General features: G+C 46.0%; 54 protein-coding genes (1 of these 54 running past the window's edge). 25 read left to right on the forward strand and 29 right to left on the reverse strand.

Going from position 1 to position 57,671, the window contains the following annotated elements:
• Window positions 1-338: 338 nt before the first annotated feature.
• The 5 genes from BIW15_RS01185 (at window position 339) to BIW15_RS01205 (ending at window position 5,453) form a co-directional block, all read left to right on the forward strand.
• Window positions 339-2,786 (forward strand): DmsA/YnfE/YnfF family dimethyl sulfoxide reductase, encoded by a 2,448-nt coding sequence (locus BIW15_RS01185; protein ID WP_077280428.1) that lies wholly within the window; start codon window positions 339-341, stop codon window positions 2,784-2,786.
• A complete protein-coding gene (locus BIW15_RS01190; RefSeq protein WP_005454919.1) occupies window positions 2,786-3,415 on the forward strand; it encodes a DMSO/selenate family reductase complex B subunit in 630 nt (209 codons plus the stop codon). Before BIW15_RS01185 ends, BIW15_RS01190 begins: the two co-directional genes overlap by 1 nt.
• Entirely contained in the window at window positions 3,415-4,266 is an 852-nt protein-coding gene (locus BIW15_RS01195; protein WP_077280429.1) for a DmsC/YnfH family molybdoenzyme membrane anchor subunit, read from the forward strand. Before BIW15_RS01190 ends, BIW15_RS01195 begins: the two co-directional genes overlap by 1 nt.
• Window positions 4,267-4,357: 91 nt before the next feature.
• Window positions 4,358-4,969 (forward strand): molecular chaperone, encoded by a 612-nt coding sequence (locus tag BIW15_RS01200; RefSeq protein WP_077280430.1) that lies wholly within the window; start codon window positions 4,358-4,360, stop codon window positions 4,967-4,969.
• Window positions 4,956-5,453, forward strand: a complete 498-nt coding sequence (locus BIW15_RS01205) for a 4Fe-4S binding protein (protein ID WP_025515809.1) — start codon at window positions 4,956-4,958, stop codon at window positions 5,451-5,453. Before BIW15_RS01200 ends, BIW15_RS01205 begins: the two co-directional genes overlap by 14 nt.
• Before the next feature lie 56 nt (window positions 5,454-5,509).
• Here BIW15_RS01205 and BIW15_RS01210 read toward each other — a convergent pair whose 3' ends face one another.
• A complete protein-coding gene (locus BIW15_RS01210) occupies window positions 5,510-6,094 on the reverse strand; it encodes an FMN-dependent NADH-azoreductase (protein WP_077280431.1) in 585 nt (194 codons plus the stop codon).
• Window positions 6,095-6,279: 185 nt separating this feature from the next.
• Here BIW15_RS01210 and hrpA point away from each other — a divergent pair, with 185 nt between their 5' ends.
• The 5 genes from hrpA (at window position 6,280) to BIW15_RS01235 (ending at window position 14,165) form a co-directional block, all read left to right on the forward strand.
• The gene (hrpA, locus tag BIW15_RS01215) at window positions 6,280-10,266 is read left to right on the forward strand and encodes an ATP-dependent RNA helicase HrpA (RefSeq protein WP_025502850.1); all 3,987 of its coding nucleotides are present in this window, start codon (window positions 6,280-6,282) and stop codon (window positions 10,264-10,266) included.
• Window positions 10,267-10,450: 184 nt separating this feature from the next.
• Complete coding sequence (locus BIW15_RS01220; RefSeq protein WP_005483427.1) at window positions 10,451-10,930, forward strand: outer membrane beta-barrel protein; 480 nt, start codon at window positions 10,451-10,453, stop codon at window positions 10,928-10,930.
• Between the two features lie 244 nt (window positions 10,931-11,174).
• On the forward strand, window positions 11,175-11,690 hold the full coding sequence (locus BIW15_RS01225; RefSeq protein WP_005454858.1) for an outer membrane beta-barrel protein: 516 nt from the start codon (window positions 11,175-11,177) through the stop codon (window positions 11,688-11,690).
• Window positions 11,691-12,074: 384 nt separating this feature from the next.
• Window positions 12,075-13,655: a BCCT family transporter gene (locus BIW15_RS01230; protein WP_179115207.1), complete on the forward strand. Its 1,581-nt coding sequence runs from the start codon at window positions 12,075-12,077 to the stop codon at window positions 13,653-13,655.
• Window positions 13,656-13,775: 120 nt separating this feature from the next.
• Window positions 13,776-14,165 carry an ATP-binding protein gene (locus tag BIW15_RS01235; RefSeq protein WP_021486656.1) on the forward strand — a complete coding sequence of 130 codons (390 nt, stop codon included), beginning with the start codon at window positions 13,776-13,778 and terminating at the stop codon, window positions 14,163-14,165.
• 18 nt (window positions 14,166-14,183) lie between these two features.
• Here the strand turns inward: BIW15_RS01235 and BIW15_RS01240 are convergent, their stop codons facing one another.
• The 16 genes from BIW15_RS01240 to BIW15_RS01315 all read right to left on the reverse strand — a co-directional run bounded on the left by BIW15_RS01240 (window position 14,184) and on the right by BIW15_RS01315 (window position 32,633).
• On the reverse strand, window positions 14,184-14,822 hold the full coding sequence (locus BIW15_RS01240; RefSeq protein WP_029809570.1) for a sugar transferase: 639 nt from the start codon (window positions 14,820-14,822) through the stop codon (window positions 14,184-14,186).
• Between the two features lie 10 nt (window positions 14,823-14,832).
• Window positions 14,833-16,026 (reverse strand): glycosyltransferase family 2 protein, encoded by a 1,194-nt coding sequence (locus BIW15_RS01245; protein WP_029809569.1) that lies wholly within the window; start codon window positions 16,024-16,026, stop codon window positions 14,833-14,835.
• Window positions 16,019-17,137 carry a glycosyltransferase gene (locus BIW15_RS01250; protein WP_179115208.1) on the reverse strand — a complete coding sequence of 373 codons (1,119 nt, stop codon included), beginning with the start codon at window positions 17,135-17,137 and terminating at the stop codon, window positions 16,019-16,021. Before BIW15_RS01250 ends, BIW15_RS01245 begins: the two co-directional genes overlap by 8 nt.
• A gap of 235 nt (window positions 17,138-17,372) precedes the next feature.
• Window positions 17,373-18,806 (reverse strand): chain-length determining protein, encoded by a 1,434-nt coding sequence (locus BIW15_RS01255; RefSeq protein ID WP_005455029.1) that lies wholly within the window; start codon window positions 18,804-18,806, stop codon window positions 17,373-17,375.
• Window positions 18,803-19,927, reverse strand: a complete 1,125-nt coding sequence (locus BIW15_RS01260) for a glycosyltransferase (protein WP_077280435.1) — start codon at window positions 19,925-19,927, stop codon at window positions 18,803-18,805. Before BIW15_RS01260 ends, BIW15_RS01255 begins: the two co-directional genes overlap by 4 nt.
• Window positions 19,928-20,042: 115 nt before the next feature.
• Window positions 20,043-21,407, reverse strand: a complete 1,365-nt coding sequence (locus tag BIW15_RS01265; protein ID WP_005454946.1) for an O-antigen ligase family protein — start codon at window positions 21,405-21,407, stop codon at window positions 20,043-20,045.
• Window positions 21,404-22,834 carry a lipopolysaccharide biosynthesis protein gene (locus BIW15_RS01270; RefSeq protein ID WP_179115209.1) on the reverse strand — a complete coding sequence of 477 codons (1,431 nt, stop codon included), beginning with the start codon at window positions 22,832-22,834 and terminating at the stop codon, window positions 21,404-21,406. The genes BIW15_RS01265 and BIW15_RS01270 overlap by 4 nt, the downstream gene beginning before the upstream one ends.
• Window positions 22,827-23,999, reverse strand: a complete 1,173-nt coding sequence (locus tag BIW15_RS01275; protein WP_077280437.1) for a glycosyltransferase family 4 protein — start codon at window positions 23,997-23,999, stop codon at window positions 22,827-22,829. The genes BIW15_RS01270 and BIW15_RS01275 overlap by 8 nt, the downstream gene beginning before the upstream one ends.
• Before the next feature lie 10 nt (window positions 24,000-24,009).
• Window positions 24,010-25,194 carry a glycosyltransferase gene (locus BIW15_RS01280; RefSeq protein WP_077280438.1) on the reverse strand — a complete coding sequence of 395 codons (1,185 nt, stop codon included), beginning with the start codon at window positions 25,192-25,194 and terminating at the stop codon, window positions 24,010-24,012.
• 150 nt (window positions 25,195-25,344) lie between these two features.
• Window positions 25,345-26,415: a glycosyltransferase family 4 protein gene (locus BIW15_RS01285; RefSeq protein WP_031848532.1), complete on the reverse strand. Its 1,071-nt coding sequence runs from the start codon at window positions 26,413-26,415 to the stop codon at window positions 25,345-25,347.
• Window positions 26,390-27,934 (reverse strand): sigma-54 dependent transcriptional regulator, encoded by a 1,545-nt coding sequence (locus tag BIW15_RS01290; protein WP_025553704.1) that lies wholly within the window; start codon window positions 27,932-27,934, stop codon window positions 26,390-26,392. The genes BIW15_RS01285 and BIW15_RS01290 overlap by 26 nt, the downstream gene beginning before the upstream one ends.
• A gap of 271 nt (window positions 27,935-28,205) precedes the next feature.
• The gene (locus BIW15_RS01295) at window positions 28,206-28,586 is read right to left on the reverse strand and encodes an Hpt domain-containing protein (RefSeq protein ID WP_005454845.1); all 381 of its coding nucleotides are present in this window, start codon (window positions 28,584-28,586) and stop codon (window positions 28,206-28,208) included.
• 12 nt (window positions 28,587-28,598) lie between these two features.
• A complete protein-coding gene (locus tag BIW15_RS01300; protein WP_029842791.1) occupies window positions 28,599-29,285 on the reverse strand; it encodes a CpsD/CapB family tyrosine-protein kinase in 687 nt (228 codons plus the stop codon).
• The gene (locus tag BIW15_RS01305) at window positions 29,285-31,351 is read right to left on the reverse strand and encodes an SLBB domain-containing protein (RefSeq protein ID WP_256856964.1); all 2,067 of its coding nucleotides are present in this window, start codon (window positions 31,349-31,351) and stop codon (window positions 29,285-29,287) included. The genes BIW15_RS01300 and BIW15_RS01305 overlap by 1 nt, the downstream gene beginning before the upstream one ends.
• A gap of 32 nt (window positions 31,352-31,383) precedes the next feature.
• Window positions 31,384-32,286 carry an OmpA family protein gene (locus BIW15_RS01310; protein WP_005491469.1) on the reverse strand — a complete coding sequence of 301 codons (903 nt, stop codon included), beginning with the start codon at window positions 32,284-32,286 and terminating at the stop codon, window positions 31,384-31,386.
• 26 nt (window positions 32,287-32,312) lie between these two features.
• Window positions 32,313-32,633 carry an STAS domain-containing protein gene (locus tag BIW15_RS01315; protein WP_005454817.1) on the reverse strand — a complete coding sequence of 107 codons (321 nt, stop codon included), beginning with the start codon at window positions 32,631-32,633 and terminating at the stop codon, window positions 32,313-32,315.
• 376 nt (window positions 32,634-33,009) lie between these two features.
• Between BIW15_RS01315 and BIW15_RS01320 the strand changes: the two genes are divergently transcribed.
• Entirely contained in the window at window positions 33,010-33,852 is an 843-nt protein-coding gene (locus tag BIW15_RS01320; protein ID WP_005454987.1) for a DNA ligase, read from the forward strand.
• On the opposite strand, the gene BIW15_RS01325 is transcribed toward BIW15_RS01320, so the two are convergent.
• Both BIW15_RS01325 and BIW15_RS01330 read right to left on the reverse strand, forming a co-directional pair.
• Complete coding sequence (locus tag BIW15_RS01325; RefSeq protein WP_031380936.1) at window positions 33,842-34,852, reverse strand: DUF3080 domain-containing protein; 1,011 nt, start codon at window positions 34,850-34,852, stop codon at window positions 33,842-33,844. The two genes, BIW15_RS01320 and BIW15_RS01325, sit on opposite strands and share 11 nt — an antisense overlap.
• A gap of 142 nt (window positions 34,853-34,994) precedes the next feature.
• Window positions 34,995-36,365 (reverse strand): MATE family efflux transporter, encoded by a 1,371-nt coding sequence (locus tag BIW15_RS01330; RefSeq protein ID WP_015296717.1) that lies wholly within the window; start codon window positions 36,363-36,365, stop codon window positions 34,995-34,997.
• A 287-nt stretch (window positions 36,366-36,652) separates the two neighbouring features.
• Between BIW15_RS01330 and BIW15_RS01335 the strand changes: the two genes are divergently transcribed.
• Window positions 36,653-37,264 carry a riboflavin synthase gene (locus BIW15_RS01335; protein WP_025534422.1) on the forward strand — a complete coding sequence of 204 codons (612 nt, stop codon included), beginning with the start codon at window positions 36,653-36,655 and terminating at the stop codon, window positions 37,262-37,264.
• A 95-nt stretch (window positions 37,265-37,359) separates the two neighbouring features.
• On the opposite strand, the gene BIW15_RS01340 is transcribed toward BIW15_RS01335, so the two are convergent.
• The gene (locus BIW15_RS01340; RefSeq protein WP_005396219.1) at window positions 37,360-37,554 is read right to left on the reverse strand and encodes a CPXCG motif-containing cysteine-rich protein; all 195 of its coding nucleotides are present in this window, start codon (window positions 37,552-37,554) and stop codon (window positions 37,360-37,362) included.
• A gap of 283 nt (window positions 37,555-37,837) precedes the next feature.
• Entirely contained in the window at window positions 37,838-38,704 is an 867-nt protein-coding gene (locus BIW15_RS01345) for a fructosamine kinase family protein (RefSeq protein WP_077280441.1), read from the reverse strand.
• A 224-nt stretch (window positions 38,705-38,928) separates the two neighbouring features.
• Here BIW15_RS01345 and BIW15_RS01350 point away from each other — a divergent pair, with 224 nt between their 5' ends.
• The 3 genes from BIW15_RS01350 (at window position 38,929) to BIW15_RS01360 (ending at window position 41,347) form a co-directional block, all read left to right on the forward strand.
• A complete protein-coding gene (locus tag BIW15_RS01350; RefSeq protein WP_077280465.1) occupies window positions 38,929-39,900 on the forward strand; it encodes a response regulator in 972 nt (323 codons plus the stop codon).
• A complete protein-coding gene (locus BIW15_RS01355; RefSeq protein ID WP_017448532.1) occupies window positions 39,900-40,862 on the forward strand; it encodes a sensor domain-containing diguanylate cyclase in 963 nt (320 codons plus the stop codon). Before BIW15_RS01350 ends, BIW15_RS01355 begins: the two co-directional genes overlap by 1 nt.
• Before the next feature lie 140 nt (window positions 40,863-41,002).
• Entirely contained in the window at window positions 41,003-41,347 is a 345-nt protein-coding gene (locus tag BIW15_RS01360; protein ID WP_005453925.1) for a DUF3802 family protein, read from the forward strand.
• A gap of 62 nt (window positions 41,348-41,409) precedes the next feature.
• Here the strand turns inward: BIW15_RS01360 and BIW15_RS01365 are convergent, their stop codons facing one another.
• Window positions 41,410-41,904 (reverse strand): NlpC/P60 family protein, encoded by a 495-nt coding sequence (locus BIW15_RS01365; protein WP_015296721.1) that lies wholly within the window; start codon window positions 41,902-41,904, stop codon window positions 41,410-41,412.
• Between the two features lie 134 nt (window positions 41,905-42,038).
• On the opposite strand from BIW15_RS01365, the gene BIW15_RS01370 reads away from it, so the two are divergent.
• The 6 genes from BIW15_RS01370 (at window position 42,039) to BIW15_RS01395 (ending at window position 46,462) form a co-directional block, all read left to right on the forward strand.
• The gene (locus BIW15_RS01370; RefSeq protein WP_042766844.1) at window positions 42,039-44,057 is read left to right on the forward strand and encodes a methyl-accepting chemotaxis protein; all 2,019 of its coding nucleotides are present in this window, start codon (window positions 42,039-42,041) and stop codon (window positions 44,055-44,057) included.
• A gap of 207 nt (window positions 44,058-44,264) precedes the next feature.
• Complete coding sequence (locus tag BIW15_RS01375; protein ID WP_023625020.1) at window positions 44,265-44,684, forward strand: NUDIX domain-containing protein; 420 nt, start codon at window positions 44,265-44,267, stop codon at window positions 44,682-44,684.
• On the forward strand, window positions 44,674-45,087 hold the full coding sequence (locus tag BIW15_RS01380; RefSeq protein ID WP_025500062.1) for an NUDIX domain-containing protein: 414 nt from the start codon (window positions 44,674-44,676) through the stop codon (window positions 45,085-45,087). The genes BIW15_RS01375 and BIW15_RS01380 overlap by 11 nt, the downstream gene beginning before the upstream one ends.
• On the forward strand, window positions 45,088-45,555 hold the full coding sequence (locus tag BIW15_RS25040; RefSeq protein ID WP_179115210.1) for a hypothetical protein: 468 nt from the start codon (window positions 45,088-45,090) through the stop codon (window positions 45,553-45,555).
• A gap of 263 nt (window positions 45,556-45,818) precedes the next feature.
• Complete coding sequence (locus BIW15_RS01390) at window positions 45,819-46,199, forward strand: hypothetical protein (protein WP_005495070.1); 381 nt, start codon at window positions 45,819-45,821, stop codon at window positions 46,197-46,199.
• A gap of 44 nt (window positions 46,200-46,243) precedes the next feature.
• Window positions 46,244-46,462 (forward strand): membrane protein, encoded by a 219-nt coding sequence (locus tag BIW15_RS01395; RefSeq protein ID WP_021823153.1) that lies wholly within the window; start codon window positions 46,244-46,246, stop codon window positions 46,460-46,462.
• 92 nt (window positions 46,463-46,554) lie between these two features.
• On the opposite strand, the gene BIW15_RS01400 is transcribed toward BIW15_RS01395, so the two are convergent.
• Entirely contained in the window at window positions 46,555-47,388 is an 834-nt protein-coding gene (locus tag BIW15_RS01400) for a sterol desaturase family protein (RefSeq protein ID WP_077280443.1), read from the reverse strand.
• Between the two features lie 154 nt (window positions 47,389-47,542).
• Here BIW15_RS01400 and BIW15_RS01405 point away from each other — a divergent pair, with 154 nt between their 5' ends.
• Window positions 47,543-48,292 (forward strand): tRNA-uridine aminocarboxypropyltransferase, encoded by a 750-nt coding sequence (locus BIW15_RS01405; protein ID WP_021486627.1) that lies wholly within the window; start codon window positions 47,543-47,545, stop codon window positions 48,290-48,292.
• Between the two features lie 173 nt (window positions 48,293-48,465).
• Entirely contained in the window at window positions 48,466-49,374 is a 909-nt protein-coding gene (gene nagK / locus BIW15_RS01410; RefSeq protein ID WP_005495063.1) for an N-acetylglucosamine kinase, read from the forward strand.
• Between the two features lie 204 nt (window positions 49,375-49,578).
• Here nagK and BIW15_RS01415 read toward each other — a convergent pair whose 3' ends face one another.
• From BIW15_RS01415 to BIW15_RS01440, 6 genes are all read right to left on the reverse strand, one after another.
• Window positions 49,579-49,845: a DUF2960 domain-containing protein gene (locus tag BIW15_RS01415; protein WP_005377584.1), complete on the reverse strand. Its 267-nt coding sequence runs from the start codon at window positions 49,843-49,845 to the stop codon at window positions 49,579-49,581.
• 74 nt (window positions 49,846-49,919) lie between these two features.
• Window positions 49,920-51,698 (reverse strand): bifunctional molybdopterin-guanine dinucleotide biosynthesis adaptor protein MobB/molybdopterin molybdotransferase MoeA, encoded by a 1,779-nt coding sequence (locus BIW15_RS01420; RefSeq protein ID WP_077280444.1) that lies wholly within the window; start codon window positions 51,696-51,698, stop codon window positions 49,920-49,922.
• Entirely contained in the window at window positions 51,695-52,282 is a 588-nt protein-coding gene (gene mobA / locus BIW15_RS01425) for a molybdenum cofactor guanylyltransferase MobA (protein ID WP_179115211.1), read from the reverse strand. Before mobA ends, BIW15_RS01420 begins: the two co-directional genes overlap by 4 nt.
• The gene (locus tag BIW15_RS01430) at window positions 52,260-52,979 is read right to left on the reverse strand and encodes an energy-coupling factor ABC transporter ATP-binding protein (protein ID WP_005396189.1); all 720 of its coding nucleotides are present in this window, start codon (window positions 52,977-52,979) and stop codon (window positions 52,260-52,262) included. Before BIW15_RS01430 ends, mobA begins: the two co-directional genes overlap by 23 nt.
• A gap of 50 nt (window positions 52,980-53,029) precedes the next feature.
• Entirely contained in the window at window positions 53,030-53,728 is a 699-nt protein-coding gene (locus tag BIW15_RS01435) for an ABC transporter permease (protein WP_005396188.1), read from the reverse strand.
• A gap of 6 nt (window positions 53,729-53,734) precedes the next feature.
• Window positions 53,735-54,553, reverse strand: a complete 819-nt coding sequence (locus BIW15_RS01440; RefSeq protein ID WP_077280446.1) for a substrate-binding domain-containing protein — start codon at window positions 54,551-54,553, stop codon at window positions 53,735-53,737.
• 325 nt (window positions 54,554-54,878) lie between these two features.
• On the opposite strand from BIW15_RS01440, the gene BIW15_RS01445 reads away from it, so the two are divergent.
• Window positions 54,879-56,330 carry a sigma-54 dependent transcriptional regulator gene (locus BIW15_RS01445; protein ID WP_077280447.1) on the forward strand — a complete coding sequence of 484 codons (1,452 nt, stop codon included), beginning with the start codon at window positions 54,879-54,881 and terminating at the stop codon, window positions 56,328-56,330.
• A protein-coding gene (locus BIW15_RS01450) for a cache domain-containing protein (RefSeq protein ID WP_005484177.1) crosses the window boundary here: on the forward strand, window positions 56,320-57,671 show its 5' portion. Its footprint extends 688 nt past the window's final position; the window shows 1,352 of its 2,040 coding nt (coding positions 1-1,352); the start codon lies at window positions 56,320-56,322; its stop codon lies off the right edge, out of view. The genes BIW15_RS01445 and BIW15_RS01450 overlap by 11 nt, the downstream gene beginning before the upstream one ends.

The raw sequence follows: 57,671 nt of genomic DNA on the forward strand, positions 1-57,671 counted from the left end.
ATTCATATTTCATTAATAAAAAATCGTAAAATGAAATATAAGATTACGCATCGTGCCATTTATAAATTGATAGTGGTCAAACTTATTAACCATTAAATCTACAAGGATATCGATAATGGTTTCTTGTCTGGCTTTAGTTGCTCAAGGCCTGATAAGTAAAGCTTGATTAATAGATCTTAGAAATGTCACTTTGACCTCAAAGTGTTTTAGATGTTTTCAATTCATGCCTATTTTGAAAATACGATCTCTATATCTTATTTGTTTCTAATTAGTGTTCTTTCCCCACTTGTTATTAATTAAGCGCCACTCCCAATTTTAAATGCACTTAGGAAAAAACCATGAGTCAAAATGGTAAGTTTAATATTACTCGGCGTGATGCTTTAAAGGGCGGTTCTGCACTTGGCGCTTTAGCGTTAGCAGGAAACGCGCTTTCTCTCCCGTTCGCAACTAAAGCGGTTGCCAAAGAAACGCCAGCAAAACCAAATGAAAAAATTGTCTGGTCGGCATGTACCGTAAACTGTGGTTCTCGTTGTCCGCTTCGTATGCACGTGGTCGACGGTGAAATCAAATGGGTAGAAACCGATAACACGGGTGATGATGTGTATAACCACAATCATCAAGTTCGTGCTTGTTTGCGTGGTCGCTCTATGCGTCGCCGTGTTTACTCGCCAGACCGTTTGAAATACCCACTTCTTCGCGTTGGTAAACGTGGTGAAGGTAAGTTCAAACGCATTACTTGGGACGAAGCCTTTGATCTCATCGGTGACAACCTAAAACGCATCATTAAAGACTACGGTAATGACGCGGTTTACTTAAACTACGGTACGGGTACCTTGGGTGGTACGGTAACTAAGAGCTGGGATCCGAGCGCGACATTGGTTGCACGTATGATGAACCTGTGTGGTGGCTACCTGAACCACTATGGTGACTACTCAGCAGCGAACATTGAATGTATGTCTGAGTATTTCTACGGCACTTGGGTAGACAACAACTCGATTGACGACATACAAAACGCAGATCTTTGTCTGATGTTTGGTAACAACCCAGCCGAGACGCGTATGTCGGGCGGTGGTCAAATCCACAACTACGTGGACGCAAAAAATATTAGCCACACACGTACGATCTGTATCGACCCTCGTTACACCGATACTGCCGCTGGCCGTGAAGACCAATGGATTCCTATCAAACACGGTACCGATGCGGCCCTTGTCGCTGCTATCGCCCATGTACTGATCAGCGAAGATAAAGTCGACCAAGACTTCCTTGACCGCTACTGTGTGGGTTACGACCGTAAAACTCTGCCAGCATCAGCGCCAGAAAATGGCAGCTACAAAGATTACATCATGGGCACAGGTCCGGATGGTATCGAGAAAACGCCGGAGTGGGCACAACCAATCACAGGTATTCCTGCTGATGTGATCTTGAAACTTGCGCGTGAAATCGGCGATGCAAAACGTATTTACATCACGCAAGGTTGGGGTCTACAACGCTCTGCAAACGGTGAGCAAGCATGTAAAGCGATCATGATGCTGTCTCTGCTTCGTGGTCAGGTTGGTCTACAAGGCGGTGGTACTGGTGCGCGTGAGGGTAACCACTCTTACCCATTCCAACGCTTCCCGAAAGTGCCAAACCCAATCAGCGCTTCTATCCCAATGTTCCTTTGGACAGATGCGATTTTCCGTGGCACTGAGATGACCGATCTTACTGACGGCATCAAAGGTGTTCAGAAGCTGCAAAACAACATCAAGTTCATCTGGAACTACGCGGGTAACTGCCTGATTAACCAACACTCAGACATCAACCGCACACACGAAATTCTTCAAGATGAAAAAGCGTGTGAAATGATTGTGGTGATCGATAACCACATGACCTCTTCTGCGAAGTATGCCGATATCGTACTGCCAGACTGCACAACCTCAGAGCAATCGGATTTCTGTATGGATGGTGCGGCAGCGTCAATGCCTTACTTCATCTTTGCAAGCCAAGCGATTCAACCTCGTTTCGAATGTAAGCCAATCTACGACATCATGTCTGGCGTGGCGAAACGTATGGGCGTGTTTGATGAGTTTACTGAAGGTCGCACGCAAGAAGAGTGGCTGCAATGGATGTACGCTCAGACCGTCAAACAAAATAACGATCCAAACCTGCCGTCTTACGATGAGATGAGAAAGCAAGGTATCTACAAGAAGCAATTCGACCGTCCACACGTGGCGTTTGAGGACTTCCGCCGTGACCCAGAAGCGAATCCATTGCCTTCGCCATCAGGTAAGATTGAGATCTACTCAGAGACCCTCGCGCAGATCAACGAAGAATGGGAACTGGATGAAGATGAATCCATCACACCATTGCCTGAATACGTATCGACGTTCAACGGCTGGGATTCGCCAGATCGTAAAGAGTTCCCACTTCAGCTAACGGGCTTCCACTACAAATCGCGCGCGCACTCAACGTACGGCAACGTGGACATCCTAAAAGCAGCAGCGCCACAAGAGCTTTGGATCAACCCGATTGATGCAGCGTCACGCAACATCGACAACGGTGATTTGGTGAGCGTTCGAAGCAAGTTTGGTGAAATGAACGTTCGCGTAAAAGTGACTCCACGCATCATGCCGCATGTGGTTGGCTTAGGTGAGGGCGCATGGTACGCACCAAACGCAAAAGGTGTTGACCAAGCGGGCTCTATCAACGTGCTAACAACACAACGTCCAAGCCCTTTGGCAAAATCGAACCCGAGCCATACCAACCTCGTTGAAGTGACGCTAATTAAGAAAATGGGGGCTAAATAATGAGCACAGCGAAACAGTATGGCTTTTACATTGATTCAAGTAAATGTACTGGCTGCAAAACATGTCAGCTCTCTTGTAAAGACAATAAAGATCTGGGTGTCGACCGTAACTTCCGTCGTGTTTACGAATACGTAGGCGGTAACTGGACAGAAGAAAACGGCGCGTTCCGTCAAAACGTGTTTGCGTACTACTTATCGATCTCTTGTAACCACTGTACTAACCCAGCGTGTACCAAGGTTTGTCCATCAGGTGCAATGCACAAGCGTGAAGAAGACGGCTTTGTCGTTGTCGATGAAAGCGTGTGTATCGGCTGTAAATCTTGTCACATGGCATGCCCATACGGTGCACCTCAATACAGCGAAGAAAAAGGTCACATGACTAAGTGTGATGGTTGTTACGAACGTGTCGCAGAAGGCTTAATGCCAGTGTGTGTTGATAGCTGTCCACTACGTGCGATTGAGTTTGGTCCAATTGATGAACTACGCGCGAAATACGGTTCAAACGCGGATGTGGCACCATTGCCAGATTCTCGCATTACTAGCCCGAACCTGATCGTGAAGCTAAATCCAAATGGTCGACCAACCAATGACCGCACGGGTTTCCTACAGAATCCAAGAGAGGTGAAATAATGTTATACGAAGCACCATTAGTTGCCTTTACGGTTCTTGCTCAAACTGCGGTTGGCGCGCACTTAACGGTTAATGCGTTCGAGAAATTCGGTAAGCCACCACGCGTGACAGAACCTCGTATGAACATCGCTCGATTCGCAATTTTGGTTGTAATGGGTTTGGGTTTCTTGTTCTCAACCACTCACTTAGGTAGCCCACTTCGTGCCTTCAACGCATTAAACCGTGTTGGTAGTGCGGCGCTATCTAACGAGATCTTAACGGGTGCAAGCTTTCTGTCTCTGGCGGGTTTGTACTGGTTGCTAACGATTCTAAAAATCGGCAGCGAAGGCGTGCGCAAAATCGTGAACTGGTTGTCTATCGCGGTTGGCGTGATTTTCATGTTCGCGATGGCAAATGTTTACCAAATCGAAACGGTACCAACATGGTACTCACCAATGACAACGGTTGCGTTTTGGTTCACGGTCGTGACTTCGGGTCTGATGTTTGGCTACACGCTGATCAACGTATTGGACGTGACGGCTGAGAAAACTAACCGTCGCCTAATGTGGGCAGGTGTGAGTTTGATTGCGTTGAACCTAGCTTTCACAGTGATGCAAACCATTCACTTCGCAGGTATCTCAACCGCGATTCACAGTGGCTTAGATCAAATCACCATGCTATCTGGCTATGTTGCCGGTCATGTGCTGTTGCTTGTGGTTGCTGCTGCTCTTTGGGTATTCGTTGAGTTGTTTACCGCAGAAGGTCGTCAGAAGAACTTGCTGGTTATCGTGGCATTCGTTGCCTTGTTCGTTGCAGAGATTCTAGGTCGCAACGTGTTCTACGGCATGCACTTTACGTCTGGTTTGTACTGATAACCGTTAATAGAGGGGGGCGACTGTTCGTCCCACCTCTTTCCGTTTCATTTAATCGAAGAATAAAAACACCAGTCATCAAAGGTACTTCATGCAAATTTCTCAACTTGACCCACAAGATACCAGCATCGTTCTTAAGCTGTTTGGTGCACTGTTTTACTACCAGCCTAAAGATTACCCAGTGGCAAATCTCGATACGTTGCTGAGCAATACAGATACACCAATCGAAGCGCTTAATGACATGCTGCGCAGCTTTCAAAACGAGAGCGAAGAGGCACTGCAAATGGAGCACGATCGCATGTTTGCCGGTATTGGTGAGATGCCAGCGCCACCTTGGGGTTCGGCTTATCTAGATAAAGAAGCGGTGTTGTTTGGTGAATCAACCATTGAATATCGTTACTTTTTGCAGCGTTGTGGTTTTTCTTTGGAATCTGACCAATGTGAACCAGAAGATCAAATCGGCTTGATGCTGATGGTGTTAGGCATGTTGATTGAAACTGAACAGCAAAAACTGGCGGCTGAAATGCTACGCGAACACTTGATGACATGGTTTGGCTTTTTCAATAAGCGCTTCAAAAAAGCGGTGACTCTCACGCCTTACTCAAAACTGTCGAACCTTACTGAAGAATTACTTCAATCCCTGAGTGAACAATACCAAGTCGTTGTGCCTGCAAAGAGAGATTACTCGGATGCGCCAGTCTGAATCGGTTGATCTAAGCAAGCGGCGTTTGTTTTCGTTCCGTCGTGCGCCGGTTGAACAAGCTCAAGAGCCTCGTGTTAAAGCGAGACCTCCGTATGCGGTGGAAGAATCAATGTTCACGCGGCTTTGTGATGGGTGCGGTAAGTGCGCTTCGGCATGTCCAAGCCAAATCATTGAAATGGTCGATGGCGTGGCCGCGTTAGACATCAGCTACTCAGCATGTGATTTATGCGGTGAGTGTAAGTCGGCGTGTCATACATTGGCGCTTTCCAACCAAATAGAATCAACCGGCTTGATTGCAACTATCTCGAACAGCTGCGAAAACTTATACGGTTATTGCGGTAGCTGCGAGGACAGTTGTCCTTACGATGCATTGCAATGGCAAGACGATGCCAAACCCAAAATTGATGCAGCCAAATGCAAAGGTTGTGGGCAATGTGCGCAAAGCTGTTACACCAGCATGATCAGCTTTGACTTAAAACGATAAAAAAGGGATTGGCGTAAACCAATCCCTTTTCGTTTGTATTCTTTTTGTCGTTGAAGTTATGCCATTGTGGCCAGTTGGCTTTGCGCTTCTGAAATGCCTTTCGATGCCGCATCCTCACTCATGTTTAGCGCCTCTGCGTAAACAAATTCCACATCAGTGATTCCTACAAAACCCAGTACAGTGCGTAGGTATGGCGTTACGTTGTCGGTTGGTGAATCTTTATGGATACCACCGCGCGTCGTTACTACGATCGCTTTCTTACCTTCAATCAAACCTTGAACGCCGTTTTCTGTGTATTTGAATGTCACGCCTGCACGAGCAATCAAATCAATCCAGTTTTTAAGCTGAGTCGGAATGGTGAAGTTGTACATTGGTGCAGCGATAACCAAAGTGTCTGCGGCCTTTACTTCTTCAATCAAGGTATCAGACAAGTCGACAACCGCTTGTTGTTCTTGTGAAAGATCTTCCGTTGCGCGAAGTGCAGTGGCAACGGCGAAGTCCAAAACTGGCAGTGGGTTTGCAGCCAAATCACGAACGGTCAGTTTGTCTTGGTCTACATTTTTGATGAAGTCTTCGACCAATTTGTTTGATTGAGAGTAATCGCCAAGGATGCTTGATTTTAGAGCTAGTACACGAGACATAATGGTTATTCCTTAAATAAGTGCTTTCGACTATGGGAGCCATTATAAGTAAGGTAAGTGAGTTCAAAAGCCTAGCGATTCGCTTAACATGTTCGAAAAAATTGAATGAGCTTTCGGTTATCTTGTTGCAGACCTTGTGTGATACAATCCGCGCAGTTTTTGTAATGAAAAGAATAGGAAACGCTTTGACTTCGTCACAGCCCCCAAAAAAGACCCCCGCTGAAGAGCAAGCGACACCGTCAAATGGTGCGCAAAAGGCGACAGCGAAACAAGCTCAAACACCTCAGGCTCAAGTGAATAGCGCGGCATCTCTGCGTAAAGCACTGAATCAGTGCATGATGCGCGACCGTTTTCGTTTGAGTAAACGTATTTCTGGTGCAAGCAAAATTAAGAAGGACGCAGCGCGTAACGCTGTGTTTGATGAAATCGCATTAGACATTGCTAAATCGATGATGGTTGCAGAACAACGCAGCAACTACAAGCCAACGATTGAATACCCAGAAATCCTGCCAGTCAGCCAAAAACGCGACGACATTGCGAAAGCGATCGAAGAAAACCAAGTGGTTATCGTTGCGGGTGAAACCGGCTCAGGTAAAACCACTCAGCTACCAAAAATCTGTGCTGAGCTTGGTCGCGGTAAGTTTGGTCTGATTGGCCACACTCAGCCTCGTCGTCTTGCTGCGCGTTCGGTTGCGAACCGTATTGCCGAAGAGATGGAAACCAAACTGGGTGAGTTTGTTGGTTACAAGGTTCGATTCAACGATCAGATCTCTGAAAACACCCAAATCAAATTGATGACGGACGGTATCTTGCTGGCTGAAATTCAGCATGACCGTTTCTTAAATCAATACGACACCATCATTATCGATGAAGCGCACGAGCGCAGCCTTAACATCGATTTCATCTTGGGTTACTTGAAAGAGTTGCTGCCACGTCGTCCTGATTTGAAAGTGATCATCACGTCGGCAACCATCGACCCAGAGCGTTTTTCAAAACACTTCAACAACGCACCAATTATTGAAGTGTCTGGTCGTACTTACCCAGTAGAAACTCGTTACAGACCATTAAGCGGTGATGACGATAATGATCGTGACCAACTTGAAGGTATTTTCGAAGCGGTCGACGAACTGTGTGATGAAGGTCTAGGTGACATCCTGATCTTCATGAACGGCGAGCGTGAAATCCGTGATACCGCTGATGCACTGTCTAAACGTAACCTGAAGAGCACGGAAATCGTGCCGCTTTACGCGCGTTTGTCAGCGGGTGAGCAGAACAAGATTTTCCAACCTCATGCTGGTCGTCGAATTGTACTGGCAACCAACGTTGCCGAAACCTCGTTAACGGTTCCGGGCATCAAATACGTGATCGATCCGGGTACGGCGCGTATTAGCCGTTACAGTTACCGTACTAAAGTACAGCGCCTTCCAATTGAGCCAATTTCTCAGGCGAGCGCGAACCAACGTAAAGGTCGTTGTGGTCGTGTGGAAGAGGGTATCTGTATCCGTCTGTACTCAGAGGAAGATTTTGAGTCACGTCCGGAGTTTACCGATCCTGAGATCCTGCGTACTAACCTAGCATCGGTTATCTTGCAAATGACGGCACTGGGTTTGGGTGATATTCAAGCGTTCCCATTTGTGGAAGCGCCGGATAAACGCAACATCCAAGACGGTGTTCGCTTGTTGGAAGAGCTTGGTGCGATTAACGCCGAAGCGAAGGACGCGAAAAAACGCTTAACCAGCATTGGTCGCCAACTGGCTCGCTTGCCTATCGACCCGCGTCTCGCACGTATGGTTTTGGAAGCGCCAAAATATGGTGCTCTAAAAGAAGTGATGATCATCGCAGCGGCATTGTCGATTCAAGATCCGCGTGAGCGCCCTTCAGACAAACAACAATCGTCAGATGATAAACATCGTCGTTTCTTCCATGAAGAGTCGGATTTCCTGACATTTGTGAACTTGTGGGATTACATCCAGAAGCAGCAGAAAGCGTTGACGGGCAACCAATTCCGCAAACAATGTAAGCAAGATTACTTGAACTACTTGCGCGTACGTGAGTGGCAAGATGTGTACTTCCAGATTCACCAGTCGATGCGTGAAATGGAATTCAAACTTAACGATGAGCCTGCGTCTTACCATGGCGTACACAGTGCGATTCTGGTTGGTTTGTTGTCGCACATTGGTATGAAAGACCAAGAGAAGAATGAATACCAAGGCGCGCGTAACGCTCGTTTTCATATCTTCCCGGCATCGGGGCTGTTCAAGAAGCAACCTAAGTGGATCATGTCGGCTGAGCTGGTGGAAACCTCGAAACTTTGGGGTCGTATCATCGCCAAGATTCAACCGGAGTGGATCGAGCCATTAGCCAAGCACCTTATCAAGCGCAGTTACAGCGAACCGCATTGGTCGAAGAAACGCGCGGCGGTGATGGCGCATGAAAAAGTCATGCTTTACGGCGTACCAATCGTACCGAAACGTTTGGTGAACTACGGCAGTATCGATCCTACCGTTAGCCGCGAAATCTTCATTCGTAGTGCATTGGTTGAAGGTGAGTGGGAAACCAAACACGCGTTCTTCAAGCAAAACCGTAAGCTTTTGCAAGAAGTGGAAGAGCTTGAACACAAATCTCGTCGTCGTGACATCTTGGTGGATGATGATGAGCTGTTTGATTTTTATGACCAACGCGTTGGTACCGAAGTGGTGTCTGGTAAGCATTTCGATACATGGTGGAAAAAGGCATCGAAAGAAAACCCGGAACTGCTGAACTTTGAAAAAGAGATGCTGTTCAAGGGTGATGCTAGTCATGTCACCGATTTGGATTACCCGAACTTCTGGCATCAGAATGGTTTGAAGCTCAAGTTGAGTTACCAGTTTGAACCGGGTGATGATAGTGACGGTGTAACCGTACACTTGCCATTGCCGATTTTAAACCAAGTCGAACCAGCAGGTTTTGACTGGCAGATCCCGGGTTTACGCCATGAGCTTGTGGTGAGTTTGATTAAGTCTCTACCGAAGACAATTCGTAAGAACTTTGTGCCTGCACCGAACTATGCGGATGCGTTTTTAGCACGCGTAACACCAATGGAAGCGCCACTGCTGGACTCGCTAGAAAAAGAACTGCGTCGTATGACGGGCGTAGAAGTGCTGCGTGAAGATTGGAACTTAGAACAAGTGCCTGAGCACTTGAAAGTCACGTTCCGCGCGGTTGATCATCGAAATCGCAAGCTGAAGGAAAACAAAGACCTTCATGAACTAAAAGAAAGCTTGAAAGACAAAGTTCAAGAAACGCTTTCCAAAGTCGCGGATGACGATATCGAACAACAAGGCCTGCATACGTGGAGCTTTGGCGAACTGCCGAAAGTGTATCAACAAAAACGTGGCGGCTACGATGTAAAAGCGTATCCGGCGCTTGTTGATACCAAAGACAGCGTTGAGATCAAACTCTACGAAACTGAATTTGAGCAGATCACCGCAATGCGCGCTGGTCAGCGCCGCTTAATTTTGTTGAACGTACCGTCCCCAATTAAATATTTGCACGCAAACTTGCCGAACAAATCGAAGCTGGGTCTGTACTTTAACCCTTACGGCAAAGTGCTTGATCTGATTGATGACTGTATTGCCTGTGGTGTCGATAAGCTTATTGAAGAGCAGGGCGGTTTGGTTTGGGAGCCTGAGAAGTTTGAAGCGTTGAAAGAACACGTTCGCGCTGAACTGGGTGATACCGTGGTAGAAATTGCCAAACAAGTAGAAACCATTCTTACGACGGCTTTCAACATCAACAAAAAACTGAAAGGCAAGATTGATTTCACTATGGCATTTGCGTTGTCGGACATCAAAGCGCAAATCGAAAGTTTGATTTTTAAAGGCTTTGCGACGGAATGTGGCTGGAAACGTCTGCCTGATATTCTTCGCTACATGCGTGCAATTGAGCGCCGCATGGAGAAATTGCCGATCGATCCGAACAAAGACCGTTTGCACATGCTTAAAGTGGAATCTGTCACCAAGGATTACAAAGAGTTGCTGAATAAGATCCCGAAAGGGATGGTGATTCCAGAAAATGTGAAAGAAATCCGCTGGATGATTGAGGAGCTTCGAGTGAGCTACTTTGCTCAACAATTAGGCACTCCATATCCGGTTTCTGATAAACGAATCAAAAACGCGATTGATGCTTGTTAATCAACAAGTAAAATGGCGCTGTGGTTTGTTGTAAACGATGAACAAGTTACTGGTACAGTAATTGCTAGTAACTTGTCACGTGTTGTTTTTAGTTCTCGGGAGGCAATGGTTCGCCTCCCTTGTATTTGCAGTACCAACGTCTGATTTGCAAGACGTGGGGAATAATAAAGAGTAAAGGTAGATGATGAAAAAAACTCTATTAGCAGTGGCGCTACTTGGCGCATCTTCTGCGGCAATGGCAGATTCTTGGATTTACGGCGGTGCAACTGTTGGTCAATCGGACTACAAAGGCGAGACAGATACGTCTTACTCTGTGCACGTAGGTACAGGTATTCTACCTATCATCGGTATTGAAGCGGGTGTAACTCAACACGGTGAGTTCAACGTAAACGGCCAAGATACTAAGCTGACTTCTTACTACGCTGCACTTAAGCCAAGCATCGATTTTGGCCCACTGCACGTTTACGCGAAAGGTGGTATCCACCAGTGGGATAAGAAAGTAAAAGGCGGCAAAGACGATGATGATTTCGATCTAATGTACGGTGTAGGCGCTGAGTACTTCATTTTTGGTCCAATGTCTGTTGGTGCTAGCTACATGAACTACACAGCGGGCAAAGACGACATCGGTACGTTCTCTGTTAACGCGACATTGCACTTCCTATAATCATCCATTCAAGATGATGCAAATTCTGAACACCGGCATTGCGCCGGTGTTTTTTTTGTCTATTGATAATCCTAACTGCTCTTAATTCTACTATTCACCTGAATTGATATCACACAAACAAAAGTTGAACATAAATTATTCACTTTTTGATCTTAAATTCGCCATACCTTCCAATATATAGTGACGAGTAGGTGCGCATGTATGCGTAATGTTCCGTTCAGGAATCGAACAGGAAGGTATAACTATGAAAACAAAACTCTCGTTATTGGCTTTGGCGTTGTGTTCAACATCAGTGCTTGCTGACTCATGGATTTATGCAGGCGGCCAAATTGGTCAATCAGATATTGATGGCGAAAACGACACAACGTATGGCGTGCATGTCGGAACGGGGATTCTGCCATTAATCGGTATCGAAGTCGGTTATTTCAACCACGGTAAAGTCGACTTGTCTTTCGGTGGCAACAAAGGGGATGCGGATTTCACTTCGTTCTATTTAGCGGCGAAGCCAAGCATCGATTTTGGTCCGCTACATGTGTATGCCAAAGGCGGCATTAATGCATTCAATGTCGATTACAATGGCGGATTAAGCTCGGTCAGCAAAGATGATGGCGTGTCTTACATGTATGGCGTCGGCGCGGAATATTTCTTGTTAGACAATATCTCTGTTGGTGCAAGTTACCAATCATTTGGCGTGGATATCAATGGGGACAGCGATAACCTAAGCAGTTTTACGGGCAACGTGACTTTCCATTTCTTGTAAACCGCAAGCTGCCAGATCCTCTTTATCCAACTCACCCTTCACAGTTGGTCGAAAAACTCCACCTACCTCAAAATGGTCTCGCACTTATGTGCGAAGCCATTTCTTTTGTTCTGAATACCGTTTGACCTTGTTGATTGAAGGTTTTCCTCTGTGTATTCCAATTTTGAAAAATAGTTAGATGTCGTAGTTTATTTCTGTGAGTTGAAGATGCTTGTTTGGCGTTTATTTGCTGTAAATATGCAATAAAAGTGTCATTTTTGCATAAATCTGTGATTGGTGATAAACTTCGCATCGTTTTTAAAGTTTAGAGTTCAAATTAATGGAGGGCGGTATTGGAGTTCTTCTCTCCTGAGAAGCGTTTCAAATTACGTTAAATTTGTATTTATGGATAATGCATTTAAAAAATATAGTATCGACACAACAGACTATCAGGTTGGCCAAGACAACGTTCAAAAATGGGGATTCGATATACACAATCCCGTATTCGGCATCAGTGCTGGTCTCGTTGTTTTCTGTCTTATTTCACTTCTTCTTGTCGAGCCAGTCACCGCTCGCGACGTATTAAACGGGATCAAAAACGGAATTATTGAACAGTTTGATGCATTCTTTATGTGGTCTACCAATTTCTTCTTATTGTTCGCTGTTGCTCTGCTTTTCTCGCCATTAGGTAAGATTCGTTTAGGCGGTAAAGAGGCGACGCCGGATCATTCAACCGTTTCATGGTTATCAATGCTGTTTGCTGCAGGTATGGGTATTGGTCTTCTCTTTTGGAGTGTGGCTGAACCAACGGCCTATTTCACGGATTGGTGGGGCACGCCGCTAAACGCAGAAGCGTATTCAGCCGATGCCAAATCACTCGCGATGGGCGCGACCATGTTCCATTGGGGTGTTCACGGTTGGAGTATTTACGCCCTTGTTGCGTTGGCGCTTGCTTTTTTCGCCTTTAACAAAGGTTTACCGCTTTCATTGCGCGCGGCGTTTTACCCAATTTTTGGTGACCGTGCATGGGGCTGGTTAGGTCACGTTATTGATATCCTTGCTGTACTTTCGACGTTGTTCGGTCTTGCTACTTCTCTTGGTTTGGGTGCTCAGCAGGCAACCAGTGGTATTAACCATGTATTTGGTTTAAACGGCGGCATCGGTACACAAATGGTGGTGATTGCGTTTGTAACCTTTATTGCTGTGCTTTCTGTTGTTCGTGGTATTGACGGTGGTGTCAAACTCCTAAGTAACGTCAATATGATCGTTGCGTTTGCTCTGCTTATTTTTATTACGTTCATTACCTTTGATACTGCGATGGGTTCATTAGTCGACACGACAATGGCATACATCCAAAACATCATTCCGTTGAGTAACCCGCATGGTCGTGAAGACGAAACGTGGATGCACGGTTGGACAGTGTTCTACTGGGCGTGGTGGGTATCTTGGTCTCCGTTTGTGGGTATGTTTATCGCTCGCGTATCGAAAGGCCGTACCGTTCGAGAATTTTTGTTCGCAGTCATCGTGATTCCGACGTTGGTAACATTGGTTTGGATGTCAGTATTTGGTGGTATTGCGCTTGATCAGGTCGTGAACAAAGTTGGTGAATTGGGTGCGAATGGTTTAACGGATATTTCACTGACACTATTTCATGTTTACGATGTATTACCATACAGCTCAGTGATTTCTATTCTGTCGATTGTTTTGATTTTGGTGTTCTTTATCACCTCATCTGACTCCGGTTCATTGGTTATCGACAGTATCACTGCGGGCGGTAAGATTGATGCTCCCGTTCCACAGCGAATCTTTTGGGCGTGTATCGAGGGTTCAATTGCCGCTGTTATGCTTTGGGTTGGCGGTAAAGAAGCCTTACAAGCGCTACAGTCTGGTGTGGTTGCGACCGGCTTGCCATTTACCTTTGTTCTGCTGTTGATGTGCGTGAGTTTGGTGAAAGGTTTACGTACCGAACTTTCCGCTTACCGCTAATCGATGTTGATAAATTAACACTCAATGCCGAGCATTCATTGCTCGGCATTTTTATTTCTGCTTTTCTTTTTAAGAAATTCCGTTACAGTTTGGGCTTCTTTTTCATCACTCAACTGCATTATGTCGCTTGCTAAACTTATTCTCATTCGTGGCCTTCCTGGCTCAGGAAAAACAACCTTGGCGAAACAATTGGTGAAAGATTTCGATGCGAAGCATTTCGAAGCCGACATGTATTTTGAGAATGAGAAAGGCGAGTACCACTTCAATCCGTCTTTGCTTCCGCAAGCGCACGAATGGTGTTTTGAACAAACGCGAAAATGGTTGAACAAAGGGAAAATCGTGATTGCGAGTAATACCTTTGTACGACATTGGGAAATGAAGCGGTATTTAGATTACTGCCGAAAGAAATCTATCGAGGTGGAAGTGATGGTGTGCTCGGGCGAATATCAGAGCATTCATAATGTGCCACCAGCGACAATCGAGAAGATGCGTCGCCAGTGGCAAGAGTAGCAAAATAGACTCGAAGCATTACTGGCCGCGTCCATCAATCATTACGATAAGCGTTTTGCTCATGATAGAAAGATCCATCGTGATCCACGAGTAAAACGACCCAAGGCTTAGTGCATAGCTGTGGTCAAAACCAACTTTTCTTCTCACGTCTTCAATGCAAGCATCGTAACCTTGGTTTACTTGCGCCAAGCCTGTAATACCTGGCAGTACGCCGTATGTACGCTCTACAAAATATGGAATTTCATCTTCCAACTTTTGATAAAAGGCAGGTCGCTCAGGGCGAGGGCCAATCATAGACATTTCACCTTTCAATACATTGAATAGTTGCGGTAACTCATCGAGACGAGTCTTACGTAAAAATCGGCCGACCGGGGTAATGCGTGGATCATTTTCGGTTGCCCAAACCGCACCTGAGCGTTGTTCTGCATCGATGTACATCGTGCGAAACTTCATGATTTGAAACAGATCCATCTTCTCTGGTGTGCAGCGACCAACACGCAGTTGACGATAAATCACTGGGCCTTTTGAGCTGACCTTGATGGCAAGAGCAATGAACGGAAACAGTGGCGCGGTTACTAGCAGAATTAACAGCGCAACCATTACATCAAACGTTCTTTTCGCGTGGCATATATTTGAGTCGTAACGTGAGTTTTTCATGATGCTTTCCTTATTGGTTGACGCGTTTCCAACGCCCGTTTTCCATGCCTAGTAGGTACTTCATACCGCCGACAAAGTTTGCGATATGGCCAATGACGATATAGCTAATCAGTTTGAAAGGTTTCACTGTGTTAAGGGCTGGTATCAGATAAGTCATTAACGCAATGCCGTAAATGCCAACCTGCGCCAACAGCAACAATAGAAACACCGGATGTTGAGCAAGTAACAATGAGCACACTAAGCACACAATCATCAAATACGGCGTTGCTAAACGCAGAACCTTTCCTGATAGAAATGCAAAGGCGGTGCCACGATAGCGAGGCAGCAACAATTTTTTCAATTGCATCAGCTGCTGCATGTTTCCGGCTGAGATTCGTAGGCGGCGCTTGAAGTCCGCGTCGTCTGAGCTTTGTTCCAGTTCGAGCGCGAGCATCTTAGGTTCGTAAACCGAAGTGAAGCCTCGCAAAACGATTCTCATAGGGAGAATGAAATCGTCATTGATGGTGCCAGCTTCGAGTGGCTCAAACAGCTTAGTCCTGAACGTGTAAAACGCGCCGTGAGAACCAATCGTTGAACCAAGTAAGGATTCTTGGTGTTTAACGCGAGACTGGTATTGCCAGTAAGCGGCTTCGCCTTGATTGCTTGTACGCATAATTTGGTATGTCGCGTTAACGACGCCCACTTTCTCATTTTGATAATGCTGACTTGCCAAAAGGAGAGAGTCGCAAGAAACCAGAGCAGATGTATCACTCAGTGCCGTGATGTCGGACGTGACGTGTTTCATCTCTTCATTAATCAACGCGACTTTTCCACGATTGATAGAGTGGTCGTTCACAATAAACAAGGTATCAGAGCAAATCGCTTCTTGGATGGTATCTTGTGCGATTTCTGCAGTTTTATCGGTACAACCATCACACGCAATTACCACTTTCAGCTTATCCCTTGGGTAGTCCAAACTCGCCAAGTTGCGAATTTTCTCAGCAATCCATAGCTCTTCGTTGTAAGCGGGGATGATGATGGTCACGGAAGGAAGTTTGTTATCACTGGCCGAGGCTTTGTAATGACGCTCTGCAAAGTGTTCGCCTTCGTCGTTAGATTTTGGTTTGAGTGGCAGCCATTTCAGTAGTAACGGATAACCCACATGATGGTAGATGATCAAAAACGCAGACAAACCAAAACCAGCAATCCAAATGAGATCATTCATAAGTCGACTCCTTAGCCAAACGAGTGTAGCGACCAACCATGTCACGAATATCGAAATGTTGAAGAATGTAAGCACGAGGCGAATGGATGTTTGAATCCAATTGTTTAGATAGAGCCTCCGCGAGTGAAAATACGCGGTTAGGTTCTACCAAAGCGCTGCTTTTCGGGCACAGTGTTTCTTTCACGCCGCCAACATCCGTCGCGACGCAAGGGATGTCACACGCTTGCGCTTCGAGTGTTGAAAGCGGAAACCCTTCTTGCAGAGACGGTAAACAAAACAAGTCTAAGCTTTGGTAGAAGCTTGGCATGTCGTCGACTAAACCGAGAAAGGTGACGCGTTGCTCAAGTTTGAGTGTGCGTACCAAATGTTCAAGTTGCTCGCGTTGGCTACCGTCACCTGCAATCGCAAGGTGGGTATGAGATTCAAGGTGAGAGAAGGCCTCTATCAGCACTTTATGTCCTTTCACGGTTTCTAATCGGCCTGCTACGCCAATTACGGTTTTATCCTCAGGTAGTCCAAAGTGATTTCTTTTAGCTTGGCGATCACCGCACTGAAACTTTTGACAATCAATACCGTTGTGAATGGTGCACACATTGCGATAGTTGAGCTTGGTTGTGATCTGGTCGGCAACAAAGTGCGCATCGGCAACCACATGTGGGCGAACGGTTTTTAGCAGCACAGACTGTAAGCGCGCAGCTTTTTTATTGTTCAGATGCCAGGCATCATGTTCGGTGTGAATGATGACAGGAACGCCAGCCAAACGTGAGGCAATGCCACCGTAAAGCAAAGGACCAATATGATGTGTGTGTACAACATCTGGCTTCATGCCTTTGATCATCGCCGTAAGTGTGCCTAAGGTTTTAACGCTGAACCCCGGCTGTTTATTGAGAAAATGAAGCTGGCTTTTGTATTCGGTCAACTTAGCCCATTTCGCTAAGGATTGGGATTTGGCGCCTTCTAAGCTCACCACAAACACATCGTGACGAGGTTCTGCGAAGCGAAGCATATCCAGCACTAGCGTTTCTAATCCACCCGGTGCCAAGTGTTGCACCACATGCAACACCACTTTTTTATGATTCCGTTTGGTGTTTTTATTTTCTCTGCGTTCCATCTTTACGCCCTCAGTAGTGTGTATCTACTCTGAACAACGTATTGCACGCTACGTGCCATTATTTATTTAAAATAAAAACAACCAGTTAGGCCTGAATGTCAAATCTGGAAGTAAACATTCTCAATTTGAGATTCATATTAATGAGAAGACAAAACCATGCGGTAAATTAACGTGGCGTAGCAAAGAAAAAGCACTCGGGTCAACGAGTGCTTTATCGTCATGGTGAGTAGGAGAGTTAACTGGCGAACGTCACTTTAGGCAAGGTGGTGATCACCGGAACGCCCAGGTGTTTTTCTAATGCTCGGCGAGAGCGCACTGAGTTGTCTGCCAGTTCAAGTATGGTGGCTAGACCAACGCCAAGGCCGGCACCACCGATAAAACCTAGAATGATAAATACAATGCTTGGTAGATTAGACGGAATTGTCGGAGTGAATGGCGCATCAATGATCTTCACGCGTTTGTTTTCTTCAAACACACCAAGCGATCCTGTCAATTGCGCCATTTCGTAGCGCTCGACGAGGTCGTCGTACATTTCACGTTTTACGGCGACATCACGTGCTAAACGGTTGATTTCTGTCGCGGTGCTACCAAAGCGATGGGCATTGCTTTCTAACTCTTGAATCATCTTTTGCAAACTGACGGTTTCTTCGGTGAGTGATTCAAAACGGCTACGCATAATTTGCAGTTGATGAAGTTGAGACACAAGCAATGGCTGCGCTTCTCCAAGGCTACTTACCGTGGCGTTACTCGCAATGTCCCACAATTGGTTACTGTTCAGCTCTGGCTGTTTTGAACTGAGCAGAACTGTGCGTTCTTGCTCTAAGCGTTTTAATTCGCGCAATTTTCCTTGTACTAGGCTGTGCGCTTCGGTGTATTTGGCGCGGAGCAGAGTAAGCTCGCTTCGGATCTCGATAATTTGTTCTTCAATCTTACCGATGACGGGGTTGGTTTTGGAAAGCTGTTGGTCCAAGCTCCCCAAACTGCGAGTCACACCGGCCAGCTCGGCTTCTTTCTCCGCCAAGGTTTGCTTTAAGCTGGCTAGGCGGGTCAAGCTTTGGGCCTGCATTTCTGGAGTTGCGTGTGAGTAGGTGTTTTTGTACTCGGCAAAAGCGTGCTCGGCTTTGTCGAGTTCTTCTCTTCGCTTATTGATATGGATGGTCAAGAAATGGCTGGAATCCTTAATCGACGAGCGTTCTGGGGCCAACAGTTGTTCAACAAATCGGTTACTCACCGACGTTAACATTGACTCCATTCCTTGCGCTTTACCGCTTCTTAGCTGAATTTGGATAAAGTCTTTACCCAGTTGTTGAACCGATAAGCGCGAAGCGAGATCTTTAATGATGAATTCTTGTTCTTTCGCGCCCATGTCATCGTCAATCAGCCCTTGCTCTTTTGCGACAGAGTAGAGCACGTGACGGCTTTTCAGCAAAGTACTCAACGCACTCAAACGGTCTTTAAGCATGGTTGATACGGCAATATCTTGCAGAAACGGATTCATCTTTGCCGTTTCTTGAATCAACATGCTGGTGTGTGCGACGTACGTTGTTGGAACGAGCTTGCTTACGCCAAAACCAAGGATAGGTAGCACAAGCATCGGAATGACAATCATATAGCGACGTCGCCACGCGCCATGCAGTAATACGCTGATGTTTTCTCGTAAATCGCTCATAGTGCCCTCACTAATTTCTCAACTTGGTCTGCTCTTGCTTCCCAGCTTTGTTGTTGGACATAAGATGTAGAGCCGTTTGGTGGTGGCAGCAGGTGACTTAGGCTGGCACACACGTCTTCGACGTCGGCGACGATGTGTAACATGTGTTTGTAAGGCATCAGAGCCGGAAATGGTGTGCTAATAACGGGCGTTCCCGTTGCCAAATACTCCAAAAGTTTGAGCGGGTTACACGCTTTGATTTGTGCGTTGTCGACAAACGGTAGCCAACTTGCGTCCCAGTGTTGGGAATAGCTTGGCAATAAATGATGCGCGCGAGGCCCCAAGTAATGAACGTTGTCTCGCTGTGGTAATGGATTGCGGGCAAACTCATTCGGTCCAATAAAAACCAAATCCCAATCCGGTGCGTGTTGGGCGACTTGGTCGATCAAACGATAGTCCAGCCAGTCAGACAAACTGCCATAAAAACCCAATATTTTACGGCCATTGTTCGGCAAGTCGCTTGCCTTTTCTGCAGGCGTTGAAAATAGACTGAAATCGACCCCGTGTGGCAGCGTTGTGGTTTTATTATCCGGAAATCGAGCGGCCAGCTTGTCGCTTGCAGCAAGAATAAAATCGGCGTTATCAACTAGTGTGCGTTCATGCTCCATCACTGTTTGATGATCAACGCCCGCTAACGCGCCAAAATCGTCTCCACAGTAGTAAATCAGCCCGCGTTTATTCATGGCATTACATACATCAGCGGCGGTTGGTAGGGATGTCCAAAATAATGGGTTGTCGAAGTTCAACGCTTTTAAGTGTTTTTCTAGTTGGTGCTGCATCATCTTCGCTGCCACTTTTCTTGAAAAAGCAGAGTGGGGAGCCGGTATTGTCAGCAAATTTACCGTGAAAATGTTGTCTACCGCATCACAATGCATGGTTGGCTTATCTGAGCCAGTATCGCCGAAAACGCGGGAAATCTTGCTCACTAAACGTTGAATGTCTTTACTCGTCGGTTTTGGTTGTCTTAAACCGATGGAATTAACCCAAAGAATGCGATGGTTGGTGGCAAGTCGCTGAACGATGTGCTGCGTTGATGATGGTAGGCCGCCGAAGTCTTCGCCAAATACTACGATATCCGTCATGTGTTTCTCCTTGAGTTCTTAAGATTTGGTTTCTGATAGAAGGAGTAATCACAATGCGTGCCAAGGATTTAAGCCTTTAAAAACAGCTAGTTGCATTGTTGTCAAAATAAAAGGATTAGGATTTCTCATTTTGACAATCAGATTGAACGATACGACTAACCACCACGGTGAGCGCGGCAAGGATGTAGATTGGCCACGTAAAGCCTTGAGTAAGAAACGTACCCGAGACAATGGTGCCGATAAGGCCGCTCAATACCGCGTTTGCGCCAACAGTCAATGCGTAATCGGAATCGGGTGTGAGCAGCGAAATGGATTTTAAAGAGGTGCGAATCAACGAGACGATCAGCGTGATGAATACCGCTAGCCCGACAAATCCGGTTTCCGCTAACACGCCAAACCATGTACTGTGCACCGCGTGGTTGATGCCATCCCAATGTGGGCTGTAGAAATAGTAGTTGAAGTAGAAGTTATCCAGTCCTACTCCGGTAAACGGGTGGTGGAGTGCCATTTTGAAAGCCGCTTCCCATGCGTACAAACGACCCATCGCTGATGCGTCGATACCATCTTCTGCTGCGCCGCCGGATTCACGCCCCGAAATCCCAGCAAAAGCATATAAGGCTAAAGCCGCAACCGCCCCAAGAACCAAAACCAAGGTTTTGCTTTTGATGTGTTTAAAGGCGAAGTAAGCAAACACAGAGAGCGACCCCAACAAACCGCCACGGCTTTGTGTTTGTATCACTGCGAAAAACAGGATAAAGCAGGTGATAAGCGCGAAGAGTCGTAACAGAGTTGGCGAGCGCTTTTCCATCAATTGACTAACGGTAAAGGCGAGAGGAAACATCAACACGAGTGCCAAATCGTTAGGGTCGCCCAGCACTGAACCAATGGAACGCCCAATCGACACGCGAGTGCCTTCGACTAAATCAATGCCGTTTGCAGCGTTGTTAAGCGCGACTAACCCAATCAACATGCCGGCGACGATGATCGCTTTGGACATTTGAGCGAGCTGCTGTGGTTTGGTGATCAGCCAAGTGATCGCCAAGGTCATCACAATGATTTTCCAATACGTATTTTTAAATACCGTGATGGCAATATCTCGGCTAGAGGCGAACACAATCCCGATGATAACCAGGCCCCAGAAAATGCACAGCCACTTGAGTGAAGGGTGCCAGAATGCCGTAAGTTGACGACTTAGCAGTAGATGAAAAGCTAGCGCAGCTAACGCGCCAAGGGATAAAAGCAATGGAATTTTAAAGCTGTAAATGGCAGGAAACGCTTCGTGGATACGGAAAAAGGAAAAGATAACGAACAGTGTCACGAGCCAAAAGGTTTGATTGAGGACGAATAGCAATGCCAACGGTGCAAAGCACACTGCCACAATCAAAATGGGGTGAGGCATCACGATCCAAAGCAACGCAATCACGACGGTGATCGTCAGCGCTGCAATGGATTGTTTTGTTCTCACATCGGTTGGGCTCATATCGAATATCTCTTCACTTGTCCGCGCCATCGAATGAATTGCTGACTTAATGCGCTGCGGGCTTCTTTACTCATGTAACGAACGGCGAGCCCTGCCAGCAGGCTGCATGTCAAAATGCAAATTGCGATGGCGATTCCTATCGATTGTGAAGAGTGAAGCAGGAACAGTGCCACACCTGAGATAATTTGCAGTAAAACCATCAAACTCAAATGGAATGGTAGAGTCATACACTGTTGGCCAACCGCGTAAGTTAAGCCGAGTTTACAAAGCTGCGCGTAGTACAACGCAATGAACACGCCAAAAATACCGAGAGAAGACAAACCAAACAGCAACCCAATCGCAACGAAGGCAGAAACCACATTAATACCAAGCAACCATCGGGTTCTGCGTTTGAAAAGAATGGCGATGTTTAACAATTCGCTCCATTCCTTGAGCATCGCAATCGGTAGCAAGAACAGAGTGTACAGTACCGCTTCATGGTAGGTTTCTGGCAAGAAGTTCGTGATCATGACCATTGCTAGTGTCGCTACAACCACGCTGAGCGCAGAAACATAAATCATCCCTAAATGAGAAACGCGCACGGCTTCACTATCTCGACCATTTTCCAGGTACGCAAAGCGTCGTGGCATCCACCACATGCCAAATGGCTGCACCAAAATACACATACCCACAGCGAACTTAACCGCAATCGCATAAATGCCTAACGTCGCCAACGAAGCATTTGCACCGATGAACCAGCGCTCGGCGCCATTCAAACAAAACGCGACAAGTGCAGACAGCATTACTGGTAGGCAGTAATTCAAATACTGCTTGGCTAAGGCAATCTGAGGCAGAGCAAGGGTGTAACGGTTGATGATGTGCAACCAAACAAATTGCATGACCGCAGCGATAAGACCGCCAATCAGCACCGAGATGACATGCGGGTGCAGCGCAAGCGCCGCGACGATAAACGTGACTTGCAGTAGAGTCGTCGTCACCATCACTTGAAGCAGCGTTTTGGCTTTGTCATCTTGAGTGCGCAGCCAAGCCGTGCCAATCGCAATGCTGCCTTCCAGAACAATGGCAAGCGTGACAACAGCAAATTCGATGCGCGTAAAAGGTTCAGGAATAGAGAGCAACGCAATCAGTAACAGGAGAATCGCAGCCACCGAGCCGGCGATCAGCACCGACAATGAATAAAGTTGGTTGAGAGAAACGGTTCTTTTTTGTGCGTCTTTCTCCACGCCGACAAAACGATAGAGTGCTTCGTGCAAAGCAAAGCTGACCAACAAGGTTGTCACTACGCCAAAAGTGGTCAGTAGCTCGAGTTTGCCCATTTGCTCTGGCGTCAAAAAGTGTGGGAGCACAGGCAACATGAGTAAGCTGATGCTTTTGTTGATCACTAACGCAATCGCGAAAAGTGACATGTTGGTCATTGCTTTAGACATGGTCATATCCTTTGACGTTGTTTCGCGCTTTGGCATTGTGATGACTGGTTGGCGCATGCGCTGAACATAAATATCGAGCGATTGGCATGTAGCAGCGTTCCGCGCTGTATAGCTGTGCGACATTTAAGGCTTCAAGTCCCATTGTGACCTTCATCCACGGTGACTCATTAAGCAGACGAATCGCGTTGTGCAGAGAAGCCGCATTATTCGGTGTGTATTTGATGCAGTTCTTTCCATGAGTCAATACGCGATCCCAATAGCTATCATCGTGAGGGATAACCACACACATACCGGACGCCAGTGCTTCTAAAATGGAAAGCCCGAAAGGTTCGTTCACGCTGGTGGAAACAAAAACACCACACTGTGCGCGCAAATCGTTGAGGTTGTTTGGAGATTCATACCAATCGACCCCTTTGGTATTAAAATCCGGAGTGGAATATTCAACGCCTGGTACATTCGGTTTGATGTAACAAATGGTGGATTGAATGGTGGTGGTGTTTTCTAGCGTTAGGGCATCCAGCAGTAAATCCACGTTTTTCCATTTCAACAAACTCGCAGCCCAAAACACGCGATTGGAGATTGGATTAGCTTGTTTCGGCCAGCGTTCGCGAGAAAGGCCGTTCACAAATGTGGAGGCGTTCAATGTGCTCCAATATCTTTCCGTCGCAGGTTTTGGTGTTTTTAAATAGGCTTGCAACGCGTTAATCAAGGATTCGCGAGTGTTTGACAGATAGTAGATAGCGCTGGCTTTTACTAAGCAGTAGCCGGACGATCTTGAGACGCCAACAGGTCCGTGAATCATTTGTACCACTGGCTTACGGCTGAACAATCTCATCAGGTACAAAGGCATGTCATTGCTTGGGCAAGAAAGCCCCAAATACCAATCTATTTTGGGCAGCTTCATGCAAATCTTGAGCAGTTGAATCAGGTAAAACGCGTTCATCAACCAATAGATAAGGCCATGAGTGGAGCAAAACGGCGCCGCTTTTATGTTGAGAATCTGAATACGCGGCGTGTCTTCCAAAAGTGGCGTCCAATGCTCGGGCTTTGTTGTCACCAAATAACCAACAACGTTGAGCTTATTGCACTGTTTGAGTAGCTCGGCATTGGCGATTTTTGAGCCGCCTTGCATTGGAATCGCATCGAACATCAATACACGTTTCATGTTCTGTTCCTCAGTTGATGCTCAACCAGCGGGAAAGGGGTTTCATGCACTGCGCCATTGGCATCAGTACAACAGTTTTGTTTTCCAGCTCGGTTTCATAAATTGCTTCAATCGCTTTGACGGAAGCGGTCGTGGTCAAGTTTTGGCTAGCATGTAGGTAGGCATTTTCAGCCAGTTTTTCTCGCAAGTCGGCATCTTGCATGACCAATTGAATCGCATTCAGCAGTCCCGCCATCCCCTGGTTTGGATAAAGAAGGGCGCTATGGTTGTGCTCGAACAATTCGGGAATACCGCCAGTTTTAGGTGCTACGATTGGCAGTTTTGCTAATGCCGCTTCTCCTACGACTAGACCAAAAGCCTCTTCGTATGCGCCGCTAATGAAAGCGTCAGCATTGCCCGACATCCAAGCGCCTGCATTGGTCTGTTCTCCGACGAAGTGCACGCGGTCTTGCATACCAAGCTCGGTAACTAATTGCTTCAAGTTTTCGCGCTCTTCACCGTCGCCGACAATCACGAGATGTGGATTGGTTTGATGGTAGTTGTGCATTCGCATAGCATGAATGAGGCGGTCAAACCCTTTGCGTTTGATCAGCGAACCAACCGAAAGGAAGGTGAATGCATTCGCAGGAATACCCAAGCGCGCTTTGATGTCGATAGGCGTTTCAGAGTCATCCAAAGAGACGCCGTTGTGCACTACGTGCAGTTGCTCTTCTGGATAACCATCGCGCAGAATTTCACGGCCTACATCTTTGCTCACACAGATCAATTTTGGCGAAAGGTGCAAGCCAAGCGAAAAACGATCGCGCAACGTGTAGTGACAATGCAATTGCGTGACTAGAGGTACATGATTCATGCGTGCGGCTAAGGACATCCATTGGCAAGGGCCACCGCTGTTGACATGAACGAGGTCGATATTGTGCTTCTCGATGAGCGCTGAACCTTGTTTGATCAGGTTATTCCAACCCGTGATGTCCCAACGCGGCGCACACCAGCCACCGACGAGATTGAACGTAGAGTGCTCTGCTTTGATACCAAGATCTTGGCATTTCTCAATCAGAGGTTGGCAGTTCGACCAGACAATTGGCTCGAACTTGTCTCGGTCGATACCCAAGATAAGATCGAGTAGTACCACTTCACTGCCGCGAATCCAGTTATCACCATAATGAACGTAAAGAATGCGTTTTGGAGTAGTCATATGTCACCTCGGTCTTATCGTTAATCTAATTTGACTACTGCAACCGAGATGCCAAAATATGCTATTGGTTTAAGTGATTGAAATGTATAGATGAGGAAATGAAAACAAAGAGGCAGCGAGACAAATTCTCAATTTGAGAACCAATATGGGTTAGTTATCCATCTCAATTTGATATTGCGTTAGCAATACGGGAATAACGCTCTCTGTTGAGAACTGTTCTACGATCGTTTGGCGTGCGTTTTTACGGATTCGTTCTTGTTGGCTTTTCTCCATCGTCATCCAGTACTGTAGATTGAGCGCGAGAGCGGGGACATCATCGGCAATAAAACCATTGTTGCCGGATTGAATGATGTCGGGTAAACGTCCGACCTTTAGACTGATCACCACAATGCCGCGTGCCATTGCCTCAAGTGCCGCCATGGGTAGTCCTTCGAAGCGAGAAGAGATAATCAATACGCTGATATTTTCCCATACCGCGTTCATGTCTGTTTGATGACCATGAAAAATGACATTCGCTGGTGCGGTTGTCTCTAAGTTTTGTCGCTCAGGCCCATCGCCATAGATAGAGAAGCGATAATCAGGGCAGGCTTTCGCTAACTCGATAAATTGATCTGCGCCTTTTTCATGGCTTAATCGACCAACAAACGAGATCTCTTGATAATGGTTGTTCATGCTTGGTAACGCGACAAAGTTGTTGAGTAGTTGCGAGGGGCAGAGCACTTTATCTTGAATACTTTTGCTTACTGCAAAGCAGTGATCCGAGAGATAGCCTGAGCATCTGTCCAGCCCGTCGTAAAGCCACAGTTTGCCCGATGACGACTCACCTGCATGATAAGTTGAAACCAAACGTGGAAAAGTGCGAGTGAGCAGTTTGGCGGTGCGAGCCAGTATGCTCGCCTTGTAGCCGTGAGTGTGCAGTACACTCGGTTGGTGATGCGCGACAGCACTGGTGAGGTGCTTGATCGCAATTGTATTCGAAGGAACACCAGATATTTGCGGTAAATAGCTGGTGGGAATGTTTGCCGCTTGCGCTTTTTCTACAAGCTGTGCTTGAGGTGTGTACTCCGTTGGCAACACTATACGCACGGCGTGCCCAAACGCGAGAATGCCTTTTGCCAGCTCTAATATGTGGCTTTCGATGCCGCCAAAAATGCGGCTATCAACAAAAATCCAAACTTCGCCCACAATGGGTAAATCAGGATTGTTCGAGATTAACTTCATCCGCTTCCCACGCTTGTTTTTTACGATAGACCGTTGAAGGGCTTAGCTCCAGCATCACAGCGGCATTGAGCACGTTACCATCACAATAAGCGATCGCGTTTTGAATCGCTTCACGTTCGACTTGCCACATTGGTCGGATACTTCCGTCTGCATTAAAGTATGGCGATAAGGAATGACTCGGTGTTTCAACGCCGACAGTAGGTTGTGTGTGTTGCGCAGGCGCCTCTTGAACAGGTTGCACTGGTTCAATGGGTTGTGTTTGCATCGCTGGAGCATTATGTCCGTTGAGATTGCTGCTCGGGCTTGATGATTCGACGTGTACAGGGGTTACGGTTCTTGCCTGCGTTTTCTTTTGAGTTAACTGAGCGGGCAGGTGAGCCACCGTGACTTTTTCATCATTGTTGAGTACCACGATATTACGAATGATGTTTTGTAGCTGCCTTACGTTACCAGGCCATTCGTAATGTTTGATCACGTGCTGCGCTTCGGTATCAATGTTAGAGAATTTTTTCTTGTCCTCTTTGGCGTAAGTTGTGAGAAAATGCTTGGCTAACGTGACAATGTCACTTCCTCTTTCTCTCAAAGGTGGCATATCAATCGGCACAACGTGAACACGGTAATACAAGTCTTCGCGAAAGCGTCCTTCTTCCACTTCTGTAAGTGGATCTCGGTTGGTGGCGCAAATGATACGTACATCGACTTTCATCTCTTTTGTGCCGCCAAGTGGGGTGTAAGTGCCCGTTTGTAAGAAGCGCAGTAGCTTTTTCTGCATTTCCAGTTCCATTTCACACAGCTCGTCGAGAAATAGCGTCCCACCGTGGGCTAATGTTGCTGCGCCTTTTCTGTCTGTGGTTGCGCCAGTAAACGCCCCTTTAACGTGACCGAAAATCTCACTTTCCATCAAATCTCGTGGTATCGCACCACAGTTTATGGCGATGAAAGGTTTGTCTCTGCGATCACTTTGGCGATGAACGGCTTCGGCACACACTTCTTTACCCGTGCCACTTTCACCGACGATAAAGACGCTGGCCGAGGTTGGTGCGACGGCATCTATCGTTTTGTATACCGCTTGCATCGGTAGGCTTGAGCCAATGAAGCCATGATAGTTGTGGCGATCGAAGGTAGACTGAATGTTTTCTACCAAGTCTTCCAATTTGGCTCGTTTTAGATGCAGTGCCACAGAGGTTTTAAGACGGTCGGCATTGATGGGTTTTTCTAAGAAGTCTTCAGCGCCTTTTTGTATCAAGTTTACAGCTAAGTCGACGCTACCGTGTGCGGTGGCGATGATGACTGAAGTGGGAATATCATTTTGATTGATCCAATCCAACACGTCTTCACCCGACATGTCTGGAAGTTTTAAATCCAAAATGATCAGTTGAGGCTTGCTGCGTTCAATGAATTGAATGGCATCACGACCTGTCTCGACATGGAAAATGTCGTAAGGCTCATCTTTCACATATTGCTTATAAAGTATGGCTAATGAGGTAGAGTCTTCTACCAGTAACACCCTTGGTCTCATAGTCCTATCCCAACTTAATCTGATTCATTGTTATGATTCTGCTAGCTCACTTGGAGATTAATGAGAAAGAAAAAATAGATAAGCATCCTCAAGTCGCTAGCAGATTCTCAATTTGAGAAAAGTTATAGTTAAGTATTAGCACAGGGCAGGGATATTGCGAAAATTCTTTACTTTTTAATTGATTAAGCGCGGAATGAATTTTAAAAGATGAAGACCAAATCGCACTTGAATAAGTGCGATGGTTCATATGGTTTTGCGGGTTTTCTTCTTGTTACTCAAAACCTTGAGCCTTGCGCAGGTTGAGCGCTTCAAACGAACGTTCAGCTAGTAAAGGCAATGCCGCACACAGCTCCAATGCTTGTTGGGTTTTACCTTCGACACAATGTTTCTCGATGCTTCTGGCTTGACGAGATAATGGGCGATTGCCTAATGCCAGTGCAGAACTGCCGAGTGTATGGACTTCAAACTCGAGTTTTTCTAGGTCATGTTCACCCAACGCCCGCTCAATTTTTTGCATCCGTTCACGAGACTCTTCGATATAGTGTTCAATCAACGTGGGAATGATCTCCGCGCAGGTGTCTTTAATCATTTGCTGGAGAATGAGCTCATCAACCAACTCTTGTTCAATGTGTTGTGCCGTATTGGAATTCATAATAAGCGCTCCCTATAACATAAACAGTTCACTTTTTTTAATCTGCTGGGCCAGTTTGTCTTTCCATTTTTTCGGTAAAAAACGCAGCTTTTCGACTTGGCGAATCAGCTCGTCTTTTAGGCTCGGAGTGTGTTTCATGTTTAGCACCGAGCCAATCAGATTGGCATCGCTTGCTTCAAGCAGCTTTTTGGCTTGCTCAAGTTGCGTTGTCGTCGTAGACCCGTAATGAGCAACCAGAAGCGTTGCATCACAAACTCCCGCGATGACTTGCGGTGGAATGTTACTCTTATTCACACTGAGCAACGGAGAGGTGTCGATGACAATGCGATCATACTGAGATAACCATGTCTCAATGTTTTTCCTCAGTGCGGTTGGATCTCGATACGCCAGTTTGGTGCTTGCCAACGACGGGGCAGGCAATCCCACCAGCGTTTGGTGCGCATTTTCGCGCGTAATTAAATGACCGACATTTGCGTCATCATCAAACTCGTGCACCGTGTGATACGCGGGTTTGAATAAGTTCAAGTCCACATATAATGTGCTGTAACCTGCCAAGATAAGGCGCTCGGCAAGAGAAGAGGCAACAGACGTAACGCCTTCTTCAGATTTACAGCCCACCACACAAATCGATCTGTGCCCCTTTTGTTCACTTTGCAGATAGATTTGCTCGATTTCAGCATGAGTCGCAGGAATGGTCATTACAGCGCTCCTATTAACACGATGGTGGTGGTGATTTGAAGAATGTCTCTCAAACCAGCGCGCGCTTTTTCTGCAAAGCTTTCGTCCTTATGAGGAATGTAAATCGTATCCCCAGCTCGAATGACAGGCAGATCGTAAATGTTGGCGGTTTTGCTGAAGTTTACGAGGTCGAACGTTCTCGCTTGGCCTTGGCAGCACGACATATTGACGATGCTAATTTTCTCAAGGTAAGCGCTGTTTGTTGGGCCGCCAGCTTCTGCTAATAAGTCTAAAACCGTCATGTTGTCGTTGAACACATAGCGTCCCGGATCTCGTACTTCACCCAGTACGCGCACGGTGGATTCTTTAGAACGGTCGAGCCAGTTTTTGTTTTTCTCCGGAATGTAAATAGTGTCGCCAGGGCGCACGTCTGGCAGGATAGATTCATCTCCCGTTTCGAAATACATCGACAGATTTAGTTTGCTCACTTTTGCGTAGCCTAAACCGCGATGAGTCACGCGAATATTGTGGATATCGGCATCCATCGTCGGGCCGTCGGCGGCCGAAAGAATATCGAGAAAGTGCATTTCGTCCGTGAAGCGATAGCGACCAGGTGCGTTGATTTGACCAAACACGTAAATGGACGCGTCTGAGCTTTGGCTGACCCATTGAGATTTGTTGTCGGAAGGGTCGTCTGGCAGTGCATGAACGCGCACGACTGTGCCGGCAGAAACGCGTGGTAAGTTAGACGCTGGCGAACCATCTAAAATGTACTGATCTAAATCGAAATTCGTCATTTGACCGTTGTTGGCCACTTCAATTTTGGAGGTGTCGGCACGGCGAGTCGGGCCGCCAACGTGAGCCAGCAAATCAATGAGGTCCATTTCATCTGACCATTCGATTCGGCCTGGACGAACGACTTCACCCATTACGGCAACGGCGCGACTTGGTGCGACTTTCAACCATGACTTTTCATTAAAGTCGGTTTTTTCTGGTACGAATATCGCGTCGCCAGCGCTCACTTTTGGTGGCGCCACGGAAGATAGCCCTTCAGTATGCGCCGTTAAGTCGAACTTGATTACCTGACCGTCGGCTTTTATCACTCGTATTTGGCGTGATTCTGCGTAACGAGTTGGGCCCCCCGCGTTTGCCAGAATGTCCATAAAGCTCGCGCCTTGTTTACCTTCGTAAGCTCCCGGGTGCGCAACTTCACCCATGATATAAACTACGTTCGCGCCAGCTTTTATCTCTTCTTCCTGCTTAGGAACAAAGATGGTTGCGCCGGGCAATATCTCAGGCAGCAAGCTTTGATCGCCTGTATCTAGGTAGGTTTTCAAGTTGAACATAGTTGGTGTGTTGTTCGTAATCACGCGAATTTGCTCAACGCTCGCGTAGCGAGTAACACCGCCAGCGCGCATGACCACATCGACAAGTGTGGTGTTTGGCTTGTAAGTAAATGAGCCCGGGGCGTTCACTTCACCGAACACTTTGATTGCGCGAGCGGAGTCGGCACTGTCACCAGAGTTGGCGAGTTTGGCTGCATCGAATTCTTGCTCAATGTTGCCGACCAATGGGGAAGCAGGCACAAATAACACGTCTAACGATTCCAATTTTGGTAGCTGTCTGTTGTCGCCTGTATCCAAAAAGCGTTTGTAATCGAACTCGATGTTCTGATCGCCACGTTTGACGATCATTTTGTCGAGCTGCGCGCCAGCACGGAGTCCGCCAGCTTCGTAAACAAACATTTGGATGTTAGAACCTGCGGGCAACGTGTATTCACCCGGCTTAACAACGTAGCCTTGCACGGAGACAAGCAGTTGTTGCTGTTTAATGAACACGCGAGCGTTATTCACGTCTCGATAGACGGTTTTCAGCGTTTCAATAATGACATCTTGCAATTGCTGCTCGTTATAACCAGCAACAAACACCGGACCGATTTCCGGTAAGTTGATTCGTCCGCGGCGGTCCACTTGAAAACCTTGGTTTAGCGATGCTTCGCCGGGCAGGTTGATCTGTACTAAGTCACCAACTTTTACTGTGTCGTTATCTGCGGCATGCAGAGGGGTTACCCAAGCGAGCACGCACATCGCGAACAAGGCAAAAAACGTTTTGAAAATGCTCATAACGCGCCTCCTATCGAACCGCTCGCGCTCGTTGGCATGTTGCCTTTGTTAGGTAAATTGTGATTACTTGGCGCATTGCTATCAGAGTTTGCGCTGAGAACTTCGATGCTCACACGACGGTTGGTTAGGCGCACGGCTGGCGTTTGTCCCTCATACAAAGGCAATGTGTCGCCAACAGATTTGGTTTGTACACGGTCTGACGTTACTCCGAACACACTTAAGTATCGTTTAACTTGCTCGGCTCGTTCCTGTGCTAGTTTTTTATTGTGCTCAGGCGTACCCGTGACGTCCGCATGGCCAGTGACAACCAGAGACAGAGCAGGGTGGTCGCGCAGAATATAAGCGGCTTCTGCCAAGTGTCCCATGTACTTCGGATTGATCTCCGCAGAATCAATGGCAAACTGATTATCGACGTTGAGCAGTGCATAAATATCGGCGACGATGTTTAAGTCATTCCTTAGCGCATCGATGTCGTCCGGCGGCGTGCAAGTGGTTTGCGTAAGTACGTAGTCGAGTTGCTGCTCAAGCTGGTTTAATCGACGACGCTGGATGACTAGGTCATTGGCGGCATCAAGCAGTAAACCGCCTTCTAGTTCACGAGCAATGCGATTTTGCTTCTCGAGTGCTTGCACCACTGCAGCAGGGAAGCACCAACGAGCGCCTTCTTGAATCAAAGCGTCGAGATGAAGCTTGGTCAACTGCCAATCGAATCGCAATCCATGCTCTGGGCCCAATGGTTCATCTGGCATCACAGGCGAGAACTGATAGTTCTCAATCGAAATATCTTGATAGCTTTCCGCCAATCCACCCTGACCATGATCGGGATAATCAAATGACGAACAACCAAACATGCCGACAACGAGACCGCTAACTACACTTCGTCGTATTAGATTTACCATGCCAACCTCCGTTTAAACCGGTATTTTTAGTGTCCTTTTGAGTTGACGGGAATGGCATGGTTGATACGTAGCAAGCTCATGATTTCTAATGGCTGACCTGATACGTTTTCAATACTCATGCTTCGTTCACGTTCAACTAGGCGCTTATATAAGTAAACAATGGCACCAATCCCTGAGGAATCAAGAAATTGGACGTGCTGGAGGTTGATTTCGACTTCTTTGTGATGATTGTTGTGAATTACTTCATCAATGTGATGTTGGGCTTGACGACAGCCGTTTGCATCCAAGTCACCAAAAATCTCAATCGCTAGTTTGTCTTGGGTGATTTCAAGTTTGCGTAGTTCCATGATCCTATCTCCATTTAGGTTCTTTCCTAATCTCGTAGAGCAGGGAGTGTGCCAAAATTTAAATTCAATAATTTCAATTAATTAAAGTGATTGCAGTGTGATGTTCAAATTGAGAAACGCCCAGTTCTCAATTTGAGAATCAAAAATGAACGATGATTTAGATGCAGATTGAAAATTGAAGAGGAGAGTTTGGCTTTATAACCGTGCCATTAACGTGAGCTGAAAAAACAAATGCAATACCTGTCTAAACTTTATGATTTACCTTGCAAACCATTACTTATGTTGATTGTTCTGAGTCGAATAATTAACACTGACAAATAGGTAAATCGGTGGAGTTACGTTTCAATAAAGATGCTTTTTTGTACAAGGTTCCCCCATGCCATTAAAAATGACATTGATTGCCCTTGCCGTTATGGCATCTGCGCAGCCCCAAGCGAATACACCTATAGCTCCGCCCGTCTCTCTTGCTGAAACCTATCAAGATGGAATAGATGTTTCTGAGTATTGGTACAGTGAGAAACTCGATGGAATTCGAGCCTACTGGACAGGTCAACACCTCGTGACCCGCAACGGAAACCGAATTTATGCGCCCGAGTGGTTCACTGAGTCACTCCCAAACTATCCATTGGATGGTGAGCTTTGGGCCGGACGCGGAAATTTTCACATTGTTCAGCAAACCGTTCTTGATAAAACACCAATTGATAGCGCGTGGCGCGAAATCGATTTTATGGTGTTTGACATGCCGTATTCCGCAGGAGATTACCGAAAACGTTATTACAACATTCAAGATTTAGTGTTTGATATTGATAAACACCACATCAAATACGTTGAGCACCGAGCCATCCAAAACGAGCAACATTTGTTTGCTCAACTGGATAAAATTTCCTTGTCCGATGGCGAAGGCGTGATGCTGCGTAAAGTGTCGAGCCGTTACCAAGCGGGCAGAGGAAGCGACTTACTTAAGTTAAAGCGCTACGCCGACACGGAAGCTCAAGTGGTTGGCTACAAACCGGGAACGGGGCGTTTGCTTGGGATGATGGGCGCAATGCTCGTGCGTTTGCCAGATGGTACAGAGTTTTACATCGGCAGCGGTTTTACGGATGAAGTTCGTCGCCATCCGCCGAAAATCGGTTCTACCATTACGTTTAGATACAACGGATTTACCCAAACGGGGAAACCAAGATTTGCTCGCTTTTTGAGAGAACGATTCAAGGAGTAGGTGAGTTTCCAACTACCACGCCACAACGTTTAAAAAGACCCTGCCAGAACTTAACATGTTCTAGGGTCTTTGTTCTAAATTGCTCATGCGCTTTTATCACGCCATAACTTTCCCCATGAAGTTCCATTCTCTGCTCAATGAGTATTGCACCATCATTCAACTGCTGATATGTACTGTCGACAAAGGCGAGGTATGGCTGTACTTCTTCAACATAAATTGACTGGAAAACATTTTTCAAATAGCGAAATTGTGTGGTGTCTCGATTCTTTCCACACACAATGCGCTCCTGATTTTCTTCTAGCAATTTTGTGGTGACATCAAGCCACTCAGAAGTGCTGTTCAAAGTGAAGTAAACCTTACCCATCAAGCGAGACTTTTCCATTTCCTCTTGATATTGCACGAAGGAGAAAGAGGGTAAGCGCGAAATGACCCCTTTAGGCGTCTCATACATGGCATTTAGCGCATGAAAGGTTTCACTGACATGAGCAGTTTGATTGCGGCTTTTGGCTGATAACCAACTTGAAGCGGTGAGTTGCTTGCGCATGGTTTCGCTTGTGAGGAGAACGTTATCAAGATGAACGGGAAGATGCTGCCATTTTTGTTCATACAGGCGAGTTAATGTCGTGCGTTCGTCTTCGCTCAAGGGGTATTCAGTCAAACAACCATTGAGCGTGTTGAGCAAAGTGGTCTGGTAATCCAGGTCATGGAAAGGGTCTTGTACTTTGCCCAATTGGGAGTTCTTTTCCGCAATCAGGTTGAACAGGCCGCATTGGCGCAGCTGGTAACTCTCTAGTAACCCTAGCGACAATCTTGGCAGCTCTTGATACAAAGCCCTTTTATCGGGAATCGTGATAGCAGAAACCTCGTTAAGCTCTCTCGGGGGAACGTCGAGTACGTTTGCCAAACGTTGATGGTACTTTTCAAAGATTGCGCGCTCTGGATTAGTCCAACCGTTGCAACCGCTGAGCAAAGCGAGTAATGCGAAGAATAGGATTTTCACGAACTTCCTTGTCTGTTTGCTTGTGTTACTCAATTAATACGTTGTCAAAAAGTATACCTAACAACTTGCCATGAAGATCAAAAAAGCCAGCGAATGCTGGCTTTTACGTTCTGTTGTAAACCGTCACCAATGGCGAGCAGAATTACTGCAGAGAAAAGTTAAGTTGTACATCGGGCTCTTGACGGTGCATCCAACGAAGGCGAACACCAAGCATTAACGCAGCTGCGGTCAGGCCAATGATAAAGCCAAGCCAGAAACCTTGTGCGCCCATTGGTTCAACAATCCAATCTGTACGACCAAGAATGTAACCAGTAGGAAGGCCAAGAATCCAATACGCGATGAATGTGCGGTTGAAGATCGCGCGCATGTCTTTGTAGCCACGAAGTGCACCGGCTGCGATTACTTGAACGGCATCAGTGCATTGGTAAACGGCGGCAAACAGCAATAACTGCATCGCTAGTGTGATTACTTCTGGGTTATTGGTGTAAAGCTCAGCAATCAGTTCACGAGACAATACTGTGATGATCGCTGTAATCGTTGCTAAAGCAAGACCAACCATAATACCGACTCGAGATGCAACGCGTGCACCGTCGACATTTTCTTCACCCAAACGGTGACCAACGCGAATACTTACCGCAGCACCTACACTCATTGGCAACATAAATACCAACGAAGAGAAGTTAATCGCAACTTGGTGCGCCGCAACGATGATTGGACCAAGTGGTGATACCAACAGCGCCACTACAGCAAACAGTGTCACTTCAAAGAACAGTGCCGCTGCAACAGGGAAACCCAGTTTAAACAGGCGAACTTGCGCTTTCCATTGTGGTTTATGGTATTCGCCAAACACATTGATGCTTTTTAGTCGTGATGACGTCATCACATACGCCAATAGCAACGCGAACATAACCCAATATACGATGGTGGTTGCTACGCCACAGCCTACGCCACCCAACTCAGGCGCGCCAAATTTACCGTAAACGAAAATCCAGTTAAGCGGGATGTTCAGCAGCAAACCAATAAATCCAATCACCATCGCTGGTTTGGTTAATGACATACCATCAGTGAAGCTGCGCAGAGTTTGGAAGAGAAGAAAAGCTGGCACAGCGAAAATCACAGCATGAATGTAGCCGACGGTTTTATCTGCCATCACAGCTTCTACGTCCATCAATTGTAGAATGAACTGTGTTTGCAGTAACACACCAATGATCGGGATACTGATTAACAACGCAAGGACAACACCTTGCTGAATTTCAAATGGGATCTTTTCGCGACGCGCAGATCCGTTAAGCTGCGCCACAACAGGAACCAAAGCCATAAGCAGGCCAATACCAAACAAAATAGATGGCAGCCAAATGCTTGAAGCGACAGATACCGCAGCCATGTCAGTTGCGCTAACGCCACCTGCCATTACGGTATCGACAAAACCCATGCCCGTTTGAGCGACAGACGCGATCAATACAGGGGTAGCCAATTTAATTAGACTCGATGCTTCTTCTTTATAGCGATGCACGAAAAATACTCCAGAGCGGAACAATAAGATTGAAAGAAAGGGAGTGCTCGAGGACAAAAGATGTGATGAACTGATCTGATGGTTGATTTTAGTCACGATAAGGTGAAAAAATGCCTCGGAGAAACTCCGCGCAAATGATAAACAATTGTATGTGCATATGCTATACCTAAGCGATTCTCATTTTGGCTTTCTTCGAAGGATTGTTTAGGTATAGAAGGCAAAATGCCGCGGGACTTCAGTGTCTGTGCGGATAGCCAACGTTTGTATTGCATCAGTAGGTAAAAGACATGTTTACAGGAATAGTGCAAGGAACAGCGAAGGTTGTTCAGATTGATAAGAAAGAGCGTTTTCAAACTCACGTCATTGAACTCGATGGCGCGTTAATCGAAGGGTTAGAAATTGGTGCGTCTGTTGCGCACAATGGCTGCTGTTTAACTGTGACGAACATCGATGAAAATCGAGTCAGCTTTGACTTGATGCAAGCCACGCTTGCGTTGACCAACTTGGGGCTTCTCGAAGAAGGAAGCGCCGTTAACATTGAGCGCGCTGCTAAATTTGGTGACGAAATCGGTGGGCACAGTATGTCTGGTCACATTAGCTTAATGGCAAACATTGTGGATGTGATTGATACGCCGAACAACCGCACAATTTGGTTTGAGTTACCACAAGAGTCGATGAAATATGTTCTTGCGAAAGGTTACATCGGTATCGACGGCTGCTCGCTAACCATTGGAGAAGTTGAAGCAAACCGTTTCTCTGTGCATTTGATTCCTGAAACTTTACAAAGAACCTTGTTTGGCAGTCGACAGGTGGGTGACAAGGTGAATATTGAATTCGATCCTCAAACTCAAGCGATCGTTGATACTGTTGAGCGCGTACTGGCGGCTAAACAGTTGTAGCTGGAACGCAGATTTGGCCTCATATAGATGAAGAAAAAGGAGCAAAGAGGCTCCTTTTTCTATTTTAAATGGATTTGAAACAATACCGAGGGTAGCTACTCGTAGTTGTCATCAATAAACAACTCGACTTTATCTTGAAGTTCGTCCACGCGCATATTTAAATGAATCGCATGGCAACAAGCCGGGCAATCATCATAAAACTCTTGATCCCCATTACTTGCATCCAATGTTATGCCTATTGAGTGCCCACAATGCGGGCACTTAACATGCCTTTCAGTATAATTTTTCATACAACAACTCCTAGTATTGCAGGGCTTTTAAAACTCGATATTTAAGGAAGTACAGCCCTTTCACTTACTTTGCCTTGCCATTCACAAATCGCGTAAACGCCATTTATGCCAACGGCTCAGGCACAATCTAAAGATAAGTTACTTAGATATTAGGTGGACTTGTTGCTAATTGATTCGAAATAAGTACAAAACTTGACCCCAAACTCAACCTTGAATCTGGGGCCTGTAGCTTGAGTGATGTGCCTCGAAAATTGACACAAAGCAGTGACTTGTGCCTTCCAAATTAGTAAGAAATAATTTTATTGATAGTGAGCTGAGCTTGCTCCAAATAATGCCCACCGAACAAATTACAATGATTGAGGATGTGATAGAGGTTGTAGATATCTTTTCGTTCATGATAGTTAGGCAGCAATGGCATCACCGATTCATACCCTTGATAAAACTCAGGTTGGAACCCTCCAAACAATTCAGTCATCGCGATATCGCATTCTCGGTCCCCCCAATAGCATGCAGGATCGAAACAAATCGGGCCAAACGCGGTGAGAGCGACATTACCATTCCATAAATCACCATGTAGAAGAGACGGTTCTGGCGTATGGTTCGCAAGAAGCTGTTTTACAACGTCAATAAAGTCGTCGATATCAACTAGCGTCACGCCTTTCTCTTTTAATAACTGCAGTTGCCAACCAATACGTTGCTCAGCGAAGAATATGCACCATTTTTTGTGCCATTGATTCGGCTGCAGGGTGGAACCGAGATAATTATCGGTATCGAAACCAAACTCTTTCTGTTCTCCCCATTGATGCAGTTGAGCTAATTGCTGACCAAATTTAAAGCTGTTTTCAGAGTCATCTAGGGGTTTGGTAGGAAGGTAGTTCAAAATAATGAAAGCGTTATTTTTGGTCTTACCAACTAATACCACTTCAGGGACAAATATTGTCGAAGTTTCGCGTAACAAGTGCAGGCTCTCGGCCTCAACTTCAAACTTGTGCAAGAATTCTCGGTCGTTGATTTTGACAAAATAGCGTTGCTCACCGTCGTTAATCATATAGCTTTCGCTAATGTCTCCGCCGGATAGTCGAACTTTTTCGGTGATCTGATATTCAAACAGTAAAGTATCAGAAAGTTGTTGCGATATTGCTTGCCACATACAAAACCTCGCGAATCTATTTGACCACCAATAGTTTAGAATAAACGACAAGAGATTGGCGCGGAGTTGAGCATACTTCGGTAAGAAAACTTTGATTAAAAACACCTATTTTTTATAAGTGTGAATCAAATCTCCTATAAGCCTATGATTTGTCGGCCTAACATATGGAGCAATTTGTTTACAACAGGTATGATTATTTTTTTGACTTTAGTTCCATTGGTGGCATGAAAATACTGATATGTGATGACTCGGCGGTTGCTCGTAAGCTTATCGCTCGAACCATCGTACAAGATACCTCATTGCACCTTATCGAAGCCCAAGACGGGAATGAGGCGCTGAAAATCTTAGCCGAACAAAATATTGACGTTTTGTTCCTCGATTTAACGATGCCCATTATGGACGGTTTCGAGGTTCTTGAGTCTTTACCCGTCAGCCATTATCCAACTCAGATTGTGATCGTGTCGGGTGATGTACAACAAGAAGCAAAGCAGCGCTGCCTAGAGTTAGGGGCAATGGATTTTATCGCAAAGCCGTTGTCAGAAGAACAAGTCATCCCGCTGTACGAGCGTCTTGGGTTGCATTATGCACAGCGAACATCAATGGAGCTTAATTCTGCACAAAGGCAAGAAGAGCTTTCATCCCTTGCCAAGTTTCGTGAAATTGCCAACATTGCGCTAGGCAAAGGGGCGGCCATTATGGCTGATCACTTGCATGAGTTTATCCAGTTGCCAGTTCCGCATGTTGGGCCATTGTCCTATGGTGAATTGCATATGACGCTGGTGGACGTGATTGGGCGAGATAGCTCTGTAGCAGTTTCGCAGCGCTTTGTTGGCGGCGGTATACACGGAGAGGCGTTGGTTTGCCTACGTGGGAAAGATATCAATCAAATTGGCGAAAGGTTGGGGTATCTGCTCGAATTTACGCCTCATAATGAAATTATTTTAAATGTCTCTAACTTGCTGGTTTCGTCATTCCTAACCTCTTTAGGGAACCAACTTGATAAGCAGTTTTCACTTCGTCAGCCGGGCATCGTCGATACAATCACTCCTTACAATGAAGAACAAGGAGAATCAGGCGAACTCTTTACCATCGAATATACCTACATGGCGGAAGCGCTCGATTTTGAGTGTGAAGTATTATTTCTAATAGACAAACCATCAGTAGAAATTATTTATGAAATCATGGAGTTAATCTGATGTCCGATATCACGCTGGACATAGCAGACTTTCATTGGGTCACACAAATTTTAGATACCATGGATTCTGGGCTCATTGTTCTTGATCCAGAATATAACGTGTGTGTCTGGAACAGCTTTATGCAGTCTTACAGCGGTGTGCTGTCTCAAGATATTTTAGGTCAATGCTTGTTCGATCATTTCGACGAACTACCACGAACGTGGTTGGAAACGAAATTAAAGACCTCTGCTGATCTTGAGACTCGTTCCTTCTCCAGTTGGGAAAACCGACCATACCTTTTTAAATTCAACAACTTTTCACCGGTTTCCAACAGCTGTGACTTTATGTTTCAAGACATCGTTATCACGCCATTGCGTTCACTTTCTGGCGAAGTAAGCCATATTGCGATTCAAGTGAACGATGTTTCCGAAACGGCGAGAAACCGAATCCATTTGCGAGAAACCAATCAGCATTTGTCTGAGATCAGCAGAAAGGATGGTTTAACAGGTTTGTTTAATCGAGCATTTTGGGAGCAATCATTAAAAGATGAGTTTGCGCACCTCAAAGTGATCGACGGACCATGTTCTCTGGTTATCTTCGATATTGACCACTTTAAAAAAGTAAACGACACCTATGGCCACCCAACGGGTGACGAGGTAATTCGTCGTACTTCTGCTTTACTTCGTAAAACCGCGCGCAGCAGTGACATTTGTGGCCGCTTCGGTGGCGAAGAGTTTACTGTGCTATTGCCGCATACCAACCAAGAGCAAGCGTGCTATTTTGCTGAGCGATTACGTAAGAGAATTGAGCAAGAGATCGTGAAAGTAGAAGATTTTTTGATTAATTACACGATAAGTATTGGTGTTTGCGAGTATAAGCCTTATTTTGAAAGTCATACTCAATGGTTAAAGAGTGCTGATGCGGCGTTATACCGCGCAAAAGAAAATGGGCGAAACCAAACTTGTTTGCACGAATGCGATTAACCTAATTGGTTGAAAAACATCCAGTTAGCGCATGAATGTTTATTAATATGAAATAAGTTAATGAAATTTTCTCGGCATGTCTTACTATTGAAACTAATTCGCTTTCAGCTACGAAGGCTTGCAATAAACGGAGAAAAACAGTGGTTGTAGAAACCGATGGGTATCTCGCTCTCATTGAGCATTTGTCGCTTAATCTAGATATTTTCACAACGGAAATTGGCGATACAGGTTCCGAAAGCATCGAAGATGTGGTTACTGACATGGTTGCTTCAAACATCATGGCGATCTTTGAGCAAAACCCTGAGCTTCACTCAAGCGTACGTTTTAAACTGCTTAAAGAAGCAGATGCCGTTGTAGAAGACCTTGGTGAAGTGCTAGCGGGCGTGTGGAGCAAGAAAGCAACGAACGAACAGATTGCTTTTCTAGATGAATACATTGCGTTAGTGAAAAACCTATTTGATACCGCAGTCGCCACTTACGACTAATGTTCAAATGCCGAGTATGCCCCCTAATATTCAGCTAAACACTATTCCAACAATTAGAAGGGTTACAAGGTAACTCTTCTTACTTGCCAAAACTTGGACGCCCAGTAAGGGTTGTCGATTCTAGAAATAATTACCCCTTTAGACGTTGATGCGTGCATAAACTGCTTGTTCCCCAAGTAGATTCCAACGTGGTAGGTGCTTCGTCGAGTTTTAAAAAACACCAAATCTCCTTGTTTGGCATCCGTCCAACTCAGCTCAACGCCTTGTGTGGATTGCTGCTTTGTCGTCCTTGGTAGGGCGAGTTGATACGCTTCGACAAAGGCTCTTTGAACGAAAGCCGAGCAGTCGATTCCAGATTTTTGCGTTCCGCCAAGTCGATAGGGCGTGCCGTGCCACTCGTTGTAAAACTGAAACAAGTCAGGGTTATTCGACAATAACTGATTGGTGGGTACAGTTACTTCAACCTGTTCACTCGGCTCTGGGCCAGACGAACAAGCTGAAAGTAGAGCACTGATTATCAAAGGAAAATATATACGACGCAAATCCTCACCTGTCATCTGTATGACTCATAACTGAAATATTAATGTCATAACCAATCCATAGTATGGGCTGAAAATCACGGTTTTGTCTCACATGTGTGACGGATTCACGACAAAGCCGACTCAACCTCAAGAAAGAATAAAAATTGATTATGGCAACGCGCAAACGCTCACGCACATCGCTTTCACTGATTCAGACTATCAGCGCAACATTTTTAACTATCATCGCACTTGTTATAGCCCTTTCTGTCTCAAGTTTCAAAGGAATGGGGCAGGTTGGAGAACAATTTGAAGATTTGTCTCAAAAAGCATTACCGATTGCGATGGCCAATGCGACTCTGACCAGAAATGTGTTGGAGATGGTGAAACTGCTCAACTATGGAATGCAGGTAACGGAAGCGAAAGAGTTACCGCTTGTAGAAGCGCAAATTGAAGCACTGGCGAAACAGACAGAAGGTCTGATCGAGAAAACATCCGAAGTCGCCCCACAGCTTTCCAATGAGCTAAAAGATAAAGTGGAGACGTTGCACCAAATCACAAACTCCATTTTACTCAAGCAATCCGCGGTGATTCAGATGCAAGGGCGCATCGACGATAGTGTTGGTGGTTTTCGCTATGGACTGAGTTCCATCGGCCCAGAGATGAACAGAATTAGCTCATTTTTAAGCCTAGACGATCCTGAGTCGAGTGACGCGGCAAACCGTTTTATTGCATCTGCGAGTTCGATGGAAAGCACTTTCCTTGTAATGATGATGCATACCGATTTACCTAAAGCAGAGAAAGAATATCGGGAGATGCGAAATCGGATTGCGGGGATTAACCTTGCTTACGAAGATTTCAAAGCCCTACACCCTGAAGTCAGTGACTACGCCAGCTTGACAGCGCCTTATGAGATGGTGAAATCAGGCTTTGACGACGAGGGCATTTTGCAACTCATTCTTGCCAAGTTGGCCCAAAGCGAACAACAACAGCGTGAGTTTCATCAAGCGTCGTTATTAGCTGACGAAACCATGAGGCTCTTGGATAGCATTTCGCAGTCGGCATCGAACTTGATTGATGAACGCGAAACCACGGTCAATAACACCATAGGCAACGTCAGCATGATGGTTCTTGTCGCGGCGTGTGTTATCTCTCTGGTTATTTTGGTCTCTTGGTTCGGGCTAAAAACGTGGACAAACCGAGGATTGAAGAATGTGCTGGTACGTTTATCCGCATTAACTGACCACGATTTTCGTGCCAAAGCAGATGAGATGGGCCCCTTTGAGTTAAAAGAGGTCGCACGCAAATTGAATCAGGTGATCGATTCAACGCACGACTCTATCCAAACGGTTACACGTAACTGTGAGACGCTTTATCAAACCGCAGAAATCAGCCACGATGCAGCTGAGCAAACCAATGACGGTCTAACGACGCAAAACGAAGCGTTGGCGAGCATGGTGACTACGATTTCTCAGCTAGAGGCGTCCATACGTGAAATTGCGACAGTAACGAATGCTTCGTCAGAAGATTCATTACTTGCTACACGACATACCGAAAAAGGTGTCCAAGTTGTCGAGCAAAACCGCAAGCGGTTGGAATCGTTAGAAAGCTCTTTGGATATGAATGAACAATCAATGTTAGAGCTAGACCAGCGTGTTAAGCAGATTCGTGAAATGGTCGATATGATCAGTGGTATCGCGGAAAACACCAATTTACTTGCGCTGAATGCGGCCATCGAAGCTGCTCGCGCAGGTGAACAAGGGCGCGGGTTTGCGGTTGTCGCGGATGAAGTCCGTAAACTGGCAAAGGATACCTCCCAGCAAACGACCAATATTCGTGAAATGATGAGCGAGCTTATTACTGCGGCAGAGCGTTCTCGCCAAGCGGTAAACGATTCGCGAGAAGAAATGACCCATGCGCTGCATTCCAGCAATGAGGTGAAATCGACATTCTCTGACATCAACCTCGCGGTTAAGCACATTCAAGAGCGTGTTGAGCAGATCTCTGTTGCCACGGAAGAGCAAGAACGAGCGACGGCGGACGTGTCTCAATCCATCAATAATATTTCCGAGCTTGGAGAGCGTACAAAGCTACAACTTGAATCCATGGTTGAAAGCTCTGAACAAGTGGCAGAAATTGCAGGGCATCAACAAGCGATGTTGCATAAATACGAGCTGCATCAGTCCGCATAAGTGACATGTTTTCATCTTCTATAAGCAGAACTTCGGTTCTGCTTTTTTGTTGCTTCTACGCACCTTCTCATTGCTATTCAAATAGCAGAAGTGAGTTATATCGCATCTTGCTCATTTCTTAAGGGCTGAGTTATCAATACGTGGTGTTAATGCTATGTCGGTAAAACAAGATGGCTAGAATGTTGTCCGAATTCAAAGGAATGAATCATGCAACTATTACAAAGAGCCAGCCTTATACTGGTTAATCATCAGCAAGAACTTTTGCTTATCCAGCGTTTTCAAAACGATAGACACTATTGGGTTTTCCCCGGCGGTAGTGTTGAGGTTGGAGAGCAGCCTGTTGAAGCTGCGAAAAGAGAAGCGCTGGAAGAAACCTCATTGGAACTCAATCGAGTCCAAAAGGTTTTTGAGATCGAAAACCAAGGTCGCTTAGAAACCTATTTTCTTTCTTATGTAGGGAACTCAAAAGTGAAACTGGGGGTGGGGCCGGAACAAACCAGACAATCAGACGTTAACCAGTATCATTTAAAGTGGGTGCGTTTAGATCAACTTCATACGATTCCTTTATATCCAGAGCAAGCCAAAGTTTTCTGTTTAGACAACGAGGAGTGGTTTTATGATCGATAAAGTTTGCCCCGTTGTTCTGCGTAAGCAAAACCAAGAGATCCTACTTTTTCAGCATCCCTTAGCGGGTATTCAGTTAGTCAAGGGAACGGTTGAGACGTTTGATGAAAGTTACATCACGGCTGCAAAACGGGAGCTGGCTGAAGAATCTGGGATTACGCACGTTATCTCCGCTAGGTATTTATGTTCATGGGACAGTGGCTTTCAAAATCAAGCATGGCATTTTGTTTTGTGTGAGTGTGCAGACCTAGAGGATTCATGGACGTTTCATACGAAAGACGATGGCGGACATGATTTTGCGTTTTTTTGGCACGATATAGGGAGCGATATTTCCTCACAGGCGCATACTGTTTTTCAGCACGCACTGGAAAAAGTTCGAAAACTGATAGACCAAGGGGTGGTGTAAGTGAGGTTGCAAGTTGGAGGTTTAACAAAGAAGAACTTGTTAAAGCACCTGAGTAAAAAAGGTGTTCAATTGAATGCCTTCGCCCAACAACTATTCGATGATGACAAAGTCGAGTGCTCAGATGACATTCAATCGTTCTTTTTAACGATAAAAACACCGTTTGACTTCGGGCTTTATTTTGGTGCGACCCTTGGAGAAATGATTGAAGCGGCGTCGACACAAAATATATCACCTTGCCCTTTAGCTGTTGCGCCATACCTCTGTTTACACGAGATTGAATTGGCGAAGGGAGAGTACCTTACTGTGGTGTCTGCCCCGCTTTCAAATGACAAAGCTTATCCACGTGGTTTGTATCTACGGGATCTCGACGACGGATTCTGGTTAAGAGGCTTTAGATGTTCGGACGATTGTATCTTTCCGCCGTCGAAAAAGTTTGTTTTTGTGTCTGAAATAGAGAAAGAGTGTTGAGTGTGACATATCTTTATCATCGCGAGCCCGACAACCTTTCTCACCTAATCTCGAGGGAAAACTAGCGGATTTGAGCGAAGTGCCAAAGCAAACACTATGCTTCTATCAGAAGTGAATAGATAAGGAAAAGCAGTCGTTACTCTTCTTTCGCACGCCTCGTGTACGGTTTAAAGGCACTGTCGATCTCAAAAATGGCTATGAGATTACAAATGTTTAATTGACTTCTATATGCTTTGCGCATTCTTTCAGATAAGGAAACGATAATGGATAAATTCGTAGTGTTTCTCTTATGCCTTTTTATGACGATAGGTGGCGTGGTTCACCTGTATGACAACATCGTTGATGGCTTTTTGCCTTACGATTTTGCTCCGCGTTGGCTAAACATTTATTGGAGCGCATTAGGTCTTTTAGATTTGTTAGCGGTGTACTTATTAGTGAAACATCGCAGAGTGGGCTTGGTGTTGATGCTATTGATTTTGATGACAAACGTTATTTTTAGTTCACACGCTCACTATACATTAGAAATATTGGACAACAATGTGGCTCTGCAAATGAAAACGCTGTTCTTGGGCTTTTCGTTAGGCGTTTCCATCTGGCTTTGGAATGCGCGAAAGCACCAGCAATCGCGTCAGATATTTCGTTAACTTTATCTACTCACACATTTAAGGATTATCAACAGGGATTCGTTATGAACGATTTTAAAGACTTGGCGAGTTTTGCCGGTTTTAGTGCGTTAACAGGTTTGAGTTTTGGCACCATTTTCTTCAGTCTCGCTTTTGTGTACAGCTCCTTCGAAACGCAGCAACACATCAACACTAGCGCGTTAGTTTGTGCTGTTTTTGGAGTCATAGGCTTGGTTGTTGGCATTACGCAGTTAAATAAAAAACGCCAATTAGTCGAAAGTTAATTCGGCAAGTCTTTTCGGTGGATGGGGTCTCCAAAACTCTACAATGAACTCTGTGATTTGTTTTTGTTGGTTACTCCATCTACGTTTGTCTTTTAATCATCGTTCTTGCCCTTGCCCTTGCCTTCGCGATAGCGAAAAGGCTGTGTCAGCAGCTTATCCAATCTTTGCTCGCTCGTTTCCCTGATCTCAGGCACGCCAATCACGACATCGTTATGTCCAAGCGCTGGTTGTGCACGATACGTTCCAAACCATCTATCCCAAACGGAAAGGAAAAAACCAAAGTTCGAATGGGTTTCCTTCACAATCACCGAATGGTGCACGCGGTGCATGTCTGGTGTCACAATGACTTTTCGCAGTTTCTTATCGATAGATAACGCAAGTTTTGCGTTACTGTGATTGAACATCGCACTCGCATTTAGAATGATCTCAAACACCACAATCGCGAGAGGTGAAACGCCAAGAATGAATACCGAGGCGATTTTGACAACCATCGAGATGATGATTTCAATTGGATGAAAACGCGCGCCAGTTGTGACATCGATATCCAAATCGGCATGGTGCATACGATGAATTTTCCATAGCGGTTTAACGCGATGAAAAACCAAGTGCTGAACATAGATGATGAGATCGAGAACAATCACAGCAAGCAACACATTTAACCAACCGGGCAGGGACAGAAGATTGAATAGTCCCCATTGCTGATCATGAGCAATGGCCGCAGCTTGAAACGCAGCGATAGGCATCACTAATGCAATGATCGCGCTATTTAGGGCGACCAAAGAGAGGTTGTTTAACCAGCGAAAGTAACGTTTGACGGTGAGTGTCTTTCTTGGGAGCTTGTTTTCCCAAAGAGTACACAGCAACAATACGCCAATAAAACAGCTAAGTCGCAACCAAGATGGGTCGGTAAACGTGTTTTCAGTCACTGATCTTTCCTTCTTCTACGCATTTGTCGCAATAGACCTTAACTAACGTGAGATTCTTTCAATGTTTGGTCTTTAGAGTAATAACGCTGCCGCCTTGTGAGCGAGCGGTTATACCAGTAGAATCGCGCTCTTGTTTTTATTTGGCATTTCCTTCATGAGAATCCACGCTTTCCATCGTTTATATCAGTATCGTCAATCCATCTCAACGAAGCCTTTCAATGCTCGTGGATGCAAAGTTCAGCGCTGCCCATTCTGTCAGGTTTCAGAGCAGCATTGTTTATGTGAATTACAACCTGATATCGATAGCAATGTTGCGTGCATGCTGATTGTGTCTGAGAACGAAGTGTTTAAGCCAAGCAATACAGGCCGTTTGATTGCTGATACGGTGAAAGAGACTTACGTGTATCAATGGAATCGCACTGAACCTTCACAAGAGATGCTTGATCTTTTGTCCAACGATGACTACCAGCCTGTCATAGTCTTTCCTGCCGATTACGTTGATCAACCTGAGCGATTGCTAGATGGATTACACGCTGAGCACTTACATCGCACTGATGGTAATAGCAAAAAGTGGTTGTTGATTTTTATCGATGGTAGTTGGCGTGAGGCGCGAAAAATCTTCCGTCGCTCTGAGTTTTTACAGTCTCTACCAGTCTTATCTATCGAGCCGGAGTGTTTATCTGAATACATCATGCGCCGTTCTGAGAACGAGCAGCATCTTTCGACAGCTGAAGTCGCGACTTTAGTTTTGAAACAAGCCGGTGAGAACAAAGCATCGGAATGCCTTCAATTGTGGTTTGAAGCCTTTAGAGAAACCTACATGCTAACCAAGACCCGAGTCAAAAACGATCCTAATCGACCGCATTTGAAACGTTTCAAAGAGTGGGTGAAAACCGAGAGCTGACTCTAAGGAATGAACTTTTGTTGATGGCATGTTGTTCAACTGACTTCAGCGAGGGGATAAATCTGCATTCGGTCACGGTTTGCAGGCGTACAGATATGGATAATGCCACTAGTTTATACTTTTGACTCCAGCCATTTTGGGAGTCGTTTAAGCATTTTTTAGGAGAGAAATACATGTATTACGGCTTTGATGTCGGCGGCACTAAAATTGAATTTGGTGCATTTAACGAGAAGCTTGAGCGTGTAGCGACGGAACGTGTACCTACACCAACAGACAACTACGAGCTGCTGGTTGATACCATTGCGGAATTGGTTAACAAATACGATGCAGAGTTTGGTTGCGAAGGCACCATTGGTCTTGGCCTACCAGGTATGGAAGACGCAGACGATGCAACGGTATTAACGGTTAACGTTCCTGCGGCGAAAGGCAAACCACTGCGCGCGGATCTTGAAGCGAAAATCGGTCGCAGCGTAAAGATTGAAAACGATGCGAACTGTTTTGCGCTATCAGAAGCATGGGACGAAGAGCTTCAAGATGAGCCTTCTGTACTTGGTTTGATCCTAGGTACTGGTTTTGGTGGCGGTTTTATCTACGATGGTAAAGTTTTCTCTGGTCGTAACCACGTAGCAGGTGAGGTGGGCCATACTCGTTTACCTATCGATGCTTGGTTCCACTTAGGCGAAAACGCACCTCTATTGGGCTGTGGTTGTGACAAGAAAGGTTGTTTAGACAGTTACCTTTCTGGCCGAGGCTTCGAACTTCTTTATGCCCATTACTACGGTGAAGAGAAGAAAGCGATCGACATCATTAAAGCGCACGCAGAAGGTGAGGCGAAAGCTGTTGAGCACGTTGAGCGTTTTATGGAGTTGCTGGCTATCTGTTTTGCAAACATCTTTACAGCGACTGACCCACATGTTGTTGTGCTGGGTGGTGGTCTTTCCAACTTCGAATTGATTTACGAAGAGATGCCAAAACGTATTCCTAAGTACCTGCTTTCTGTCGCGAAGTGTCCGAAGATCATCAAAGCAAAACACGGTGATTCAGGTGGTGTACGTGGCGCTGCGTTCCTAAACATCAAGTAGTGACTGAAACCTTACTCGATATAAAGTAAGAAGAAATTTAAAGCCCCGTTTAGACCATCAAGGTAAAACGGGGCTTTTTACTTATATATCGAAGTAACTCATATACCTAAGTAATTTCGGTATGCTCGGGTATAGAGCACGAACAAAAATAGCATGTATAAAAAAACTCGCGACGAATCGCGAGTTTTCTGTTTGTAGCTAAGCTTATTTATTCTTTTTACCTACGCCTAGGTTTTCTTTTTGAGCTAGGGTAATTTTGCTAAAGCCTAATTTTCTGAAGTAGTTGTCGCGGTAGTTGCGCACTGCTTTAGTGTCAGACACTGCTTCGATTTGTTGCTCCATCTTTAGGAACTCAGTGATATCGATACCTTCTGCTTCTGCAACCGCTTCTTGAATGTTGCGGTGCTGCTGGTATGAGAACGTCAGTTCTTTGTCTTGGTCTTTGTAAGTGTAAAGAATGGTGCGAGCCATAGCTGTCTCTCTGAAAAGGTTTCTGTATTAAACAAAAAGGCCAGACTCGCTGACCTTTGAATTTCTAGTTTGGGCTAGATTCTGCCTTGAAGTGGGATAATTGTCACGCTTTCTCCCGCTTTTACTGTATCAATAGCTGGGGAGATTTCGATCAAACAGTTCGCCTCACTCATTGAGCGCAAAATGCCAGAGCCTTGCTTGCCTGTTGTACGAACGGTTAAACGGCCAGTGTCATCCAGTTCATAGATTCCTCGACTAAACTCGGTACGACCTTGTCGAGAGCGAAGATTCTCAGTCGCGATGGCCTTCACTTTCAGAGGCTTCCAGCCTTGTTCGCCTTGCATCTTACGCAGTGCAGGCTCGACAAAGTTAATGAAAGAGACCATCACGGCAACAGGGTTGCCCGGCAGACCAAAGAACGGCTTGTTGTTGATTTGACCAAACGCTAGTGGACGTCCCGGACGCATGTTGATTCGCCAAAAATCGATTTGACCAAGTTTATCCAAGGCAAGTTTGATGTAATCCGCATCACCAACAGATACGCCACCAGAAGTCATAACCACGTCCGCTTGCGCCGATGCGTTTTCCAACGCTTCAATCATTAACTGTTCGTTGTCTTCCAGAATACCGAAATCCAAGATCTCGCAGCCGAGCTTTTCAAGCATGCCCATGATGGTAAAACGGTTGGAATCGTAGATAGAATTCGCTTTTTGCTCTGTTCCCGGCGCTTGTACTTCGTCACCGGTGGAGAACACGGCAACTTTCAATTTGCGGAACACATTCGCTTCACCAAAACCAAGCGAAGCGATCATGCCCATTTCTGGAGAGGCTAGGCGAGTGCCTGCGGTAAAGACGTCACTGCCGATAGCGAGATCTTCACCTGCTTGACGAACGTTTTGGCCTGCTTTGATATTCGCACCGTTAAAGGTGACCTTGTCACCTTCTTGAGAGGCTTGCTCACGCATGACCACTGTGTCGCCGTTAAGTGGTGTTGGTGCGCCAGTCATGATCTTCACCGCTTGGCCGGCTTCCAGAGGCTGATCGTAAGCATGGCCCGCCATCACTTCTGCGACGATTTGGTAGCTATCGCGGTCAACATCATCACTGCGGATGGCATAACCGTCCATCGCGGAGTTGGTGTACTGCGGCACGTTTACTGGTGAAATGATATGTTCCGCGAGAACGCGGCCATAGGCGTTTTCAATCTTGCATGCTTCTATTTCCGAAACCGTGTTCACCAAAGAAAGGATTTTTTCTTGGCCTTGAACCACTGAAAGGAAAGCCGGAGAAAGAGTGTCGCAACATGCGGCGTCTTTCTCTTTAGATTTTGGTGCTTTTGCATCTTGAACGTATTGAAGAACAAATTGAGCGATGGCATCTAAATCATTGATGTTCATTTGAGGGAGCTCAGAATCTAACTCCGCACTGTCGGAAGCGATAGCAATGATGTTGTCATCGTGAGGGTAAAGCCAAGGTTTACCCACTTCTTCACGGTGCAATTCAATTTTAGGAAACGCGATGTTTTTACAGCCTTCGACCAAAACTACATCGAGTTTGTCTTCATCAAAACGTGTTAAGAGGTATTCAAACTCTGCTTCGGCTTCTGGCGTTTCTGTCATTAACGCAAAACGGTTGCGAGAAGCAATCAGCATTTGAGACGCGCCGGCTTTGCGTAAACGGTAGCTGTCTTTACCCGGCTTATCGACATCGAAGTTGTGGTGCGCATGTTTTAGCATGCCAATGCGTAAACCTGCTTCAGTCAGCTTTGGCAATAGGGCTTCAAGTAGCGTGGTTTTGCCTGTGCCTGAATAAGCTGCAAAACCAAGAATAGGAATGTTTAGCGTGTGTTTCATGATTCTAATTGTCCAAATTGCGCCAGTTCTTCCGGAGTGTTCAAGTTGACGAAACAGTTTGGTGAGTCGCTAAAGTCAACGTAACTGGTGTTGCACTCTTTGTAGAGCAGAATGATTTTGCGGTCGCCACGTTCTAAAAATGCGGTGAGTTTTGGCAGTACGCGTTTGTGGTAGAGCGTGAAAACAGGTTGCTGATGGTTACCATCATGAGCGACCAAAATATCGCTGTCTTCTTTGACTGCCTGGCAGAAACGCTCGACAAGGTCGCTGTTAATTTGAGGGCTATCGCAAGGTACAAATCCGACCCAGTCAGTTTCAGCATGCATCAAACCCGCGTGAATACCGCCCATAGGTCCAGGGAAATCTTTGAATTGATCACTAAACACGAAACCAAATTTGCTGTACGCATCTTGGTTTCGGTTGGCATTAATTAAAATGCGTGGTGTTTGTGGAGATAAACGTTCAATAACGTGTTCGATGAGTGGCTTCTGATTTAATTCAATCAGACCTTTATCTTTTCCACCCATACGGCTGGCTTGGCCACCAGCCAAAATGACCCAACTAGTTTGTGTTGGTTGAAGCATATGCATTCTCTTGGGATGTTTCTTTTGGTATGACATACAACAGAGGAGACTCTATCAAAGTCTTGTCTTTAATCCACCACTGTTTTTTACATAAGTCGGTCAGTGCGTTGGTTTGATGGCTTGTCACCACGATACTGGAACCACGATCCAAAAGATCTTTCGCCATCACCACCAATCGTTCAATGGACTCTTGGTCTAAAGACGCACTTGGCTCGTCCATCAATAAAATCGACGGTTTTAAAATCCAAGCTCTTGCCATGGCAACACGCTGTTTTTCACCGCCGGACAACACGGAGATATGTTCGTCCGCTAATGTTTCTAAACCTACCATGCGTAGTGCGTGAATAACTTGAGCTCGCTTATCTTTTGGAGTGTCTTGTTGATATTTCACTCCATAGACTACGTTCTCATAAACAGTGCCGTCAAAAAGGTAAGGAGATTGATGGAGATAAATCACATCGACACGGCCGTTGCGGCGCGTCAGTCTTTTCAGCCACGTATCTTTTGGTGCAACAACATCGCCAGTAGAAGGTTTTAGCAAGCCAGCAAGGATTTTGAGTAGGGTAGTTTTGCCCACACCATTGTCACCCTTGAGATAAATGGCATCATTTGGGCCGATGGCTAACTCAGGGATGTGAAAAAGCACACGCTCTTTAAAGCGCATGGATAACTGCTCGGCGGTGATTTTTATAGTCATAATGCGCCTCTACATGGGGTTAATGGTGAGTCGTTTGTTTGCTTCATGTTCTATGTTCTGAGGTAGCCTTTGCCTCTCATGCTTGATAAGAAGAAGTTTAGTGCCAACGCTAAAGATAGTAATACAATTCCTAATGCAACTCCTTGCGCAAAAGCACCTTTGCTGCTTTCCATTGCGATAGCGGTCGGAATATTGCGCGTCACGCCCATAATGTTTCCGCCTACCATCATTGAGCAGCCCACCTCGGTTACGATACGTGAGAACCCTGCAATGATAGCTGCGAGTAGAGGAAAGCGGGTTTCCCAAATCATCGTAGCGGCCACGCGCGGAATGGAGACGCCTAGGGTGATGGCGGTTTCCACTGCGCGACGGTCGCTAGATTGCAATGCACCATGCATCATCGATACCAAAACAGGGAAGCAGATCACCATTTGGCCGAAGATCATCGCCTTCTGAGTGAACAGCATTTGCCAGTCTCCCCAAGGGCCAGCGCGTGATAGCAACATATACAGTAAAAGGCCAATCACGACGGTAGGAACCGCTTGCAGCGTATTCACGATCGACAGCAAAAACCATTTGCCGCGAAAGTCGGTATACGCCAGTACAAAGGACATCAAAATAGCCGGCAATACCACTAAGGATATTGCCGTGATAGAAACACTAAAGGAGACCGCAACGATCTCCCATAGGTCTGCATCAAAATTCACCAGTAAGCGAAGCGCTTCCAGTGTTGTATCAGCAAGATTCATATTGCGTTATTTGTTCTCAGCATTCGCAACAAACAGTTGTTTACCGTTCAGGCGGAAACCATTGATAAGTTCCTGACCGCGAGGGTTCACCAACCAATCACTGAAAGCTTTCGCGCCTTGGTAGTTGATTGTTGGGTAACGCTCAGGGTTAACAAGAATAACTTGGTACGGGTTAAACAGTTTTTCATCGCCTTGGAACAGAATTTCTAGATCCAACTTGTTTTGGTAAGCCAACCATGTACCGCGGTCTGACATTGTGTAGCCTTGCATTTCAGACGCCATGTTCAGCGTTGGGCCCATACCTTGACCTACGCTACGGTAGCCACCAAAGTTTGGTTCGATTTTAGTTTGAGCCCAAAAGCCCATTTCTTTTTTGTGCGTACCAGAATCATCGCCGCGAGAGATGAACGTTGCGTTTTTGTTCGCGATCTCTTTGAACACATCTAACACGCTTTCGTCATCTTTGATTTTTGCTGGGTCTGCTTTAGGGCCAACAATCACAAAGTCGTTGTACATCAGCTTACGAGGTAGAACGCCGTAGCCTTTCTCAACGAATGTGCCTTCGGCTTTTGGTGCGTGAGTCATCACCAAATCTACGTCACCGTTTTCGCCCATTTTTAGCGCTTTACCAGTACCTGCAGCAATAACATCGACTTTGTAGCCAGTGTCTTTTTCAAATTGTGGAAGTAGGTAGTCAAGCAAGCCTGAGTGGTAAGTACTGGTTGTAGTTGCTAGGCGGACGTGTTCAGCGTCTTGAGCAGAAAATGCAGAGTAGCTTACAAGCGTGATTGACGTTGCGGCCAATGTTAGCGCAATTTTTTTCATTTTTATGTGTTTCCTTTCCAATGATTCTTTGGCTTCTATCCGTCTAGGTGACAGCGAAGTCTCCGGAGCGATCTTGATTGCTCAAATCACAAGTTGCTTTAGGGTGTTGGAATAGCAAGTTCTCCAACATCCTGAGATCACTTTGATACCACTTATAGCAAACAAGATGCCAACATTTTACAAGCCAAAAATGTTTGATTTATGCGCGGATTCATGGAGTTATTTGCACAAAAGTTTGCGTTGGTACAAAATGTCGCACTTTTTGTAGGGTATATCGTTTCAAACTTGGTACACTCTGTCCCATCCGAATCCATCTGGGGTAAATATGTCTACTCAATCCCATATTAGTACAAACCAACAATATAACGCCTTTTCCGTACTGGTCGTTGATGATGAATTGGGCATGCAAGCCATTTTAAAAAAGGCATTGGGAAAGCTTTTCTCACATGTCGACACCGCTGGCAGCATCGAAGAAGCAGAACAACTGCGCAATTCTCGCCATTATGATTTGATTTTGCTGGATATTAATCTGCCGGGGCGTTCTGGGATTGAGTGGGAAGAAGCGTTTGAAGATGATGAAAAACGCGCCGATGTGATTTTCATGACGGGTTATGCGGATCTAGAAATTGCCATTCGAGCGCTGCAGCTCGGTGCTTCCGACTTTATCCTCAAACCATTCAACCTTGAGCAGATGTTAAAAGCGGTCAGCCGTTGTATGGATCGCCGTTTGAACGAGCGCATGCAGTACGCCATGAAGCGTGATTATCAGCGTCACAATACTTCCGAGATCATTGGTGGTTCAGAAAAAACGCGTCAGCTCAAACAACTTATCACACAGTTTGCTCCATCACGTGCCTCAGTATTGGTTGAAGGCGAATCAGGTACGGGCAAAGAGTTGGTCGCACGAGGCATTCACGAAGCAAGTGGGCGAACGGGCCCATTTGTGCCTATCAACTGTGGGGCGATTGCGCCAGAGCTACTTGAAAGTGAGTTGTTTGGTCACACATCAGGTGCGTTTACTGGAGCGAAAAAGTCACGCGAAGGTTTGTTCCGCGTAGCGAATGGCGGCACTTTATTCCTTGATGAAATTGGAGAAATGCCGCTTTCCATGCAGGCATCATTATTGCGTGTGTTAGAGCAGCGTACAATTCGTCCTGTCGGTTCAGAAAGAGAGATCAGCATTGATGTCCGTATCGTGGCGGCAACCAACCGTAATCTGCAAGAAGAGGTCAACCAAGGCAATTTCCGCAGTGACCTGTATTACCGTTTAAACGTTCTGAAAATTGAAGTGTGTCCGCTGCGAGAGCGCAAAACCGACTTATTTGAGTTAGTGCCATTTTTCAGCAACATGCTGACGCGCGAGCTCGGTATGCCTGCGCCAAAATGGGCGCACGAAGACATGGAAGCCATGAGTGAGTACGATTGGCCGGGCAACATTCGTGAGTTGAAGAACCTCATCGAGCGCTGCATTTTGCTTGGTAAGCCACCAGCGCATTACTGGCGAGAGCTGAACGGTGGTCATTCTCTGCCTAATGTTTCGATTACCGTTTCTCACTCCGCCGAGTTACCAACTTTTAGAGAAGGCAAAGAATTTACTGGCGAAGGCTACCCAAACAATTGGACTTTAAAAGAAGTCGAGAAAGCGCATATCAAACAAGTTGTTAATTTGCATGAGGGCAATAAATCGGCAGCAGCGCGCGACTTAGGCGTTGCACGCAAGACGTTAGAACGCAAGTACAAAGAATGGGATTCTGAGGATGAGGGATATGCCGACTAACTGGCAGCAGCACAAAGGATTGTCGAAATGGACGCACCGTTTTAAAACCATGGTGCGTTATCGCTTATTGATTTTAACCTCTGCACCGATCTTCCTTACGTTGATAGCGCTGATCGGTATTACGATTTATTGGTCTATCCATTACACGTGGCAAAACGCGCTGCTGGATGTGTCAGAGCGTTTGGGTGTAGCAAATAACAGCGTGACGTTGTTACAACAAAAGCAAGCCAATTACGTGCGAGCGTTTGCTGACTCCTACGACTTCCGAACCCGAATCAATCAAGGGACACCACAAGACGAGCTACAAAAGTGGGTTACTGAACAGAAAAAACGTTACTCCCTAGACTTTCTCTCTTTCCAACGCGTTAATTCGATGGAAAACAAATTCCGTTTTATGGATCTCACCAAGCGCGAATCGTTTTTTGATGTACTTAATCGGGAAGAGCTCGAACAGCTCGATCCGGAACTCGCCAAGCGAGCTGAAGTGCCCATTCTGGCTGACGGTGGAATGGAAGCGCGCGGCTTGGTGAGCCGTACCGTTATTCCGGTATACAGCCAAGCGAACGATTTGATCGGCTTCCTTGATGGTGGTTTGCTCCTCAACAACAGTACTGTGCTGGTGGATCAAATCCGCGATCTCATTTATCTCAGTGATAATGACCGCCTTCGTCCTGTGGGTACGTTGACCGTGTTTCTTGATGATTTGCGTGTGAGCACCAACGTTCCTCTAGACAGCGACCATAGGCTAGGGCGCGCTATTGGTACGCGAGTGAGTGCTGAAGTGTATAACCAAGTGCTCTCTCAAGGTCAGCAATGGGTCGACCGCGCGTATGTGTACGACGCGTGGTACATCACCGCTTATCAACCAATCAAAGACCAGTACGATAACGTCATTGGTATGCTTTATACCGGCTACCTGATGTGGCCATTTGTGAAAGCGTACATGACCAACATCGCCGAAATCAGCCTTATTACCTTAATGCTATTACTGGTTTCTGGCGTCATGGTTTATCGTGGTTCGCGTGATTTGTTCCGACCAATAGAGCGCATTCATAAAGTCGTTAAGCTCGTTCAACTTGGCAAAGAGAAACGTATTGGTCCGCTGGGGCTGGATGATCATCATGAGTTGGCGCAGCTGGCTAGGCAGTTCGACAATATGCTTGACGCCTTGGAAGACCGCAAAATCGAACTCAAAAATGCTGCGGCGCAGTTGGAGTGTAAAGTTCAAGAGCGAACGGCTAGCTTGCGAGAAAAAACTGAGGAGCTCGAACTTCACATTCAGTTACTCAACCAAACCCGCGATAAATTGGTAGTGCATGAAAAACTGGCGGCACTCGGTGA

Source organism: Vibrio sp. SALL6 (genome assembly GCF_002002385.1).
Classification (GTDB): Bacteria; Pseudomonadota; Gammaproteobacteria; order Enterobacterales; family Vibrionaceae; genus Vibrio; species Vibrio parahaemolyticus.

Bases quoted from the DNA above. Each gene is read 5' to 3' on its own strand.
- BIW15_RS01185 (WP_077280428.1), top strand. From the start codon at position 339: ATGAGTCAAAATGGTAAGTTTAATATTACTCGGCGTGATGCTTTAAAG.
- BIW15_RS01190 (WP_005454919.1), top strand. From the start codon at position 2,786: ATGAGCACAGCGAAACAGTATGGCTTTTACATTGATTCAAGTAAATGT.
- BIW15_RS01195 (WP_077280429.1), top strand. From the start codon at position 3,415: ATGTTATACGAAGCACCATTAGTTGCCTTTACGGTTCTTGCTCAAACT.
- BIW15_RS01200 (WP_077280430.1), top strand. From the start codon at position 4,358: ATGCAAATTTCTCAACTTGACCCACAAGATACCAGCATCGTTCTTAAG.
- BIW15_RS01205 (WP_025515809.1), top strand. From the start codon at position 4,956: ATGCGCCAGTCTGAATCGGTTGATCTAAGCAAGCGGCGTTTGTTTTCG.
- BIW15_RS01210 (WP_077280431.1), bottom strand. From the start codon at position 6,094: ATGTCTCGTGTACTAGCTCTAAAATCAAGCATCCTTGGCGATTACTCT.
- BIW15_RS01220 (WP_005483427.1), top strand. From the start codon at position 10,451: ATGAAAAAAACTCTATTAGCAGTGGCGCTACTTGGCGCATCTTCTGCG.
- BIW15_RS01225 (WP_005454858.1), top strand. From the start codon at position 11,175: ATGAAAACAAAACTCTCGTTATTGGCTTTGGCGTTGTGTTCAACATCA.
- BIW15_RS01230 (WP_179115207.1), top strand. From the start codon at position 12,075: ATGGATAATGCATTTAAAAAATATAGTATCGACACAACAGACTATCAG.
- BIW15_RS01235 (WP_021486656.1), top strand. From the start codon at position 13,776: ATGTCGCTTGCTAAACTTATTCTCATTCGTGGCCTTCCTGGCTCAGGA.
- BIW15_RS01240 (WP_029809570.1), bottom strand. From the start codon at position 14,822: ATGAAAAACTCACGTTACGACTCAAATATATGCCACGCGAAAAGAACG.
- BIW15_RS01245 (WP_029809569.1), bottom strand. From the start codon at position 16,026: ATGAATGATCTCATTTGGATTGCTGGTTTTGGTTTGTCTGCGTTTTTG.
- BIW15_RS01250 (WP_179115208.1), bottom strand. From the start codon at position 17,137: ATGGAACGCAGAGAAAATAAAAACACCAAACGGAATCATAAAAAAGTG.
- BIW15_RS01255 (WP_005455029.1), bottom strand. From the start codon at position 18,806: ATGAGCGATTTACGAGAAAACATCAGCGTATTACTGCATGGCGCGTGG.
- BIW15_RS01260 (WP_077280435.1), bottom strand. From the start codon at position 19,927: ATGACGGATATCGTAGTATTTGGCGAAGACTTCGGCGGCCTACCATCA.
- BIW15_RS01265 (WP_005454946.1), bottom strand. From the start codon at position 21,407: ATGAGCCCAACCGATGTGAGAACAAAACAATCCATTGCAGCGCTGACG.
- BIW15_RS01270 (WP_179115209.1), bottom strand. From the start codon at position 22,834: ATGTCTAAAGCAATGACCAACATGTCACTTTTCGCGATTGCGTTAGTG.
- BIW15_RS01275 (WP_077280437.1), bottom strand. From the start codon at position 23,999: ATGAAACGTGTATTGATGTTCGATGCGATTCCAATGCAAGGCGGCTCA.
- BIW15_RS01280 (WP_077280438.1), bottom strand. From the start codon at position 25,194: ATGACTACTCCAAAACGCATTCTTTACGTTCATTATGGTGATAACTGG.
- BIW15_RS01285 (WP_031848532.1), bottom strand. From the start codon at position 26,415: ATGAAGTTAATCTCGAACAATCCTGATTTACCCATTGTGGGCGAAGTT.
- BIW15_RS01290 (WP_025553704.1), bottom strand. From the start codon at position 27,934: ATGAGACCAAGGGTGTTACTGGTAGAAGACTCTACCTCATTAGCCATA.
- BIW15_RS01295 (WP_005454845.1), bottom strand. From the start codon at position 28,586: ATGAATTCCAATACGGCACAACACATTGAACAAGAGTTGGTTGATGAG.
- BIW15_RS01300 (WP_029842791.1), bottom strand. From the start codon at position 29,285: ATGACCATTCCTGCGACTCATGCTGAAATCGAGCAAATCTATCTGCAA.
- BIW15_RS01305 (WP_256856964.1), bottom strand. From the start codon at position 31,351: ATGTGCGTGCTCGCTTGGGTAACCCCTCTGCATGCCGCAGATAACGAC.
- BIW15_RS01310 (WP_005491469.1), bottom strand. From the start codon at position 32,286: ATGGTAAATCTAATACGACGAAGTGTAGTTAGCGGTCTCGTTGTCGGC.
- BIW15_RS01315 (WP_005454817.1), bottom strand. From the start codon at position 32,633: ATGGAACTACGCAAACTTGAAATCACCCAAGACAAACTAGCGATTGAG.
- BIW15_RS01320 (WP_005454987.1), top strand. From the start codon at position 33,010: ATGCCATTAAAAATGACATTGATTGCCCTTGCCGTTATGGCATCTGCG.
- BIW15_RS01335 (WP_025534422.1), top strand. From the start codon at position 36,653: ATGTTTACAGGAATAGTGCAAGGAACAGCGAAGGTTGTTCAGATTGAT.
- BIW15_RS01340 (WP_005396219.1), bottom strand. From the start codon at position 37,554: ATGAAAAATTATACTGAAAGGCATGTTAAGTGCCCGCATTGTGGGCAC.
- BIW15_RS01345 (WP_077280441.1), bottom strand. From the start codon at position 38,704: ATGTGGCAAGCAATATCGCAACAACTTTCTGATACTTTACTGTTTGAA.
- BIW15_RS01350 (WP_077280465.1), top strand. From the start codon at position 38,929: ATGAAAATACTGATATGTGATGACTCGGCGGTTGCTCGTAAGCTTATC.
- BIW15_RS01355 (WP_017448532.1), top strand. From the start codon at position 39,900: ATGTCCGATATCACGCTGGACATAGCAGACTTTCATTGGGTCACACAA.
- BIW15_RS01365 (WP_015296721.1), bottom strand. From the start codon at position 41,904: ATGACAGGTGAGGATTTGCGTCGTATATATTTTCCTTTGATAATCAGT.
- BIW15_RS01370 (WP_042766844.1), top strand. From the start codon at position 42,039: ATGGCAACGCGCAAACGCTCACGCACATCGCTTTCACTGATTCAGACT.
- BIW15_RS01375 (WP_023625020.1), top strand. From the start codon at position 44,265: ATGCAACTATTACAAAGAGCCAGCCTTATACTGGTTAATCATCAGCAA.
- BIW15_RS01380 (WP_025500062.1), top strand. From the start codon at position 44,674: ATGATCGATAAAGTTTGCCCCGTTGTTCTGCGTAAGCAAAACCAAGAG.
- BIW15_RS01390 (WP_005495070.1), top strand. From the start codon at position 45,819: ATGGATAAATTCGTAGTGTTTCTCTTATGCCTTTTTATGACGATAGGT.
- BIW15_RS01395 (WP_021823153.1), top strand. From the start codon at position 46,244: ATGAACGATTTTAAAGACTTGGCGAGTTTTGCCGGTTTTAGTGCGTTA.
- BIW15_RS01405 (WP_021486627.1), top strand. From the start codon at position 47,543: ATGAGAATCCACGCTTTCCATCGTTTATATCAGTATCGTCAATCCATC.
- nagK (WP_005495063.1), top strand. From the start codon at position 48,466: ATGTATTACGGCTTTGATGTCGGCGGCACTAAAATTGAATTTGGTGCA.
- BIW15_RS01415 (WP_005377584.1), bottom strand. From the start codon at position 49,845: ATGGCTCGCACCATTCTTTACACTTACAAAGACCAAGACAAAGAACTG.
- BIW15_RS01420 (WP_077280444.1), bottom strand. From the start codon at position 51,698: ATGAAACACACGCTAAACATTCCTATTCTTGGTTTTGCAGCTTATTCA.
- mobA (WP_179115211.1), bottom strand. From the start codon at position 52,282: ATGCTTCAACCAACACAAACTAGTTGGGTCATTTTGGCTGGTGGCCAA.
- BIW15_RS01430 (WP_005396189.1), bottom strand. From the start codon at position 52,979: ATGACTATAAAAATCACCGCCGAGCAGTTATCCATGCGCTTTAAAGAG.
- BIW15_RS01435 (WP_005396188.1), bottom strand. From the start codon at position 53,728: ATGAATCTTGCTGATACAACACTGGAAGCGCTTCGCTTACTGGTGAAT.
- BIW15_RS01440 (WP_077280446.1), bottom strand. From the start codon at position 54,553: ATGAAAAAAATTGCGCTAACATTGGCCGCAACGTCAATCACGCTTGTA.
- BIW15_RS01445 (WP_077280447.1), top strand. From the start codon at position 54,879: ATGTCTACTCAATCCCATATTAGTACAAACCAACAATATAACGCCTTT.